This is a genomic window from Streptomyces sp. NPDC057428, from assembly GCF_042803195.1.
Classification (GTDB): Bacteria; Actinomycetota; Actinomycetes; order Streptomycetales; family Streptomycetaceae; genus Streptomyces.
Genome location: NZ_JBHVCT010000042.1, coordinates 1 through 54,461, shown reverse-complemented (window position 1 = coordinate 54,461; position 54,461 = coordinate 1). Strand labels below are relative to the sequence as shown.

The window sequence follows — 54,461 nt, the reverse complement described above, 5'->3', positions numbered from 1 at the left end:
GGTTTCCGCTTCCCGTCGCGGTCACGTTGTACGTTCCGCGCCGCCGTCCAAGGCGCGCGCCACCGGTAGGTACGTGGAGGGGCTGCACTCGGAGGGGGGTGCAGCCCCTCGGCGTGCCGGGCTCACGCCTCTTCGGCGGCCGCCTTCGGCGGGATCGCGGGTATCGCCAGGAACGGCAGCTTCAGCGCGCCGAACGCCTCCTCGGGAACGGCCGGCGCCACCGGCTCGACCGCGGCCAGCCGCCGGTACGCCTCACCCTGCGCGGGACGCGGGTCCGCCTCGCCCTTGTTGGGCCAGAAGGACATCGCACGCTCGGCCTGCGCGGTGATGGTCAGCGACGGGTTGACGCCGAGGTTCGCGGAGACCGCGGAGCCGTCGACGACGGAGATGCCCGGGTGGCCGTACAGCCGGTGGTAGGGGTCGATGACGCCCTCCTCCGGGCCGGCTCCGATCGCGCACCCGCCGAGGAAGTGCGCGGTGAGCGGGGTGCCCATCAGCTCCCCCACGTTCGATCCGGCGAAGCCGTTGATCTCCTGGGCGAGCAGCGTCGCCCCCCGGGTCGCCTCGGCTATCTGCGTCGGGTTGGGTGCCCCGTGCCCCTGGCGGGCGGTGAGCAGCCCCTTGCCGACGCCCCCTGGCTTGCGGTACGCGATCAGCGAGTTGTCCAGCGACTGCATGACGAGGCCGATGATCGTCCGCTCCGACCAGCGCCGGTTGGAGAGCGAGCGCATGGTCAGCAGCGGGTGCCTGGCCACGCTGCCGAACCAGCTCAGCACCCGGTGCGTGCTGTAGGGCACCTGAAGGATGGTCAGGGCGCCCATGGCGTTCGAGCCCTTGCCGTAGCGCACCGGTTCGATGTGGGTGTTCTCGTCGGGATGGATCGACGAGGTGATGGCGACTCCCCGGGTGAAGTCGGCCTTGGCTCCGCCGTGCTTCCTGCGGTAGCGGCGGTCGCTGGTCTGCGCGCCCACCAGGCCCTCGGAGTTGGTACGGGTGAGTTCGCCGAGCCGGGAGGAGAGCCGGGGCAGGAGGCCCTCGTCCTTCATCCGGTGCAGCAGGGTCTGCGTGCCGTACGTCCCCGCCGCGACGATCACCTTGCGGGCCCGCAGCACGGACGGGGGTGCCTTGCGGCGCCGGTTCGTCGGCACGGTCGACACGCGGTAGCCGCCCTCCGGGGCGTCGGTGACCGCGACGACGGAGGTCATCGGGTGGATGACCGCGCCGGCCTTCTCCGCGAGGTAGAGGTAGTTCTCGTTGAGCGTGTTCTTCGCGCCGTGGCGGCATCCCGTCATGCACTCGCCGCATTCGGAGCACGCCTTGCGGGCGGGACCGGCGCCGCCGAAGTACGGGTCGGCGACCTCTCCCCCGGGTTTCGTGCGCGCGGACCCGTCGGCGTCCTGCCCGTCGCCGAAGAACACGCCCACCGGGGCGAGGTGGAAGCTGTCGCCGACGCCCATGGTCTCAGCGACGGCCTTGAGGTGGACGTCGGCCGGGGTCATGCTCGGGTTGAGGCGCACGCCGAGCATCCGCTTCGCCTGGTCGTAGTACGGCGCCAGCTCCGCCCTCCAGTCGGTGATGCCGGCCCACTGGCGGTCCTCGAAGAACGGCGCGGGCGGCACGTAGAGCGTGTTGGCGTAGTTCAGGGAGCCCCCGCCGACCCCCGCGCCGGCCAGCACCATCACCTTGCCCAGCAGGTGCACGCGCTGGATGCCGAACAGGCCGAGCGCCGGTGCCCACAGGTAGTTCTTCACGTCCCAGGAGTTCTTGGGGAGCGTCGCCGGTGTGAAGCGGCGGCCCGCTTCCAGGACGCCGACGCGGTACCCCTTCTCGCTCAGGCGAAGGGCCGAGACCGCGCCGCCGAAGCCCGAACCGACGACGAGCACGTCGTAGTCGTACGCGTCGTCGTCAGCCGCCTGAGCGGCCGGTACGGCCTGTTTCTGGGCAGGACTGTCCTGGGCCATGGCTCTCCTCGGTGGCAGAGGGCGGGAAGCGGGGGCGTCTGGCGGTTCAGCGCAGGCGGAAGGCCTTCATCACCTTGAGGCTGCTGCTCATGAAGGCGGCGTACTTCTCGTCGTCCATCCCGAAGGACGGCGCCAGGGGCATCAGCCGCTGCTGGGCGACCGTCTGGGCCTCGGTGTACTTCAGGATGCCCTCGGAGCCGTGACGCCTGCCGAGACCCGAGTCCTTCATGCCGCCCATCGGCGACTGGACGCTGCCGTACGCGGGCGCGTACCCCTCGTTGATGTTGACCGTGCCGGTCCGCAGCCGCGCCGCGACGCGGTGGCCGCGTCCCGCGCTGCGCGTCCAGACACTGGAGTTGAGGCCGTACGGCGTCGCGTTGGCGAGCGCGACGGCCTCGTCGTCGTCGCTGAAGCGGTAGATGGAGACGACCGGGCCGAAGGTCTCCTCCCCGCAGACGGCCATGGGTGCCTCGACGCCGTCCAGGATGGTCGGCTCGTAGAAGAGCGGGCCGATGTCGGGCCGGGCGACGCCGCCCGCGACGAGTGTCGCGCCCTTCTCGACGGCCTCGGCCACGTGCCTGCTGACGGTCTCCAGCTGACGCTCGCCGACGAGGGAGCCCATGTCGGCTCCGTATGCCAGGGAGTTGCCGAGGCGCATGGCCTTCGTGCGGGCTGCGAAGCGCGCGACGAAGTCGTCGGCGACCGACTCGTGGACGTACAGCCGCTCGATGGAGATACAGAGTTGCCCGGCGGAGGAGAAGCAGGCGCGGACGGCGCCCTGGGCGGCCTTCTCCACGTCGGCGTCGTCGAGGACGAGCATGGCGTTCTTGCCGCCGAGTTCGAGCGACACTCCGACGAGCCGGGCGGCGGCGCCCTGGGCGACCTCACGGCCGGTGCGGGTGGAGCCGGTGAAGGAGACGTAGTCGGCGCGGGAGACCACCTCGGGGCCGACGACCGGACCCTCCCCGATGACGACCTGGAACACCTCGGCGGGCAGTCCGGCCTCGATCAGCAGGTCACGGGCCCACAGGGCGGTCAGCGCGGTCTCGGTGTCGGGCTTCATGACGACCGCGTTGCCGGACACGAACGCGGGCAGCGCGTCCCCGACGGAGAGTTCGAGAGGGTAGTTCCAGGGGGCGATCTGGCCGACGACCCCGCGCGGCTGGCGGAGTTCGGTGACCTTGGTGAGGGTCGGGACGACCCCGGTGTGCCGCCTGGGCTTCAGGTAGGAGGCGGCCCGGCGTCCGTAGTGCCGGGCCGAGACGGCGACGGCCAGGACCTCTTCGTGGGCGTGCAGCCTGGCCTTGCCCGTCTCCAGCTGGATGAGGTCGAGGACCTCGGACTGGCGCCGCAGGACCAGGTCGTGGAAGCGGAGCAGGACGGCGGCCCTGGCCCGGACGGGGGTCGCGGCCCACGCCGGCTGGGCGGCCCGGGCGCGTTCGAAGGCGGTCTCGACGTCCTCGGGGGTGGACTCGGGCAGGTCGGCCAGCTTCTCCCCGGTGAAGGGGCTGTGGTTGGCCGTGCGGCCGGAACCGGCGACGCCACGGGTCAGCTGGGCGATCACCTCGGCGGTGACCACGTCGGCGGCGGTGCGCGCGCCCGCGGGGGCGGCGGCCACCGGGTTGGTGCCCACCCGGGCGGCGGGGGCGGTCGTGGATGCCTGCGAGTCCGTCATGAGGGCGAGAGTATGTCCACGCGCGCACTTTGGGTACCCGTGGGTAACAGGTTTTCACAGACCCTGCCAGGGCATTGAGCCGCGCCCGGTTATGCAGCCAGTGATCACTGGCTGCATAACCGCTGATCAGGGGTGATCCGCTGTCCGTACGGGGAGCGTCGGTCAGGAATCGTGAATCTTGGGACGTTCGGCCACCTCCGCGTAGATGCACTCCGCCGTCCTCCGCCGCCCGGCCGGCCGCGGGCATCTTCACCCGCACGTACCCGCGTACCTCAGCCGGTGTGCTTGGGCGGCTGCCAGCTGCGCAGCATCGTCTCGAAGAGCCGCCGGGTCTCGGACCGGTCGCCCTCGGGACCCGTCATGTAGAACGCGTACTCGGGGCCGCCCGGCTCGGCCATGTACATCTGGTCGATGCCGTGACGCGGGCCCGGGTGGTCCTTGGACTCGACCCAGGTGAACTCCCAGCGTGAGCCGGGGCGGTCGCGGAAGATGTTCGGCTCCAGGGACTGCCGCTCGTAGGCCGGCAGCCGCTCCGCGAGGTCCTTCTCGATGCTCTCCATGTGCGTGTACGAGTTGTCGAAGTCCGGCTGCGGATCGAGGCTGATCCGGATGCGGTGCGCCCCGCCGTCCGGGGTGTAGTCGATCTGCCCGTCCTGGGTGTGCCGCTCCCACCCGTCCGGGACGAGGAGGCTGAAGCCCTCGGGGTCGTGGACCGTCTTCCAGCCGTCCGGTACGCCGTTCACGTCTCCCGTGGCCTCCCGGCTCGCGGACGGGGACGAGGAGGCGGACGGTCCGCCCGCACCCTGCCCCTGGGTGCGTCCCGCCGTACTCCCGCTGCCGTCCGCGTACTTCATCGCGGCGATACCGGCCGCACCGCCGAGCAGGGCCGCCACCGCCAGCACCAGCAGGGCGGTACGCCACCGTCTGCGCGCAGGGCCGGGCGCGAAGTGGTGCGGGGGCGGCGAGGACGGAGGCAGGGAGAGCCGTGCCGTCGATCCGTCCGGGGCGGAGAGGGCGAGCAGTTCCTCCTCCGTGACGCGCCGCGTGGGAACGTGGGCCTGCGCGGCACGGGGCTTGCGCCCCTCCATCGCGTCCAGCAGCATCCGTTCGGCCTCCTCGGCCGTCGGGCGGGCGGCGGGGTCCTTGCGCAGAAGTGCCGTGATCACCGGCCCCAGCGCGCCTCCGCGCCGCGGCGGGGGCGGCTCCTCGGCGACGACGGCCTGCATGGTCGAGATCGGCGACGTACGGCGGAAGGGCGAGGTGCCCTCCACGGCCGTGTAGAGCGTGGCGCCCAGCGACCACAGGTCGGACGCGGGGCCCGGATCGCCGCCGCGCACCCGCTCGGGGGCCAGGTAGTCGATGGACCCGACGAGTTCGCCCGTCCTGGTGATGGTCGAGTCACCCTCGATCGCGGCGATCCCGAAGTCCGTCAGCAGCACCTGTCCGTCCCGGGCGAGCAGGACGTTGGCCGGCTTGACGTCGCGGTGCAGCACGCCGGCGGCGTGCGCGGCCCGCAGGGCGCCCAGCACATGGAGCCCGATCCTCGCCGCCTCGCGCGGCTCGACCTCGCCGGTCTCCTTGGCGGCGTCGGCGAGCGAAGGGCCGTCGACGTACTGCATGACGATCCAGGGGCGGTTGTCGTACTCGATGACGTCGTGGACGGTGACGACCCCCGGGTGGGTGATCCGGGCAGCCGCGCGCGCCTCCTTCTGCGTGCGGGCGTGCAGCACCGCCCGGTCCGCCTCCGCGGCGTACAGCCCGGCGGTCAGCTCCTTTACGGCGACCGTCCGGTGGAGGACCTCGTCATGGGCCCGCCACACCTTGCCCATGCCTCCGCGGCCCAGGACGTCGCCCAGCCGGTACCGCCCGGCCAGTACGATCCCCGCGTCCGTTCCCTGCGCGTGTTCCACGTGTCCCCGCCCCGTTCCTCGGGACGACAGGGTACGGAGAGGAGGCCACCGCACGGAACCTCGCATCGCCCACGACATCGCACTGTGATGCTTGTCGCGTCACGCCGACGACAGGTCAGGAGGACACTCGGTAACTGGAGATGGCCTGTTCGTAGATCTCGGAGACCTCGTCCCGGTCGTTCTCCGGGCCGATGACCTGGACAATGTGGTACCTGCCGTCCACGATCATGACCAGGTTGCGGACGTACACCTGCCGTCCGCTGCTCTCCTGCCAGGTGAACTGCCCCTCCGCCATCGCCTGTCTGCCGACGTCGACGCGGCGCAGACCCGTGGACGTCGCCCAGCTGGACTCGCGGAATGGCTTCAGCTCGGGCTCGCCGCTCCGCTGGTAGTCCAGCGGATCGTCGCCGTGGGCCTTGACCGTGTCCCGGCCCGGCACGACGAGGACACTGAACCCGTCGCTGCCGTACCTGACCTGACGGTCGGAGCCGGCGGGGCTGCGCTGCCAGCCCTTGCGTACGCCGATCTCGAAGCCCTCGGCGTCCTTGCGCAGTTCGTACCCCGCCGCGAGGGCGACGGCCGAGCGGCTGGTCTGCGGCTTCCGCGAACCCGAGGAGCCCGACGAACCGGACGCGCCGGGCGACTCGGTCGCCCCGGCGGACGGACCGCCGGTCTCCCGGTCCGCGGGTGCGACGGAGTCCGACGGTGCCGGGCCCGCGCCGGTGCCCGCCTTGGGCATGAACATCACGGCGTAGGCGACGGCGGCAGCCATCACCAGCAGGATCAGCACCAGGAGCAGCCGTCCGAGCCTGCGCGGCGCCCTGCCGCCGGGCGGCGGCTGGCGCAGCACCTTGGGCCCCTTGGGCTCGCGCGGGACGCGGGGCGGCTTCTCGTACCGCTGCGGCGGCGCCTCCTGGCGCTGCGCCCTGCCCTGCCGGTGCCGTCCGTGGGCGGCGCCGCGACCCCGGCGCCTGCGCACCAGCTCACCCCGGCGGCGCACGACCGGCAGGCGGGTGGCGTCGGCGGGGGGCAGCGTGACGACGTCGGCGCCGGCCTCCGGTTCGGGGGCCGAGCGCACGAGGGAGCGCAGCCAGCCGCGCAGCTCCTCGAAGTCCGGCCGCTCCGTCGGGTCCTGACGCAGCAGCGACTCGACCACGGGGCGCAGCGGACCGCACTCCTCGGCGAAGGCCGGCGGCTCACCGCAGACCATCTGCACGAGCTCGGCGGCGTTCTCCTCCGGATACGGGGCATGCCCCTGCACGGCGCGGTACAGGAGCGCGCCGAGCGCCCAAAGGTCGGTGGAGGGGCCGATGGGCGGAGCCAGCTGCCAGTTGTCGTGGACCGGACCCGCCTGCTCGGGCGCCCACCGCTCGGTGACGGCACCGACGACGGCGATACGGGCCTGCCGGGCACGCTCGGCGGCGAGCGGGGTGGCGGGGCCGCGGTACGCGGGGGTGCTCCCACTGCCGGCGACCACCTCGTCCCACCCGCCGACGGGTGCCCGCGCGGTGACCGGCTGAGGCAGCCGGCCGGGGCGCTCCACCGGACCGCCGCCGACCCGCCGGGCATCGGCCCGCAGGGCGTCCTCGCCGTAGCCGCCCGATGCCGACGAACCCCCCGCGGGCACGGGGCGGCCGGAGCCGTGGCCGTCGCTCCAGGTGCCGGCGAGGTGGACACGCCGGCCGGGCGGCCGGTGGCCGGGGTCGTCGTCCTCGTCGTCGTCCTCGTCGTCGTACGGGTAGGTGCCGTCGCCCGGCCCGCCCCAGCCGCCGGTCAGCTGCGGTCGCCCCGGGTACGGCGAGGTGCCGGTCCCCTCGGGCTCCCGCTCCTCGGCGGCGGACGTGCCGGGCTCCTCGGGTCCGACCGGCCCGTCACCGGCCTCACGCTCCGCGCGCCTCTGCTCCTCGCCCGCGCGCGCCGCGGCACGCGCTCCCGCCCGGTAGGCGGCGATGGCACCGGCGCGGGCGGCACGCAGCTGCGCCGCGCTCCCCGCTCCGGGCGGCGCGGGCACACCGTCGGCGGACGCCCTGGGCGCGGGCAGGGCCTCGGACCCGGACGGCGCAACCTGGTCCGGCGGCGCCGGACGCCTGTAGGCCTCGTGCGGGTCGGGCCGCTCCGAGGCCCCGAAGGCAGTGCCCGCACCGGACGGGTCGTCGGAATCCTCTGTTCCGTAAGCACCTGACGACGGCTCGTCCAGGTCCTGTCGCTCGTGGACGGCCGACGGCCTGTAGGGGCTCGGCAGTTCCGGGAGCGCGAAGAGCTCGGGCCTTTCCCGCGGGCTGCTGAGGGCGGGCGGTTCGTACGACGCGGAGGGCTCGTGCGGGCTGCGCGACTCCGGCGGGTCGTACGGGCCCGTGGGCCCCGATTCGACCGCCGGGGGCCCGTAGCTGTCCTCCTCGTCCGGCTGCGGCGCCGGAACGTATCCGCACAGCGCCTCCTCCGCCGCGCCGGCCGCCAGACCCGTCAGCACGACGCGGCCGTCGTCGCAGACCAGCACGGTGCGGACGGTGATGTTGCGGTGCGTCCAGCCGTGCGCGTGCAGCACCGCGAGAGCCGTGAGCACGTCGGAGCCGATCTCTGCGGCCCGGTAGGGGTTGAGGGGCCGCTCCGCGAGCAGCGCGGCCAGTGGCCTGGCGGCGACCAGTTCGCTCACTATCCAGAGCGATCCCGCCTCGGCGAACACGTCGAAGACCTGGTCGAGGCGCGGGTGGTCGGGCACCTGCGCGGCGGCCTGGGCGGCTTCGATGGCCCTTCTGACCGCGGGGTCCGTGGGCCGGCGCACCGCCCGCCCGGTGGCACGCCTGGCGGCCGGGGGCAGCCCGTCGGCGTCGAGCACCTCCGCGTCCACGACCTCGGGCAACGGCACCTGGCGGACCAGGACCTCCTGCCCGCTGTACGTGTCGAACGCCCGTGTCTCGGCGAGTTCGAAGGCGTCGGACGGGGGCAGCGGAAGGCGGTAGCGGTCGGCGAGTACCCGACCCGCGTAGTCGTCCACGACGCCTCCCCAGAGCGCGCTGTCCCCTGGTCACGGAGACCGCATGAATCCGTCAATTGCGGTCACTTGCTGTGCATTTGACCTATTTTTTCGGCTGCGTACGGTCCTCGGTCTCTCACCATACGTGGCAAGTCACGGCTGTGCGGCCGGGTCACCGCAACCCGGCCGCTCCGTCGTACGCCCGCGCCGGTCAGTCGGTGGGCTCGAACGTGGCGAACGCCGTGTCGCGCAGCGCCTTGCACTCCTTGCCGTCCCACTCGGACGCCTTGCAGCTGATCATGATCGAGAAGCCGTGCGTGGCGTCCGCCTTGAAGCCCCGGTTGAGCACCCGGACCCGCATCCCCTGCTGGTTGCGCGTGAACTCCCAGTCCGCGACGGTCGGGTAGCCGTTGTACTCGACCTTCTTTATCCCGATGTGCTGGTAGCCGTCGCTGAGGCTCCTGGCGCTGGAGACCGCTCCGGCCCAGGCTGCCGCCGCGTCGTTCCTGGGCGAGGAGTTGTAGTCGACCTGGACTCGCGGGAAGCCGCCGCCGGCGTTGTAGATGGCACCCGAGTTCCGTCCCGCTATGGCGTCGAACCTGAAGTCCTCGGGCATCGCCATCGAGAAGTGGAACTGCTTGTTGGTGACCTTCTTGAACCCGGCGGGCAGGGCGTCGGGGTCCGGGGTCGCCTCGCCGGTCTCCGGCGAAGGAGAGGTCGAGGGGGCGCCGGACGCGTCTGCCTTGCCCTCCCCCCGACCGTCCTTGCCGCCGTCCCCGGCGGCGTCGTCCTTGCCCGAGCCGCCGCCCGCGGGCTCGGTGCCACCGCCGGACGCGGCGCCTGCCGACGCGGAGGTGTCGCCCTTCGCCCCGTCGCCGCCCGCGTCACCGTCTCCGATGGTGAGCGCGAGGATCGTACCGAGGATGGCCAGGGCCACGACTCCGGCGATGATCGCCAGTGTGCGGCGCGGCACGACGTCGGTGATGGACGCACGGGCCTGGCCGGGCCGCCCGGCGGGACCCCCGACGGAGGCCGAGGCCGTCGCGGTGCCGGCGCCCCGCGAGGCCGCCGGGGACTTGGCGTTGCGCACGGACTTCAGCGCCCCGCGCAGCCGGTCCCGGGTGCTCTCCGTGGTTTCGGGCTCGCGCGCGGCGGCCGCGGCGCCGGACGTCCGCCCCGTCGGAACCGCCCCGGCGGCGAACCCGACGCCGGCCGCTGCGGCGGCTGCGGCCGCGGGCTTCCCGGCGCCGCTCCCCGCTCCGCCCTTGTCCCGCTTGTCGCCGCTCCTGCCGCCCTTGGTGTCACCGGTCACGGGCAGCGCCATGACCTGGGTGCGCTCGGCCGGAGGCGTCACCGGCGCCTCGGGGGCGTTGATCACCGCGTTGAGCAGGACGCGGGCGCCCGCGTCGTCCAGCCGCTGGTCGGGGTCCCTGGCCAGCAGGCCGTAGATGACCTCCTCCAGTGGGCCCGCGTGCTCCGGCTTCTCGACCGGCTCGGTCATCACGGCCGTGAGGGTGGCGATCGCCGATCCCTTGTCGTACGGCGGACGGCCCTCGACGCTCGCGTACAGCAGTCCGCCGAGCGACCACATGTCGGCGGGCGGTCCCGGCTTGTGTCCCCGAGCGCGCTCGGGGGAGATGTAGGAGGGGGCGCCGACGAGCATGCCCGTTGAGGTGACGGAGGGGTCGCCCTCGACCTGGGCGATCCCGAAGTCGGTCAGGACGACCCGGCCGTCCTCGGAGATCAGCACGTTCGACGGCTTCACGTCCCGGTGCAGGATGCCCTCGCGGTGCGCCGAGCGCAGGACGTCGAGGATGGCCAGGCCGACCTCCGCCGCGCGTCTCGGGGTGAGTGTCCCGTCCTCCCGGATCACCTCGGCGAGGGACTTGCCCTCGATGAGTTCCATGACGATCCACGGCCGGTCGTCCTCGTCGACGACGTCGTAGACCGTCACCGCGCTGGTGTTGCGGATCCTCGCGATCGCCTTCGCCTCACGCAGGGTGCGCGTGATGAGACGGCGCTTCTCGTCCTCTTCGATGGAGGACGGGAACCGCAGTTCCTTGACCGCGACCGTGCGCCCCAACGTCTCGTCTGCAGCCCGCCAGACCGTGCCCATGCCGCCCCGGCCGAGCACATCCCCGAGCCGGTAGCGCCCCGCGAGGAGACGTCCGTCCTTGTCCCGTTGGGGCTCCTGTGCCTGCTCCGCCTCCGACATGCGTCCCCTCTGCGATCAACCCGCCCTGGCAGAGCGTTCATTGTCCCTCACCCCGGGACCGGTCATGGTGCCGGGTCCGGGGTCGGTCACGATGTGGCCGGAGGAGGGAACCCCCTGCCATGCCGATTTCCAGGGCGCTGCTCGTCGCCCCGCTGATGTTGTGCGTGTTGGCTCTGGGATCCACCAGCCTGCCCAGCGAACCACACCTCACGCCCGCATCGTCCTACCTCCCCCGGCTCGTCGTCGAGGGCCGCGCTCCCGCGGCAGCCATTCTGGTACGTCACAACGCCCGCGGGCACAGCGGTCTCTACGACTCCGCGGGGACCGGAAGCCGTGCCGCCGACCGCTTCCGGGCGGGCAGCGCAGCATCACGAAGTCCTTCGTCGCGGCGGTCGTCCTCCAACTCGCCGGGGAGGGCGGCTCCGGCTGGACGACAGCGTCGAGGACCACGGGTTCGTACGGCATGGGAATCCATCCGCAGAAGGTCTCCTGCGGCATGACCGTCCGGGGCCACCGAAGACACATCGCAGGAAGTCACCTCCGGTCCGCCGCGACCCGCGACGGCCGGTCCTCACTCTCCGGGTCAACGCGGACACCCCCCCCCGCCCAGGGGCTCGAAACAGCCCTCCTGGAGGCGGTGTTCTGCTCCCGGAAGCCCTCCTGAACCTCCGGGTGCAGTCCTCCCGCCGCTCTCCGCCTACAGGGGTGAGATGTCGGGTGCTCCCAGCCGCGCGGCGTCCGCCGTCAGGTCGTCGGGCTGCCGCTGCGACTCCCGCTCGGCCTCCACGCGCTTCTGGTAGTGCTCCACCTCGCGTTCGACCTGGGCCGTGTCCCAGCCCAGGACCGGGGCCATCAGGTCGGCACACTCGCGGGCGGACCGGGTCCCCCGGTCGAACGTCTCGATGGAGATCCGGGTGCGCCGGACCAGGACGTCGTCGAGGTGCCGGGCCCCCTCGTGCGAGGCGGCGTAGACGACCTCGGCCCGGAGGTAGTCGTCGGCGCCGGTCAGAGGTTCGCCGAGCGTGGGGTCCGCCGCGACGAGTTCCAGGACTTCCTCGGTCAGGGAGCCGTACCTGTTCAGCAGGTGCTCCACCCGGACCACGTGCAGTCCCGTCCGGGCCGCGAGCCTGGCACGCGAGTTCCACAGGGCCTGGTAGCCCTCGGCGCCCAGCAGCGGGATGTTCTCCGTGACGCAGTCCGCGACCCGCTGGTCAAGCCCGTGCACCGCCTCGTCGACGGCGTCCTTGGCCATCACCCGGTACGTCGTGTACTTGCCTCCCGCCACGACGACGATGCCCGGCGCCGGATGGGCGACCGTGTGCTCACGGGACAGCTTGCTGGTGGCGTCCGACTCACCGGCCAGCAGCGGCCGCAGTCCGGCATAGACCCCTTCGACGTCGTCCCTGCCGAGCGGGGTGTTCAGCACCGAGTTGACGTGTTCGAGGACGTAATCGATATCGGCGCTGGATGCGGCCGGATGGGACTTGTCGAGTGACCAGTCGGTGTCCGTCGTGCCGATGATCCAGTGCCGCCCCCAGGGGATCACGAAGAGCACGGACTTCTCGGTCCTCAGGATGAGGCCGGTCGTGGAGTGGATACGGTCCTTGGGCACCACGAGGTGGACGCCCTTCGACGCCCGGACGTGGAACTGTCCGCGCTCCCCGATGAGGGCCTGGGTGTCGTCGGTCCAGACCCCGGTGGCGTTGACCACCTGCTTGGCACGGATCTCGTACTCACCGCCGCCCTCGACGTCCTCCACCCGTGCGCCGACGACACGCTCGCCCTCCTTGAGGAAGGCGGTCACCCGCGCGCCGTTCGCCACCCGCGCGCCGTAGCTCGCGGCCGTCCGCACCAGGTTCGCGACGAAGCGGGCGTCGTCCATCTGGGCGTCGTAGTACTGGAGGGCCCCGACCAGGGCGTCCTTCCGCAGGGCCGGAGCGACCTGCAGCGCGTGGCGGCGGGTGAGGTGCCTGTGCAGGGGCAGTCCCCGCCCGTGGCCGGAGGACACCGACATCGCGTCGTACAACGCGACGCCGGAGCCCGCGTACAGCCGCTCCCAGCCCTTGTGCTGCAGCGGGTAGAGGAAGGGCACGGGCCTCACGAGGTGCGGCGCCAGCCGCCCCAGCAGGAGCCCTCGCTCCTTGAGCGCCTCACGGACGAGCGCGAAGTCCAGCATCTCCAGATAGCGCAGTCCGCCGTGAATCAGCTTGCTCGACCTGCTGGACGTGCCGGCGGCCCAGTCACGACCCTCGACCAGACCGGTCGAAAGTCCTCTCGTAGCCGCGTCGAGCGCGGTTCCAGCGCCGACCACGCCCGCCCCCACGACCAGCACGTCCAGTTCGCGCTCGGCCATCGCGGCCAGCGCTTGGGTGCGCTCCGCGGGTCCCAGTGTCGCTGTCCTCACTGCTGCCTCCCGGTATTCCCGGTGGATCGGGGTGCCACGGCACGGAGAGCGGGTCCGGCCGGAGAGCCGGGCACCCGTGCCCACCATTCGATTCTGTCCCCGGTCCGCAACTTCAGCCACCGCCTGTGGACAACACCCGGCTCACGGGACCCGCGGAATGCGACATATAGGTCATATATAAGCCTAGTCTTACATAGCGCTGTCCCCAGCAGTTGCACTCTCCGCCTCTTGGTCTTAGGGAAAGGACGGCTCTCCCCATGCCCGCAGACCTCGCTGTCATCGGACTCGGTCATCTCGGCCTGCCCCTCGCCCAGGCGGCCGTCGGCGTGGGGATCCACACCGTCGGCTACGACACGGACCCCCGGCCCTTCACAGAACTCTCGGCCGGCCGTACGCCGGCCGAGGGGTCTCTCAGCGCCTCGGACATCCGCAGGATGGTCGCGGGCGGCTTCCGGCCCACCGCGGACCCGGCCGAGCTGGGCCGGGTCCGTACCGCCGCGATCTGCGCCCCCACCCCGCTCGGACCTGACCGCATGCTCGACCTCGGAGCCGTCACGGACGCGGCCCGCGCGCTCGCCGCCCGGCTGCGGCCCCACACCACCGTCCTGGTGGAGTCGGCCGTGCCGCCCGGCACCACGGAGAACATCGTGCGGCCGCTCCTGGAGGAGGGATCCGGGCTGCGCGCCGGGCGCGACTTCCACCTCGCCCACTCCCCCGGCCGCCTCGACCCGGGCAGCCGCACCCACGTCTACGCCCACACCCCGAAGGTCATCGGCGGCCTCACCCCCGCGTGCACCGAGTCGGCAGCCGCCTTCTACGGACGGCTCACCGACAAGGTCGTCCGGGCCAGGGGACCGCGCGAGGCTGAGATGACCAAGGTCCTCGAAACGAACTTCCGGCACGTCAACATCGCGCTCGTCAACGAGATGGCCGTGCTCTGCCACGACTTGGGCGTCGACCTCTGGGACGTCATCAGGTGCGCCGAGACGAAACCGTTCGGATTCCAGCCGTTCCGCCCCGGACCCGGCGTCGGTGGCCATGGCGCACCCGTCGATCCTGGCTACTTCCCCTACAACAGCCGGACCACCGGGCACCCGTTGCGCATGGTCTCGCTGGCCAAGGAGATCAACGACCGGATGCCCAGTTACGTGATCCAGCGCTGCGCGACCCTGCTGAACGAGCACGGCAAGTCCGTGCGGGGAGCCAGGGTCCTGCTGCTAGGCGTCACGTACAAGCCCGACCTCGCAGACCAGGAGGCCTCGCCCGCCCGCGAGATCGCCACCCGGCTGATGGACATGGGCGCCCAGATCGGTTACCACGACCCGCACGTCCTGGACTGGCGCGTGCGTGACCTTCCCGTGGCGCGGGCCGACTCGCTCTACGAGGCGGCCGCCGGGGCGGACCTGACGGTGCTTCTCCAGCACCACCGCACCTACGACCTCCAGGGGCTCGCCGTGAAGGCCCAACTCCTCCTGGACACCCGAGGAGCCACCCCCGCCGGGGCCGCGCACCGCTTGTAGCCCGCCGGGCGCCCCCGGGAACTGGCCGACTTCATGACGTACCTGTTCCTCGTCCTCGGCCCCGCCGGCGCCTTCGCCGGCGCACGGAAGGCCGGCTGACAGCTCACACACGCAGGACGGCCCGGACCGATCGAGTGGTCCGGGCCGTCCTGCGTACGGGAGGTCAGCGGCTGTGCTGCGAGTCCGCCACCGTAACCTCGACCCGCTGGAACTCCTTGAGGTCGCTGTAGCCGGTGGTGGCCATCGCCCGGCGCAGCGCGCCGAAGATGTTCATGGAGCCGTCGGGGTTGTGCGAGGGACCGGTGAGCACCTCCTCCGTGGTGCCCACGGAGCCCAGGTCGACCAGCTTGCCGCGCGGGACGTCCTCGTGGACGGCCTCCATGCCCCAGTGGCGACCACGGCCGGGCGCGTCCGTCGCGCGGGCCAGCGGGGAGCCCATCATCACGGCGTCCGCACCGCAGGCGATGGCCTTCGGCAGGTCGCCCGACCAGCCGACGCCGCCGTCGGCGATGACGTGGACGTACCGGCCGCCGGACTCGTCCATGTAGTCACGGCGTGCCCCGGCGACGTCCGCGACCGCGGTCGCCATCGGGACCTGGATGCCGAAGACGTTGCGCGTGGTGTGCGCGGCGCCGCCGCCGAAACCGACCAGGACACCGGCCGCGCCGGTCCGCATCAGGTGCAGGGCGGCGGTGTACGTGGCGCAGCCGCCGACGATGACCGGGACGTCCAGCTCGTAGATGAACTGCTTCAGGTTGAGCGGCTCGGCGGCACCCGAGACGTGCTCGGCGGAGACCGTCGTACCGCGGATGACGAAGATGTCCACACCCGCGTCGACGACGGCCTTCGAGAACTGGGCGGTGCGCTGCGGCGAGAGCGCGGCGGCGGTGACGACACCGGAGTCGCGCACCTCCTTGATGCGCCGGCCGATCAGCTCCTCCTGGATGGGCGCGGAGTAGATCTCCTGGAGCCGCGGCGTGGCGGTCTCGACGGGCATCTCCGCGATCTCGTCGAGGAGCGCCTGCGGGTCCTCGTGCCGGGTCCACAGCCCTTCCAGGTTGAGGACACCGAGGCCGCCCAGCTCACCGATGCGGATGGCGGTCTGCGGGGAGACCACCGAGTCCATCGGCGCGGCCAGGAAGGGCAGCTCGAAACGGTAGGCGTCGATCTGCCAGGCGATCGAGACCTCCTTCGGGTCACGGGTGCGCCGGCTCGGCACTACGGCGATGTCGTCGAACGCGTATGCGCGCCGACCGCGCTTGCCGCGCCCGATCTCGATCTCAGTCACGATGATGTGGCCTTTCCTCTACGTCTGCGCTGACCAGTATCCCCGACACACACGTGAGGGGCGGTCCCGGGAACCCCGGTCCGCCCCTCACCTGCGCTGATGCCTTACTTCCTGCTGTAGTTCGGCGCTTCGACCGTCATCTGGATGTCGTGCGGGTGGCTCTCCTTGAGACCGGCCGACGTGATCCGGACGAAGCGGCCGTTCGCCTGGAGCTCCGGAACGGTCCTGCCGCCGACGTAGAACATCGACTGGCGCAGCCCACCGGTGAGCTGGTGGACCACCGCGGACAGCGGGCCGCGGTAGGGCACCTGGCCCTCGATGCCCTCGGGGACCAGCTTCTCGTCGGAGGCGACGCCCTCCTGGAAGTAGCGGTCCTTGGAGTACGAGCGCTGGTCGCCACGGGTCTGCATCGCTGCGAGCGAACCCATGCCGCGGTACGACTTGAACTGCTTCCCGTTGATGAAGAGCAGCTCGCCCGGGGACTCCTCGCAACCCGCGAGCAGCGAGCCGAGCATCACGGTGTCCGCGCCGGCCACGAGGGCCTTGGCGATGTCACCGGAGTACTGCAGACCGCCGTCGCCGATGACCGGGACGCCGGCCGCCTTCGCCGCGAGCGACGCCTCGTAGATCGCGGTGACCTGCGGGACGCCGATGCCGGCGACCACGCGCGTGGTGCAGATGGAACCGGGGCCGACGCCGACCTTGATGCCGTCGACACCGGCGTCGATGAGCGCCTGGGCGCCGTCACGGGTGGCGATGTTGCCTCCGATGACGTCGACACCGGAGGCGTTCGACTTGATCTTGGCGACCATGTCGCCGACGAGCCGGGAGTGACCGTGGGCGGTGTCGACGACGATGAAGTCGACGCCGGCCTCGACCAGCGCCTGGGCGCGCTCGAGGGCGTCGCCCGCGACACCGACCGCGGCGCCGACGATCAGCCGGCCACCCTTGTCCTTCGCGGCGTTCGGGTACTGCTCGGCCTTGACGAAGTCCTTGACCGTGATGAGGCCCTTGAGGATCCCGGCGTCGTCGACGAGCGGCAGCTTCTCGATCTTGTGGCGGCGCAGCAGCTCCATGGCGTCGACGCCGGAGATGCCGACCTTGCCCGTCACGAGCGGCATCGGCGTCATGACCTCGCGCACCTGGCGGGCGCGGTCCGACTCGAAGGCCATGTCGCGGTTGGTGACGATGCCGAGCAGCCTGCCCGCCGCGTCGGTGACGGGCACACCGCTGATGCGGAACTTCGCGCAGAGCTCGTCGGCCTCGCGAAGGGTCGCGTCCGGGTGCACCGTGATCGGGTCGGTGACCATCCCGGACTCGGAACGCTTCACCAGGTCGACCTGGTTCGCCTGGTCGGCGATGGAGAGATTGCGGTGGAGGACACCCGCGCCGCCCTGCCGGGCCATGGCGATGGCCATGCGCGCCTCGGTGACCTTGTCCATCGCCGCCGAGAGCAGCGGGATGTTCACCCGCACGTTCTTCGAGATGTGCGAGGCGGTATCGATCTGATCGGGCGCCATGTCGGACGCGCCGGGCAGCAGCAGCACGTCGTCGTATGTCAGCCCGAGCGTCGCGAATTTCTCGGGCACTCCGTCGACGTTTGCAGTCATGACACCTTCCCCAAATGGCCTTGATCGGTGCGGATGTCCATGCTAACGGCCTCGCGGGGTGTCTCATTCCACGAGCAAGATCACACCGAGGTTCTGTGGCTTCCCACAACCCGGAGGGGAGACGCCGGAACCGGGCCTACTGGCCGGCGAGCGCGCGTAGCCTGCTCAGCGCGCGGTGCTGCGCGACCCGGACCGCCCCCGGGGACATCCCGAGCATCTGGCCGGTCTCCTCCGCGGTCAGTCCGACCGCGACCCGGAGGACCAGCAATTCCCGCTGATTCTCCGGAAGATTGGCGAGGAGTTTCTTGGCCCAGGCCGCGTCGCTGCTGAGCAGGGCGCGTTCCTCCGGTCCCAGCGAGTCGTCGGGCCGCTCGGGCATCTCGTCGGAGGGCACGGCAGTCGATCCGGGGTGCCGCATCGCGGCGCGCTGGAGGTCGGCGACCTTGTGTCCCGCGATGGCGAAGACGAAGGCCTCGAAGGGTCTGCCGGTGTCCTTGTACCGGGGCAGCGCCATCAGGACCGCGACGCAGACCTCCTGAGCGAGATCCTCGACGAAGTGACGGGCATCACCGGGAAGTCTGTTCAGCCGGGACCTGCAGTAGCGCAGGGCGAGAGGGTGGACGTGGGCCAGCAGGTCATGCGTGGCCTGCGCGTCGCCGTCGACAGCACGGTGCACCAGAGCACCGATCACCGTCGTCCCGTCCTCACGCATCGGACCATGGTGCCTTGACACCGTCCGATCCGATGCATCGCGTCCCGAGTTGTGCACCGAAGCGTTATCAGCGTCCCGCGTCGGGGCGTCGCCGACGTCGTGGACCGCCGCCCTGTCGGCGGGCGGTTCGACACCTCCGGCGGACCCTTCGGCGCGGTCGCCCCGCGCGTCGGTCTGTGCGTCGTCGGCGCTGCGAGCGGGTGCTCCAGCGTTTTGAGCGGGTGCGCCGGATGTCATGTCCTGCGCCCTCCCCTTCCGCTCGACCGAATGTCCCCCGCGGGGGCTCCCCACTCAAGGATGCGGCATCGGCCGGGAAGCGTCACATACCGCGGGGTGGGGGGCCCGGCCGCGGGTCCGCCGCCACCGCCCCGTCCGCCGGCGCGCGGACGGGATCACACGGCCGGCGGCCGCGCGACGGGATCAGCGGACCAGGCCCCAGCGGAAGCCGAGCGCGACGGCGTGCGCCCGGTCCGAGGCCCCGAGCTTCTTGAACAGACGCCTCGCGTGCGTCTTCACCGTGTCCTCCGAGAGGAAGAGCTCACGCCCGATCTCGGCGTTGGACCGGCCGTGGCTCATGCCCTCCAGCACCTGGATCTCACGCGCGGTGAGCGTCGGCGCGGCACCCATCTCGGCGGACCGCAGCCGACGCGGGGCGAGCCGCCACGTCGGATCGGCCAGCGCCTGGGTGACGGTCGCGCGCAGCTCGGCACGGGAGGCGTCCTTGTGCAGATATCCGCGGGCACCGGCGGCGACCGCGAGCGCGACACCGTCCAGGTCCTCCGCGACGGTCAGCATGATGATCCGGGCACCGGGGTCGGCCGAGAGCAGTCGCCGGACCGTCTCCACACCCCCCAGACCGGGCATGCGTACGTCCATCAGAATCAGATCCGAACGATCGGCCCCCCAGCGGCGGAGGACCTCCTCGCCGTTGGCCGCCGTCGTCACACGCTCGACGCCGGGCACGGTCGCAACCGCGCGGCGGAGCGCTTCTCGGGCAAGCGGGGAGTCGTCGCAGACGAGGACGGATGTCATGACCGTCCTCCGCAGCTGATGCGCGTCACCTTGAGCCTCCAGGCTGATACAAGTCGTCACCTGAGCGGTCGACCCCCTCGGACATCTGCCCGAGCTCGTTCTGCGTCAACCGCTTCCCCTTCATCAACGACGGTCACTCGAAAGAGTTACGGCCCGAAGCATCGGGTTCGGCACTGTGCGTAAGGGGCCGTGCACAGAGAAGAGTGACGTCGGTTCAGGCACCCCTCGATCACTCCCCCACCCGTCGATCTGCCCCATTTAGGCGGGTTTTCTTCCCTTTTGCTGGCGTCTGAGGCTAGATTCGCAAGAAGTCATATTTACATCTACTAACACCGTAGATGTACGGTCGGGACTCAGGTCACCGACAAGCACCAACGGTCGAGGATGCCGATTCCGACTCAGCAAGGTTTCGAGGGGACACGCAATGGCAGATTTCTCCCGCCTTCCAGGACCCAACGCGGATCTGTGGGACTGGCAGCTGCTGGCCGCCTGCCGCGGGGTCGACAGTTCGCTCTTCTTCCACCCCGAAGGGGAACGCGGAGCGGCCCGGAGCGCCCGCGAGGCCTCGGCGAAAGAGGTCTGCATGCGCTGCCCGGTACGCGCCGAGTGCGCGGCACACGCACTCGCGGTACGGGAGCCCTACGGCGTTTGGGGCGGCCTGACCGAGGACGAGCGCGAGGAGCTCATGGGACGCGCCCGCAACCGGCTGATCTCCGCCCATTCGGCGCCGTCCGAGGGATCGGGCCCCACCTGACACCCTGCGGGCCCAAGCGAACGCAGAAACGTTTCTTCAGGCCCGGTGCACTCCTGCTCGGGCGTGCGCCGGGGACATGGTGGTGCGCCCGTCAGCGCGCGGCTGCCGCGGTCAGCTGGTCCAGGGTGGCCGCCACCGCGGGAACCCGGGCGAGGTCGGGCAGGGTGAGGGCGACGATCTCGCGCTCGACGGCGGGCTCCACCGTCACCGTGCGCGCCCCCTTGGACCGTACGGACTCCAGGGCCAGCTCGGGCAGGAAGGCGATGCCGAGGCCCGCCCCGACCAGGCCGACCACCGCCGGGTAGTCGTCCGTGGCGAAGTCGATCCGGGGGGTGAATCCGGCCTCCTCGCACACCTCGACCAGCTGCCGCCTGCAGCGTGGGCAGCCGGCGATCCACGACTCCTCCGCCAGCTCGCCGATGTCCACCGCACCGGCCCCGGCCAGTCTGTGCCCCTCCGGAACGAGGCCGACCAGCCGGTCCGTGAGCAGCGGGCGCACGACGAGGTCGTCCCATTCACCACCGGTGCTGCCGTACCGGAAGGCGAGGGCGATGTCGACGTCGCCGTCGCGCAGCATCTCCACCGAGCGGGGCGGCTCCGACTCGACGAGCGACACCTGCGTACCGGGGTGCGCGGCACGCAGCGCCGCGAGGGCGCCGGGGACCAGCGTGGAGCTCCCGCTGGGGAAGGAGACGAGCCGGACCCGGCCCGCCCGGAGACCGGCGATCGCGGCGATCTCCTCCTCGGCGGCGGTCAGCCCGGCGAGGATGCCCGAGGCGTGGCGCACCAGCGCCTCACCCGCCTGGGTGAGCCGCATCTCGCGACCCGTACGGATCAGGAGGGGGGTGCCTGCCGAGCTCTCCAGTGCCTTCATCTGCTGGCTGACGGCGGGCTGGGTGCAGCCGAGATCGCGCGCCGCGGCGGAGAACGATCCGCCGGTGGCGACGGCACGCAGGACACGGAGATGACGAGCTTCGATCACGCTCCAACCATAAGCGACGCTTGCATAATCATCTGATAAGTCATGAGCGGCTTTGAGTACCGCGCCGCTAGCGTGTACGGCATGAAGGTGCTCACCGTGAACATCGGCCGCCCCACCCCGTCGTCGCACACCGACTCCGCCACGGGGCTGACCGGAATCGGCAAGCAGCCGGCCGACGCGCCGGTGCGGGTCTCCGATCCCGGGCCCAGGGGCAGCGGCGGCAGCGGGCTCGCCGGGGACGCCGTGTGCGACCTGCGGCACCACGGCGGTACGGACCAGGCGGTGTACGCGTACGCCCGTGAGGAGCTCGACGCCTGGGAGGAGGCGCTCGGCCGGCCTCTGCCCGACGGCGCGTTCGGGGAGAACCTGACGACGTCGGGGGTCGTCGTCAGTCACGCCAGGATCGGGGAGCGCTGGCGGGTCGGCGAGGAAGTGGTCCTGGAGGTCACATCGGGCCGTGTCCCGTGCCGCACCTTCGCCGGACACGTGGGCGAACGCGGCTGGGTGAAGCGGTTCACGCACGAGGCCGCCACGGGCGCGTACCTGCGCGTGATCCGGCCGGGGACGATCTGTTCGGGCGATCCCGTGGAGGTCGTGCACCGCCCCGGCCACGACATCACCGCCGCCCTGGAGTTCAGGGCGACGACGACGGAGCGCACGCTGCTGCCGAGCCTGCTCGCCGCGGGTGACGCGCTGCACGGGGGGACGCTGCGGGCCGTGCGGGCGTACCTGGCCAGGAGCGGCCCCGCCCCCGCCGAGGGCACCCCCGCGTCGTAGCGGCGCGCGGCCCGCGCCCGAGGACGGGCGGTCCCCGCAGCCGCTCCCCGGAACGGCTGCGGGGACGTCGGGCTGGTCGGTGGCCCACTCACTCGGGGCACTACCGTGCCGCTTATGACGACTGCACTGATTACGGGCGCGACGGCGGGAATCGGGGCCGCCTTCGCACGACGGCTCGCGAGTGACGGGCACAACCTGGTACTGGTGGCCCGTGACACGGAGCGGCTGCGGGCCCAGGCCACGGAGCTGCACGACGGGCACGGCATCGAGGCCGAGGTGCTGACGGCCGACCTGTCCACGGACACGGGTATCGCAGCGGTCGAGAAGAGGTTGGCGGACCGTCACAGCCCGGTCGATCTGCTGGTCAACAACGCGGGCTTCGGCAACAAGGGGCGCTATCTCGACGTCTCCGTCGCCGACGAGCTGACGATGCTCAGAGTCCACTGCGAGGCGGTGCTCCGGCTGACCTCGGCAGCCGCGGGGCCCATGCGGGAGCGCGGCCGCGGCGGTGTCGTCAATGTGGCCTCCGTGGCGGCTTTCCTCCCCCGGGGGACGTACGGGGCGTCGAAGGCGTGGGTCGTGCAGTTCACGCAGGGCGCCGCGAAGGACCTGGCGGGTTCGGGTGTACGCCTGATGGCGCTGTGCCCCGGCTTCGTTCGGACCGAGTTCCACCAGCGGGCCGGGATGGGGACGGGCAACATCCCGGACTGGATGTGGCTCGACGCGGACAAGCTGGTGACCGCGGCCCTGGCCGACCTGGCCCGGGGCCGGTCGGTGTCGATCCCGGATCCGCGGTACAAGGCGCTGATGGGCCTGGTGAAACTCACGCCCCGGAACCTGCTCGGCGGGGTGACCACCCGCGCGGGGCGCACGTACGGCCCGAAGTAGCGAGGGACGGCCGTCGTCGCGGGCGACCGTCAGGCGACGCACCGAGGCCCGGTGCCCCCGCGACGGGGGTACCGGGCCTCGGTGGTGGTACGGGGCCGTACTAGTGCGAGTGGCCGTGGCCGCCGTGACCGGCGTCCGCCTCTTCCTCGGCCGGCTTCTCGACGACCAGGGTCTCGGTCGTGAGCAGCAGCGACGCGATGGACGCGGCGTTCTCCAGGGCGGAGCGGGTGACCTTGACCGGGTCGATGACGCCGGCCTTGACCAGGTCGCCGTACTCGCCGGTCGCGGCGTTGAAGCCCTGACCCTTGTCGAGCTCGGAGACCTTGGAGGTGATGACGTAGCCCTCGAGGCCCGCGTTCTCCGCGATCCAGCGGAGCGGCTCGACGGCGGCGCGGCGCACGACCGCGACACCCGTGGCCTCGTCGCCGGTCTTGCCGAGGTTGCCCTCGAGGACCTTGACGGCGTGGACCAGAGCGGAGCCACCACCGGAGACGATGCCCTCCTCGACCGCGGCGCGGGTCGCGGAGATGGCGTCCTCCAGACGGTGCTTCTTCTCCTTGAGCTCCACCTCGGTGGCGGCACCGACACGGATCACGCACACGCCGCCGGCCAGCTTCGCGAGGCGCTCCTGGAGCTTCTCGCGGTCCCAGTCGGAGTCCGTGGACTCGATCTCGGCCTTGATCTGGTTGACGCGGCCCTTGACGTCGGCGGAGTCGCCGCCGCCGTCGACGATGGTCGTGTCGTCCTTGGAGACGGTGACGCGGCGGGCAGTGCCCAGCACGTCCAGACCGGCCTGGTCGAGCTTGAGGCCGACCTCTTCGGCGATGACGGTCGCACCGGTGAGGGTGGCGATGTCGCCGAGCATGGCCTTGCGGCGGTCACCGAAGCCGGGGGCCTTCACCGCGACGGCGTTGAAGGTGCCACGGATCTTGTTGACGACGAGGGTGGAGAGCGCCTCGCCCTCGACGTCCTCGGCGATGATCAGGAGCGGCTTCGATGCGCTGGCCTGGATGACCTTCTCCAGCAGCGGGAGCAGCTCCTGGATGGAGCCGATCTTGCCCTGGTGGATCAGGATGTACGGGTCGTCGAGGACGGCCTCCATACGCTCCTGGTCGGTCACCATGTACGGCGACAGGTATCCCTTGTCGAAGGCCATGCCCTCGGTGAACTCGAGGTCCAGACCGAAGGTGTTGGACTCCTCGACGGTGATGACACCGTCCTTGCCGACCTTGTCCATCGCGTCCGCGATGAGCTCGCCGACCTGCGGGTCCTGCGCGGAGAGCGCGGCGACGGCGGCGATGTCGGCCTTGTCGTCGATCGGGCGGGCGGTCGCGAGGAGCTCCTCGGACACGGCCTTCACGGCGGCGTCGATGCCCTTCTTCAGGGCGGCCGGGGAGGCGCCCGCGGCGACGTTGCGCAGGCCTTCGCGGACGAGGGCCTGGGCGAGCACGGTGGCGGTGGTGGTGCCGTCACCCGCTACGTCGTTGGTCTTGGTCGCCACCTCCTTCACCAGCTGCGCACCGAGGTTCTCGTACGGGTCGTCGAGCTCGACCTCGCGCGCGATGGTGACACCGTCGTTGGTGATGGTGGGGGCGCCGAACTTCTTGTCGATGACGACGTTGCGGCCCTTCGGGCCGATCGTCACCTTCACCGTGTCGGCAAGCTTGTTGACGCCGCGCTCAAGGGCGCGACGGGCGTCCTCGTCGAACTTCAGGATCTTCGCCATGGGCTGAGCTGTCCTCTCAAACGAACTGCGCCCCTCACCGCCCGGCTAGTTATCTCGCAGGGGGCCAGGGGCGCAGAACGGAAGCAAACGTTAAGTGAATTACTTCTCGACGATCGCGAGAACGTCGCGGGCCGAAAGGACGAGGTACTCCTCGCCGTTGTACTTCACCTCGGTGCCGCCGTACTTGCTGTACAGGACGACATCGCCGGCCTTCACGTCGAGCGGAAGGCGCTCGCCGTTCTCGAAGCGGCCCGGGCCCACGGCCAGGACGACGCCCTCCTGGGGCTTCTCCTTGGCGGTGTCCGGAATGACCAGGCCGGAAGCCGTGGTCTGCTCGGCGTCGAGCGGCTGGACCACAATGCGGTCCTCGAGCGGCTTGATCGCAACCTTGGAGCTGGTGGTCGACACGATCCGGTCTCCCCCTTCGGAGATCTCACGGGGTTTAACAGTCTGTGGGGTGGCGACCGGGCCGATCCGTCGTCGCGGGTGCCGGACCTGTCCTGTCGCGCGGTTGTGCTGGCACTCTCCATCGGTGAGTGCCAGCACAGAGACTATGACCGCGATTAGCACTCGGTCAAGCGGAGTGCCAATTCACCACCCTCGCGTGGCGTCGCGGGACCACTCACGCCCGGACAACGCGGGAGACCGCCGCGGCGTTCCGGCGACGCTTTCGCCTGCCCTGCCCCCTGCGCTCACCGGCCCCGGCCCACGTCAGACGTAGTCCTCCAGCCTGGCCACGGCGTAGCCCTTGTCCGTGATCGTCCTCATGACACGGCGGATCATGTCGGCCATGGACCCTTCCCAGTCCTCGCGTCCGCGGAAGTGGGTGAGGACGATGTCGCCGGGGTGCAGGTCCTGGTCCCACTCGCGCCACTCCATGTGGTCGGGGAACGCCTCGGCCGCCCACAGCGGGACCGCCTTGATGCCGCAGGACTTCGCGACGCGCAGGGTGTCGCCGTTGTAGTTGCCGTACGGCGGCCGGAAGAGGGTGGGCCTCTTCCCGAAGTACCTCTCGATCTTGTCCTGCTCGCCGCAGATCTCCCGCCGCTGCTCGGACTTCGAGAGGCCGGGGAGGTAGCGGTGGTTCAGCGTGTGGTTGTTGAGGGTGACACCTCTGGCCTGCATGTCCTTGAAGTAGCCGTAGTCGTCGCTGACCACGTAGTCGCTGAGGAAGGCGCTGTAGGGGATCTTCAGCTCCGTCATCATGCGCAGGAGTTCGGGGTCCTTCTCCGCCCCGTCGTCCATCGTCAGGAAGACGATCCGCTCCTTGGTGGGCACCGTGGTGAAGACCGGGGGGAGCGACTCCCCTCCTTCCACCTCGAAGCCCTCACGGGTGGTGATGTGCGGCTTGCGGGCCGGCGGCGCCGGGGCGACGAGCGGGACCTTCGCCAGGCCCCATCTCTTCGCGGCTGCGACGCGTGCGGCCTCCTGCTTCTTCAGCCGCTCGACGCGGGCCTCCGCCGCTGCGACGGGGCCGGCGGGGGCAGCGGCGGGCCCCTGACGGCCGAGGTCGGCGACCCCTGCGCGGCTGGCGGCACCGTCGTCGGCAGCCCCGACGCACCCTGAGGCGAGCGCGGCGACCAGCAGGGCGGCCAGGACCGAACCGGAAGACCTGTACCGCTTCATGGCAGATTTTTCTTTTTGTCGTACAAGTTGCATGGCGCCGCATCCTGCCAGCCGGCCCCCGGCCGCCCCGGGCGACACAGCCGGGGGGCCCGCCGGGTCCCCCGGCTGGCTCACAATGGACCGTGTGAACGCCCTTCCCCCCGCCGACCAGGCCGACCCGCTCGCCTCCTTCGCCGCCCTGCGCACTCCGCAGGGCGCGGCCCTCCTGGAGGAGCTCCGCGACCACGACCCCGCCCGGGAACTGGCGACGGCGACCCGGCTGCGCCGCACCCATCCCGCCGACCTGGTGTCGGCCGCGCTCGGCCAGGCGCGGCTGCGGCAGCGCGCGGTGGCGAAGTTCGGGGCCCAGGACGCGTTCCGCATGTTCTTCACCCCCCACGGCGTGGAGCAGGCCACCCGGACCTCCGTCGCCTCCTACCGCGCCGAGCGGTTCGCCGAGCGGGGCGTGCGGAGCGTGGCCGACCTGTGCTGCGGCATCGGGGGCGACGCGATCGCCATGGCCCGCGCGGGCATCGCGGTCCTGGCCGTGGACCGCGACCCGCTGACGGCCCTGGTCGCCCGCGCCAACGCGGAGGCGCTCGGCATCCAGGACCTCGTCGAGGTGCGGTGCGCCGACGTCACGGAGATCGACACCTCCCCGTACGACGCGGTCTTCGTCGACCCGGCGCGACGCGGCGGCCGCGGCCGGATCTTCGACCCCGAGGCCTACTCACCGCCGCTCTCGTGGGCGACCGGGGCCGCACTGCGGGCGCCCAGGGCCGCGCTGAAGATCGCGCCCGGCGTCCCGCACGAGGCGATCGGGCCGCAGGCCGAGGCCGAGTGGATCTCGGACGGCGGAGACGTGAAGGAGGCCGTGCTCTGGTTCGGCGAGGGATTCACGCCCGGTGCCTTCCGGGCCACGCTGCTCCCCTCCCGCGCGACCCTCGTCGCCGACGCCCCGCTCCCCCCGCCGCCCGTGGGCCGCGTGGGCAGGTACCTGTACGAGCCCGACGGCGCCGTGATCCGCGCGCACCTGGTGGCCGACGTCGTCGAGCGGTGCGGCGGCAGGCTGATCGACGAGACGATCGCGTACGTCACGAGCGACGTGCCGTACGAGTCCGACTGCACCTCGGCGTACGAGATCACCGATCAGCTGCCCTTCAACATGAAGAAGCTGAAGGCGCTGCTGAGGGAACGCCAGGTCGGGGTGCTGACCGTCAAGAAGCGCGGCTCCGCCGTCGAACCGGAGGAACTGCGCCGCAAGATGAAGCTCCAGGGGCCGCACTCGGCCACCGTCTTCCTGACCCGGGTGGCCGGGGCCCCGACCATGCTGGTCGGGCAGCCGGTGAAGCGCCCCTGATCCGTCGCCCGCGGTGGGACGGCTGTGCCGCACGTCTCCACCCACGTCCGCCGGTGGTCAGGTCAGTGGATGCGACGTGCGGCCGGACGCATCATCGATCTCGTCGTGCGCCTTGGTGAGCAGTTTCATCGCGAGTTCGTTGAGCGCGCGGGCACCGGCGATCTCCTCGCCCACCCGCGGCTGCTCCGCGTCGGAGGGATGACGGCTGGCGTATCCGTGGGCCCGTACCTCGGTCCCGTCGCTGAGCCGTACGAGGGCCGCCGCGCGGGTGCGGTGGGTGTCCTCCTCGAATTCCAGCTCGATATGCCATCCGACGGTGGTCTCCATCATGACGGTCACCTCCCGGAAGTTCCTGCTTCCAGGGTGCGCCCGTTCGCCCGCCCGCGCACGGCGTGGCGGGGGGCTCAGGCGTCCCGGAGTGCCTGGATGTCCAGCTTCCGCATCCCCATCATGGCCTTCACCGCGCGCTCGGACTTGGCCTTGTCGGGGTCGGAGAGCACTTCGTGCAGGGCGCGCGGCACGATCTGCCAGGAGAAGCCGTACTTGTCCTTCAGCCATCCGCACATGCTCTCCTCACCGTCCTCGGTGAACGCCGCCCACAGCCTGTCGACCTCGGCCTGGTCCTCGCAGTCCACACTCAGGGAGACGGCCTCGCTGAAGGTGAACTGCGGGCCGCCGTTGAGCCCGATGTACTCCTGGCCGGCGAGCACGAAGTCGACCGTCAGCACCGTGCCCGGCTCCCCGGGGGACGCCTCGGTGTAGTAGGTGATGTCGACGATGCGCGAGTCACCGCCGAAGACGGAGACGTAGAACTCGGCGGCCTCCTGGGCCTTGCCGTCGAACCACAGACAGGGCTTGATCTTCTGCATGGTCTCTCCCTCACACGGTCCGGTGCGTCGCAGGACGCATGCAAGGTAGACCGCCGCCGGACCCGGAACTCATCGGGACACGCGCCCGGCACGTGCGAGCGGGGGCCTGCGGGCTCAGCCGTCCGCCGGGCCGAGGGACTCGAAGCGCCATCGGTGGACCGGGCGGGTGATCAGTCCCGGGTCGGGCTCCGGGAGCTCCGGGAGCTCGTCGTCGTATCCCGCGTCCCACCAGGTCATTACGAGCACCCGGTCCTGCGGAGCACGCAGCAGTTCGCTGCGCAGCGGTTCATGCGCCAGTCCGGCCGCCCTGGCCCGCGCCCACTCCAGCAGCTCCGCGCCCCGTCCCCGCGTGGCGCGGGCCTCCCACATCAGGGCGACGGTCATGAGTAGAGGTTGTCCTTGCTGATCTCGTGCACGTGGTCGTGGTCGTGGCTGTGCGATCCCGGCACATGGGTCTCGGTGACCGGCAGCGAGGAGTCCGCGGACAGCTCCCAGTCGGAGGCGGGGCGGTTGCGGGCGACCATCTCCGCGCCGAGCGCGGCGACCATGGCGCCGTTGTCGGTGCACAGTCCGGGCCTGGGGACCCGCAGCCGGATCCCCGCCTTCTCGCACCGTTCCTCCGCGAGCGCCCGGAGCCGCGAGTTGGCCGCGACGCCGCCGCCGATCATCAGGTGATCGACTCCCTCGTCCTTGCAGGCGCGGACCGCCTTGCGGGTGAGGACGTCGACGACGGCCTCCTGGAAGGAAGCCGCGACGTCCCGTACGGGCACGTCCTCGCCCGCCGCGCGCTTCGCCTCGATCCAGCGCGCCACGGACGTCTTGAGCCCGGAGAAGGAGAAGTCGTACGCGGGGTCGCGCGAGCCGCTCAGACCTCGCGGGAAGGCGATCGCCTTCGGGTCGCCCTCCCTGGCCAGCCGGTCGATGACCGGACCGCCGGGGAAGCCGAGGTCCAGCACGCGGGCGATCTTGTCGAAGGCCTCGCCGGCCGCGTCGTCGATGGTCGCGCCGAGCGGCCGTACGTCGTTGGTGATGTCCGGGGCCAGCAGCAGCGACGAGTGCCCTCCGCTGACCAGCAGGGCCATCGTGGGCTCGGGCAGCGGGCCGTGCTCCAGCTGGTCGACGCAGATGTGCGAGGCCAGGTGGTTCACCCCGTACAGCGGCTTGTTCAGGGCGTACGCGTACGCCTTGGCGGCCGACACGCCGACGAGCAGCGCCCCGGCGAGTCCGGGGCCGGCCGTGACCGCGATGCCGTCGAGGTCACGGGCGCTGATCCCGGCGTCCTTCAGGGCGCGCTCGATGGTGGGGACCATCGACTCCAGGTGGGCGCGGGACGCGATCTCCGGGACGACACCGCCGAAGCGGGCATGGGTGTCGACGCTGGACGCGACGGCGTCGGCGAGGAGGGTGGTCCCGCGCACGATGCCCACGCCGGTCTCGTCGCAGGATGTCTCGATGCCGAGTACGAGCGGTTCGTCAGCCATCAGTCTGTCTCAGTTCCTTGTACGGTCAGGCGCATGACGAGTGCGTCGATGTTCCCCGGCTGGTAGTAGCCACGGCGGAAGCCGATGGGCTCGAAGCCGAAGCGTTCGTAGAGTTTCTGCGCGCGGGTGTTGTCGACGCGGACCTCCAGGAGCACCGCGGTGCACTCCAGGGCGGTGGCGTGCCGGAGCAGGTCGGTCAGCAGCTCGGAGCCGAGGCCGCCGCCCCACTGGCCGCGGCTCACGGCGATCGTCTGGACGTCGGCGAGGTCACCGGCCGACGCGAGGCCCGCGTAGCCGACGATCCGGCCGTCGGGGTCCTCGGCGACGACGTACCGGTGGGTGGCGCGGGGCCCGCGGGTACGGGCGAGCTCCGACCAGAACATGCCGGCCGACCAGGCGTCGTCCGGGAACAGTTCGTATTCGAGCTCCAGGACGGGGGCGATGTCCCACCACCGCATCTCCCGGAGCACAGCGGTCGCGGTGCTCACTTCGGGGTGACCACCTTGTAGTTCTTCGGGACCTGGGCGTCGGGCCTGCGGAGGTAGAGCGGCTGCGGCGGGAGCAGGCCCGACCCGGCGGCCAGGCGCTCGGCGGCGAGCGAGGCGAGCGCACCGGCGGTTACGTGCTCGGGGCTCCGGGCGTCCGGGAACGCCTCCGGGTAGAGCAGGGCGCCGGCGCCGGCCACGGGCAGGCCTGCGAGCCCGTCGGCGATGTCGGCCGGGCGGTCGACCCCGGGCTCACCCACCCGCGTACGGACGTCCGCGTAGCGCGCCCAGTAGACCTCCTTGCGCCGTGCGTCGGTGGCGACGGCGAAGGGGCCTTCGAGCCCGCAGGCGTAGGCGAGGGCGTCGAGCGTGCACACCCCGTGCACCGGAACCGAGAGCGCGGACCCGAACGTCGCGGCGGTCACCAGGCCCACGCGCAGCCCGGTGTAGGGGCCGGGTCCGACGCCGACGGCGATGTCGGTGACGTCGTCCAGGGTCACGCCGGCCTCGGACAGGACCCGGTGGACGGCGGGGAGCAGGAGTTCCCCGTGCCTCCGGGCGTCGACCTGTCCGGTCTCGGCAACGACGGAGGACCCGTCGTGAAGGGCGACGGTGACGGCGGGGGTGGCGGTATCCATGGCGAGCAGCAGCACACGAACAGCCTACGGCGCCGCCGACGCGGTCACGGCAGCCCGTTCGGCGTTCCCGGCCTGCCCTTCCCCTGCTGGTAGCGTCGCCCGGGTACATGCGTGTACGGCCTGAACGCTTGTACGACATGCGACGAACGGCACGCGAAAGGGGACCTCACGGTGGCAAGGGGCAGCTCGGGAATCGTGGCCGGGCTCACCGCCGCGGCGGTGGCCGTGGTCTGTTTCCTCGCCTACCAGGCGTCGGCGAACGCACCCGAATCGGTCGCAGCCCCCTCGGCCGGGGCCTCGGCCGCGCCCCCCTCCACGACGCCCGAGCCCCCGAAGGGGCCGCTCGCGGTCCCTTCGGATTCCGGCACCGGCGCCCGCGTCGTGTACGCGCTGAAGGACCGCCGGGTCTGGATCGTGGACGGCCGGGAGAAGTCGCTGCGGACGTTCACCGTCATGCCGAGTTCCGTCGACCCGCTCCCCGGTGTGTACCAGGTGACCTCGCGCTCCGGAAGCATCAAGGGCTCGGACGGTGTCCTGATCGAGCACGTGGTGCGCTTCGCGGACGTGGACGACGTGTCCATCGGCTTCAGCGCCGCTCAGGACGGTTCGATGAGGGCCCCCGACCCCTCGATGAAGACGGGCGGCGTACGCATGAAGCGGGTCGACGGGAACGCGATGTGGACCTTCGCCACGGTCGGCGCCAAGGTCGTCGTCGTCCCGTAGCCCTGCGGTCCGCTCACTGACCGGATCTACGCCGCATCGCGGTTCTCGGCCGGCCCGTCCTGCTCCTCTCCGTCGCGCGGCGGCGTGGAGACCGCGGTCGCGGCGGCGCAGGAGGCGAGCAGGTCCTTCATCGACACCGCCGAGGCCGACGGCGGCTCCGCCTGCGACGACTGCGGCTGCACTTCACGCTCGGATGCCGGCATGGATGCCTCCTCGGGCCTCGGTGAGAGATCTGGTTAGGTAGACCTAACCCACCCCTGTACCCCATGTGACCACGCAGGAGCGCTCCCGCGCAACATTTTACCGACGCATTGTCGGAAAGGCCTCCGGGCCGGGGCGGTGGCGGCACCGGTCGCCACCGCCACCGCTCTCAGCCTGCCGCCAGCTCCGCGCGCAGCCGCGCCCAGCGCGCGCCGATCCCCACCAGGGTCACCGTGCGGCGCTCGTCGTCCGTGTCGCCGACCGCGCGGTCGATCACCACGCGCAGCCGGTCCTCGGAGAGGTCCTCGACCTTGCCGTCGCCCCACTCCACGACGATCACCGACTCGGGGAGCGACACGTCGAGGTCCAGGTCCTCCATCTCGTCGAGACCGCCGCCCAGCCGGTACGCGTCGACGTGGACCAGGGCGGGCCCGTCGCCCAGCGGCGGATGGACCCGGGCGATCACGAAGGTCGGCGAGGTGACGGCCCCGCGCACGCCGAGGCCCTCGCCGAGACCGCGGGTCAGGGTGGTCTTGCCCGCGCCGAGCTCGCCGGTGAGCATCACCAGGTCGCCCGGGGCCAGCACACCGGCGATCCTGCGGCCGAGATCCTTCATCTCTTCGGGGGACTCGACGGCGAGGGCGAGGGTGACGGTGCCCGGTGCGGCGGTGCCGGTCGCCGGGCCGTTGTGCGCTGCTTCCATGCCGCCCCACGTTAGAGGATCAGCCTGCTTCGGCCGGAACCGCGCCGATCCGTACCAGCAGGTCGGCGAGCCGGTCGGTGACCGTCTCCGGGTGCTCCAGCATCACCAGGTGACCGGCGTCCGGCACGATGACCAGCTCCGCGTCCGGCAGCTGGTCCGCGATGGCCTCGCTGTGCGAACTGGGCGTCACCAGATCCTTGTCGCCGGCCAGGATGAGCACCGGGAGACTGCTGAACGCGGGCAGCGCACCGCTCTTGTCGTGCTCGGTGAACGCCGGGTAGAACTCGGCGACCACGTCGATCGGGGTCGACTCGATGAGCCGCTCCGCGAACCGTGCGACGGCCGGGTCCACGTCCCGCGACCCGAACGAGTAGCGCTTGATGAGCCCCGCGAACAGATCGGCGGTGGCCCGCCTGCCGCGCTCCACGAGCTCGGCCTGCGAGCCGAGCGCCTTCAGCACGCCGGGCAGTACCCGGCGCACCGCGTTCACGCCCGCCACCGGCAGGCCGAAGTTCACCTCGCCGAGCTTTCCGCTCGACGTACCGACGAAGGCCACCGCGGCCACCCGGTCGCGGATCAGCTCCGGGTACCGGTCGGCGAGCGCCATCATCGTCATGCCGCCCATCGAGTGCCCGACCAGCACCAGCGGACCCTCGGGCGCCGCCGCGTCGATGACCGCCTTGAGATCGCGGCCGAGCTGGTCGATGCCCACCGGCACGCCCTCGGCCTGCGCCCGGCCGCGCTCGGAGCGGCCGTGGCTGCGCTGGTCCCAGTGGACGGTACGGACCAGTCCGCGCAGCGCCGCCCGCTGGAAGTGCCAGGAGTCCTGGCCCAGGCAGTAGCCGTGGCTGAAGACGACGGTGACGGCCGCGGGGTCCTTGCGCCCGAAGAGCCTCCGCCGGCGCGACCCGGAGCCCGCGGGGGCACTCGCCCGGCTCGTAGCGCTGTCCGGCTCGGTCTCGTCGACCTCGTAGTACAGCTCGGTGCCGTCGTCGGCGACGGCCCGGCCCGGCTGCCCGCGCAGCGAGCCGTACGGGCCGGAGGCGTCCAGCGCCAGTCGGGCCCTCTTGCGCATGCCCCGGCCCACCGTCAGCCGCTCGACGGCGACGCCCGCGGCCGCGCCCGCCGCGATGACGCCTATCGCCGCCCCGGCCACGCCCGCCATGCGCCAGCCCGCCGCCGCGACGGCCGCCGTCGCCATCACGTCCTCCGCGCTGGTCTCGCTCACCGTGCCGTGCTCCTTCGTCGTTGTCGTCGTCGGACCGGGCCGGGATGTCAGCCCCGGCCGGATTCCTCGTGGAGATGGACCCGGGGTACGCGCGCACCGATGCGCGTGACGATCTCGTACGCGATCGTGTCGGCCGCGACCGCCCAGTCCTCGGCACTCGGCTCACCCCGGTCCCCCGGCCCGAACAGCACCGCTTCCGCACCCGCTTCGAGGGCCGCGCCCTCCAGGTCGACCACGAACTGGTCCATGGCGACACGTCCGGCGATCCTGCGGACGGCACCTGCGACGAGTACGGGGCCCCGGCCGGAGGCGTGGCGGGGGATGCCGTCCGCGTAGCCGACCGGCACCAGGGCGAGGGTCGTCTCGCCCGAGGTCGTGTAGTGGTGGCCGTAGCTGATGCCGTGCCCCGGCGGCACCTGCTTGACCAGGGCGACGGAGGCGGCGAGCGTCATGACGGGGCGCAGCCCGAAGTCGGCCGGAGTGCCCAGCTCGGGGCTTGGCGAGATGCCGTACATCGCGATCCCGGTGCGCACGAGATCGAAGTGCGACTCGGGCACCGTGAGCGTCGCCGGGGAGTTCGCGATGTGGCGCACCTCGGGCGTCACACCCTCCTTCTCCGCGTACGCCACCATGTCCCGGAAGACGTTCAGCTGCGCGGCGATCGACGGGTGCCCCGGCTCGTCGGCGCAGGCGAAGTGCGACCACAGGCCGGTGACCCGCAGAATGCCGGCGGCCTCGGCTGCCCGGGCGGCGGAGACGAGCTCGGGCCAGTCGGCGGGCTGGCAGCCGTTGCGTCCCAGTCCCGTGTCCGCCTTGAGCTGGACCCTTGCCGGGACGCCTGCCCCCGTGGCCGCGGCGACGACCTCGTCGAGCGCCCACATGCCGCTCACCGAGACGTCGATGCCGGCCTCCACCGCCTCGCGCCAGGGGCCGCCCGGCGTCCACAGCCAGCACATCACCCGGCCGCCGATCCCGGCCGCCCGCAAGGCGAGCGCCTCCTGGGGGGTGGCGGTTCCCAGCCACGCGGCACCGGCCTCCTGGGCCGCCCGCGCGCAGGGCACCGCCCCGTGACCGTAGGCGTCGGACTTCACCACGGCCATGAGCTGCGCACCGGAGGCCCGCGCACGCAGCTCGCGCACATTGGCGCGCAGCGCGGCGAGGTCGATCTCGGCACGGGCTCTCAGGGTCGCTGTCTCGTTCATCGCGCCCAGTCTCTCAGAGCCGTACGCCTGTGCCCTCGATCTCCTGTGCCCGGTGAGGCGGTCACCGGTGCCCGAGGGCGTGCTCCAGGTGTTCGACCAGGACCGGGACATGGCTGGTGGCGACGTCCTTCACGGCCGTCACGAAGGTGACCGGGCCGTCTTCTCGGAGCAGGCCGAGCAGCTCGGCGACGGCCTCGGCGTGGGCCGGATCGCCGAGTTCGGTGCGGTAGCGGTCCACGAAGTCGTCGTAGCGGTCCCGGTTGTCGTGGAACCAGGTGCGGAGTTCCCCGGAGGGCGTCGCGTCCTTGGCCCACAGGTCGACGGCCGCGTGTTCCTTGGAGACCCCGCGCGGCCACAGCCGGTCGACGAGCACCCGGGTGCCGTCGCCGCCCTCCGGCGGGTCGTACACCCTGCGTACGCGCACGTCACTGCCCACGGCCGATCACCGTCCCTTCCCGTTCCCCCCGGCCCTGGACAAGCCTGGATCAGGCCCGCACATCCCGCCACGCCGCCGGTACGGCGTCCGCCACGTCCTGCGCCGCGACTGGCGCCCCGTCCGAGGCCCTGCGCGCCGCGAGCCCGTGCAGATAGGCGCCCACGGAGGCGGCGTCGCGGGGCGCGAGGCCCGCTGCCAGGAGCGAACCGGTCAGCCCGGACAGCACGTCCCCGCTGCCCGCCGTGGCCAGCCAGGACGTGCCGGTCGGGTTGATCCGCACGGGTGCGTCCCCCTCGGCGACGAGGGTCGTGGAGCCCTTGAGCAGGACCGTGGCGTCGTAGCGCGCGGCCAGTTCCCGGACGGCGGCGAGCCGTCCGGCCTCGACCTCCTCGCGCTCCACCCCGAGCAGCGCGGCGGCCTCGCCGGCGTGCGGGGTGAGGACGGTGGGTGCTGTTCTGGCGCGAACGGCGCCAATGTCCATCAGCCGCAGCCCGTCCGCGTCGACCAGCACCGGGACGTCCGCGGCGAGCACGTCGGCCACCGCTCCGGCGGCGGACGAGGAGTCCCCGAACCCCGGCCCGACGACCCAGGCCTGGACCCGTCCGGCCTTCGACGGCGGTCCGGGGTGCACCAGGACCTCGGGGAAGCGGGCGATCACCGCGTCCGCGCCCGGGCCGGCGTACCGTACGGCTCCGGCGCCGCCGTGCAGCGCCCCGGCGACCGCGAGCACCGCCGCGCCCGGGTACCGGTCCGACCCTGCGGCCACCCCCACCACCCCGCGCCGGTACTTGTCGCTCTCCGTGTCGGGCAGGGGCAGGAGGGCCGCGACGTCGGCGTACTGGAGGGCTTCCAGGTCAGGCCGCGCGGGCAGCTCCGGGCCCAGGCCGATGTCCACGAGGCGCAGTGCCCCGGCGTGTTCGGCGGCCGGATCGACGAGCAGCCCCGGTTTGTACGCGCCGAAGGTGACCGTCGCGTCCGCCCTCACGGCAGTGCCGAGCACCTGCCCGGTGTCCGCCTCGACCCCGCTCGGCAGGTCCACGGACAGCACGGGTGCGTGCCCGGGGGTGACCGCCCGCACCAGCTCGGCGGCCCCGGGGCGCAGGCCACCGCGTCCGCCGATCCCGGTGATGCCGTCGACGACCAGGTCGACCGGGCCGAAGGGCCCCAGGTCAGGACCGTCGAGGACCTGTCCGCCCGCCGCCAGCAGAGCCGCGAGCCCAGCCCGGTGAACCTTGTCCGGCGCGGTCAGGACGGCCCGTACGCCGGCCCCCCGCCGGGCCAGCCGTGCTCCCGCGTAAAGGGTGTCACCGCCGTTGTCGCCGCTGCCGACGAGGAGCAGCACCCGGGAGCCGTACACCCGGCCGTTGCGTCGCAGGAGGTCGCCGCAGGCCACCGCGAGCCCCGCGGCGGCACGCTTCATGAGCGTGCCCTCCGGGAGCCGCGCCATCAGGGCCTTCTCGGCCGCCCGTACGGTTTCGACGCTGTAGGCATGTCGCATACGCTCAACCCTCCGCGATCACCACGGCCGACGCCACTCCCGCATCGTGGCTGAGCGAGATGTGCCAGCTGCTTACGCCGAGCTCGGCCGCCCGTGCCGCGACGGTCCCCCGCACCTCCAGCCGGGGCCGGCCGCTCTCCTCGACGCACACCTCGGCGTCGGTCCAGAGCAGCCCGCCCGGTGCGCCGAGCGCCTTGGCCAGGGCCTCCTTCGCCGCGAACCTGGCGGCCAGCGAGGCGATGCCCCGCCGTTCCCCGCCGGGCAGCAGCAACTCCCGCCGTACGAAGAGCCGCTCGGCGAGCTGCGGCGTGCGCCCCAGCGCGGCGCCGAACCGCTCGATCTCCGCCACATCGATCCCGACCCCAATGATCACGTGTTCACTCACTCATTCGACTGTCACGGACTTCGCCAGATTGCGCGGCTGGTCCACCTCGTTGCCCCGGGCGGTCGCCAGTTCGCAGGCGAACACCTGCAAGGGCACCGTGGCGACCAGTGGCTGGAGCAGCGTAGGCGTAGCCGGGACACGGATGAGGTGGTCGGCGTACGGCACGACCTCCTCGTCGCCCTCCTCGGCGATGACGACGGTACGGGCGCCCCGGGCCCTGATCTCCTGGATGTTCGACACGATCTTGTCGTGCAGCACGGAACGGCCGCGCGGGGAGGGCACGATCACGACGACCGGCAGCCCTTCGTCGATGAGCGCGATGGGGCCGTGCTTGAGCTCCCCCGCGGCGAAGCCCTCGGCGTGCATGTAGGCCAGCTCCTTCAGTTTCAGGGCGCCTTCCATGGCCACCGGGTAACCCACGTGCCTGCCTACGAACAGCACGGTGTCGTGACCGGCGAGGGAGCGGGCGAGTTCCCGTACGGGCTCCATCGTCGCCAGCACCCGGTCGACGGCGCCGGACATCTCCGAGAGCTGTCGCACGACGGTGCGGATCTCGTCGCCCCACTTGGTGCCGCGCACCTGCCCGAGGTAGAGCGCCACGAGGTAGCAGGCCACGAGCTGCGTGAGGAACGCCTTGGTGGAGGCGACGGCGACCTCGGGTCCCGCGTGCGTGTAGAGGACGGCGTCCGACTCCCTCGGGATGGTCGACCCGTTGGTGTTGCAGATGGCGAGCACCTTCGCGCCCTGTTCACGGGCGTGTCTGACCGCCATCAGGGTGTCCATGGTCTCCCCCGACTGGGAGATCGCGACGACGAGGGTGCGCTGGTCCAGGATCGGGTCGCGGTAGCGGAACTCGCTGGCCAGCTCCGTCTCGCAGGGCAGCCGGGTCCAGTGCTCGATGGCGTACTTGGCGATCATCCCGGCGTGGAAGGCGGTCCCGCAGGCCACGACGACGACCTTGTCGACCTCCCGCAGCGTGCTCGGAGGGATGCGCACCTCGTCGAGGTGGAGCGCGCCCGAGCCGTCGATCCGGCCGAGGAGCGTGTCCGCGACAGCCTTGGGCTGGTCGGCGATCTCCTTGAGCATGAAGGAGGCGTAGCCGCCCTTCTCGGCGGCCGACGCGTCCCAGCCCACGTGGTACTCACGCACCTCGGCGGGCAGTCCGTCGAACCCGGTGACGGCGACCCCCTCCCGGCGCAGCTCGACCACCTGGTCCTGGCCCAGCTCGATCGCCGACCTGGTGTGCGCGATGAAGGCGGCGACGTCGGAGGCCAGGAAGAACTCGCCCTCCCCGACGCCGACCACCAGCGGGGAGTTGCGCCGGGCCCCGACCACGGTGTCGGGCTCGTCCGCGTGCACGGCGACCAGGGTGAAGGCGCCCTCCAGCTGCCGGCACACCTGCCGCATGGCCTCGGCCAGGTCGCCGCCCGACGAGTACGCCTCGGCCAGCAGGTGGGCCACCACCTCGGTGTCGGTCTCGGAGGCGAGCTCGTGACCACGCCCGGCCAACTCCTCACGCAGCGCGGCGAAGTTCTCGATGATCCCGTTGTGCACGACGGCCACCCGGCCCGCGTTGTCCAGGTGGGGGTGGGCGTTGGTGTCGGTGGGCCCGCCGTGCGTGGCCCAACGGGTGTGCCCGATCCCGGTGTTCCCGGCCGGGAGCGGCCGGTCCTTGAGTTCCTTCTCCAGGTTGAGCAGCTTGCCGGCCTTCTTGGCAGCGGCCAGCCCTCCGTCCGCGAGTACGGCGACCCCCGCGGAGTCGTAACCCCGGTATTCCAGCCGCTTCAGTCCCGCGACGACGACATCCTGCGCCGACTGCGCCCCGACGTATCCCACGATTCCGCACATATCGGCACCCTAAGGCTCCTGCCCGCCGCAGCCCGGGTCATGCGTGTGTCGGGTCCGGCCGACTGCTCGAAAGCGCCTGTCGCGCTGCCGGCGCAGGCTGCCGACCCGCGGCTTCTCCCTCACCGCCGCCCGCCACCCGTCTGCGTGCCCACGTGTCCTCGGCCACCGGGTCGGGCAGCTGCTCCTACCCGGCGGGCGCCGACCACAGCCCCCGCGACAAGGACTTCGCAACGGTCACGGCGATGGCCGACGCGCTCCCGGAGAAGCAGGACGCCGTCGGAGGCGGTCCACCCAGCCGTCTTCGCCGAAGCCGCCGCGTCCGGGCCCGGACGGTCGCTACGCTCCGGGCTCTCCCGGGCTCTGCGCGCGGTCACGGGCTGCGCCAAGACGTACGTCGTCCAGTTCGCCGAGGCCGAGGGCTACGCCCATGTGCACTTCCACATCGTGCCGCGCGCCGGGGACCTGCCGTCGGAGTACCGCGGGCCCGGCGTCTTCGGGCTGCTGCGGCCTCCGGAGGGCCGGCGGGTGACGGCCGGGCAGGCGGACGGCATCGCCCTCGCGCTCCGGGCGCGGCTCGGTGGTGCGCAGGGCCGTTCCCGGTGCGGGCCGGGCCCGGGTGGAGGGTGACCCGGAAGGTGACACGGGCGGCCTTCACCGCACCGCCCGGGATCTGCCCCCGCGCCGGCACCTCCGGGAGATCACTCGGCCACGTGACCGACCCCACCCCCAACGGCGTCAGGACTCCCGCGACAATGAGTACGTGATCACTTCGCCCGCACGGAGCCCCCGCCGCGCCGAGCACGCGCCGACGCCCTACGTCGACCTGAGCAGGGCGGAGTGGAGCGCTCTGCGCGACAAGACCCCGCTGCCCCTGAGCGCCGAGGAGGTCGAGAGGCTGAGGGGCCTCGGCGACGTCATCGACCTCGACGAGGTGAGGGACGTCTACCTGCCGCTCTCCCGGCTCCTCAACCTCTACGTCCAGGCGACCTCCGGTCTGCGCGGGGCCCTGAACACCTTTCTGGGTGACGCGGGCAACGGGCACGGGGCGCAGCGCGGGACGCCGTTCGTCATAGGGGTCGCCGGCAGTGTCGCCGTCGGCAAGTCCACCTCCGCCCGCATCCTGCAGGCACTGCTGGCGCGCTGGCCGGAACACCCACGGGTGGAACTCGTGACGACGGACGGCTTCCTGCTCCCGATGAAGGAGCTCCAGGCGCGGGGCCTGATGTCGCGCAAGGGCTTCCCCGAGTCGTACGACCGGCGGGCGCTGACCCGGTTCGTCGCCGACATCAAGGCCGGCAAGGACGAGGTGACGGCTCCCGTCTACTCCCACCTGATCTACGACATCGTGCCGGGCGAGCGGCTCACGGTCCGCCGCCCCGACATCCTGATCGTCGAAGGGCTGAACGTCCTGCAGCCCGCGCTGCCCGGCAAGGACGGCAGGACCAGGGTCGGCCTCGCCGACTACTTCGACTTCAGCGTGTACGTGGACGCGAAGGCCGAGGACATCGAGACCTGGTACCTCAACCGTTTCCGCCGGCTGCGCGAGACGGCGTTCCAGAACCCGTTCTCCTACTTCCGCAAGTACACCCAGGTCTCCGAGGAGGAGGCACTGGACTACGCGCGGACCATGTGGCGGACCATCAACAAGCCCAACCTGCTGGAGAACGTGGCGCCCACCCGCGGCCGTGCCACCCTGGTGCTGCGCAAGGGCCCGGACCACAAGGTCCAGAGGCTTTCGCTGCGCAAGCTCTGACCCCGGAAAGGGTGCCCCCGTGCTGCATCTGCGCCTCACAGTGCCCGGCGGACGCACCGACGAGGTGGTGCGGTTGCTGGAGCGGACCGTTGGCACCGCGCACCTCGCGGTGCTGACAGGAGCCGCGCGCAGCCCGGCCGGCGATGTGGTCCTGTGCGATGTCGCGCGGGAGGCCGGCGACGAACTGATCGGCGAGCTGCGCACGTTGGGCATCGACAAGTCCGGCTCGATCACCGTCGAGAACATAGACCTGACGCTGTCCGAGCACGCCGACGAGGCGGAGCGGGCGGCGCCGGGCGAGGGCTCGGACGCGGTGCTTTGGGAAGAGCTCAGCGAGGTGACCCACGAGGAGTCGACCTTCAGCGCGACCTACGTCGCCTTCCTCTCCCTGGCCACGATGCTCGCCGCCTGCGGAGTGGTCCTGGACAGCGCGGTCCTCGTCGTCGGGGCGATGGCGGTGGGACCGGAGTTCGGCCCGCTGGCCGGCATCTCGACGGCTCTCGTGCAGCGGGCCCCCAGGCTCGCCCTACGGTCGCTGTGGGCGCTGATCGGCGGCTTCGCCGTGGCGATGGTGCTCACGGCGGGATTCGCGTGGCTGATGGACGCGCTCGGGCTGTTCAGCCTGGACATGGTCAGCGCGAAGAGGCCCAACACGGGCTTCATCTGGCACCCGGACTGGACGTCCTTCGTGGTCGCGCTCCTCGCGGGGACCGCCGGCACACTCTCGCTGACCTCGGCGAAGTCCGGGGCGCTGATCGGGGTGGCGATCTCGGTGACGACGGTTCCGGCGGCCGCCAACGCCGCCGTCGCGTTCAGCTACCAGGACCTCGCACAGACCTGGGGGTCGACCGTTCAACTGCTGGCCAACCTCGGCGGCATCGTGCTCGCGGGCACGTGCACGCTGCTGGTCCAGCGGGCGCTGTGGGCCGCGCACCGCCGGACGGACCCGGCCGTGAAGCCGGGTCCGTCCAGGAGTTGAGGGCGCGTCAGCCGAGCGCGGACTTCACGGCGTCGGCCAGCCGGCCCGCCACCGCGCGAGCCTGCTCCAGGTCGGCGGCCTCGACCATGACCCGTACGAGCGGCTCGGTGCCCGACTTGCGCAGGAGCACCCTGCCCGTGTCGCCCAGCTCGCGCTCCGCCTCGGTGACCGCGGCGGCGAGCTCGGCCGAGGTGTCCACGCGGGACTTGTCGACGTCCGGCACGTTGACCAGGACCTGCGGGAGGCGCTGCATCACGCCGGCCAGGTCGGCGAGCGTGCGCCCGGTCGCGGCGACCCTGGCCGCGAGCATCAGACCGGTCAGTGTGCCGTCGCCCGTGGTGGCGTGGTCCAGGACGATGACGTGTCCGGACTGCTCGCCGCCCAGCGCGAAGCCCTCGGCCTTCATCGACTCCAGGACGTAGCGGTCACCGACGGCCGTCTGGACGAGCTGGATGCCCTCGCGCTCCATGGCCATCTTGAAGCCGAGGTTCGACATGACCGTGCCGACGACGGTGTCCTTGCGCAGGTGCCCGGACTCACGCATGGCGAGGGCGAGCACGGCCAGGATCTGGTCGCCGTCGACCTCCTCGCCCGCGGCGTCCACGGCCAGGCAGCGGTCGGCGTCACCGTCGTGCGCGATGCCGAGGTCCGCGCGGTGCTCGACGACGGCCCTCCGCAGCAGCGACAGGTGCGTGGAGCCACAGCCCTCGTTGATGTTGAGGCCGTCGGGCTCGGCGCCGATGGTGACGACCTCGGCACCGGCCCGGGCGAAGGCCTCGGGCGAGACACGGGCGGCGGCGCCGTGGGCCTCGTCGAGGACGACCTTCAGCCCGTCGAGCCTGTTCGGGAGGACACCGATCAGGTGGGCGACGTAGCGGTCGAAGCCCTCCGCGTAGTCGGTGACCCGGCCCACGCCCGCACCGGTCGGGCGGGTCCAGGGCTCACCGGTGCGGTGCTGCTCGTAGACCGTCTCGATGCGGTCCTCCAGCTCGTCGGCGAGCTTGTGACCTCCGCGGGCGAAGAACTTGATGCCGTTGTCCGGCATGGCGTTGTGACTCGCGGAGAGCATGACACCGATGTCGGCCCCCAGGGAGCCGGTGAGGTACGCCACGGCGGGGGTGGGCAGCACGCCGACCCGCAGCACGTCCACGCCCGCGCTGGCCAGGCCCGCCACGACGGCGGCCTCCAGGAACTCTCCGGACGCGCGGGGGTCCCGCCCCACCACTGCGGTCGGCCGGTGCCCCTCGAAGGTTCCCGCCTCGGCCAGTACGTGCGCCGCCGCGACCGAGAGCCCGAGCGCGAGCTCGGCTGTCAGATCCGCGTTGGCGACACCGCGCACGCCGTCCGTGCCGAAGAGTCGTCCCACTGGTGTCCTCCGAAGGTGCTCCGAAACCACAAAACCAAAGCAAAGAAAACAGGGCAAAGCCAGACACGACACAGCAAAGCAGAGCGCAGCCGGTGCCAGCAGCCCGATAAACGTTCAAGCGTCTAAAGCCGTTATACGCCCGCGAGGGCTGATAAACGAACGCCCCGGCGGCACAGGTGTGCCGCCGGGGCGAACGTGTAAAGCAGACGAGCAGGCGATTTAGCGCTTGCTGTACTGCGGAGCCTTACGGGCCTTCTTGAGACCGGCCTTCTTGCGCTCGACCGCACGGTCGTCGCGGGAGAGGAAGCCGGCCTTCTTCAGCGCGGCGCGGTTGTTGTCCACGTCCGCCTCGTTCAGCGCGCGGGCCACACCGAGGCGCAGGGCGCCGGCCTGACCCGAGACGCCGCCACCCGAGATGCGGGCGATGACGTCGTAACGGCCGTCGAGCTCGAGCACCTTGAAGGGCTCGTTGACTTCCTGCTGGTGCACCTTGTTGGGGAAGTAGTCCTCAAGGGTGCGACCGTTGATCTTCCACTTGCCGGTGCCCGGAACGATCCGGACGCGGGCGATGGCGTTCTTGCGACGGCCAAGGCCGGCCGCGGGCTGCGGGTCGCCGAAGCGGCCTGCGAGCGACTCGGAGGTGTACTCACCCTCGACGGGGACCTCCGACTCGAAGGTGGTCACCTCGGCGAAGGTCTCTTCGCCCTCGGTGCCCGCCGCGTCGTCGGCGGTCGTCTCAACAGTGGTCTCGGCCACGATTCTCCTCAGATCTTTCTTTACGTCTTTGGGGGGAGGCCGGAACTACTGCGCGACCTGGGTGATCTCGAACGGGACCGGCTGCTGCGCAGCGTGCGGGTGCTGGTCGCCCGCGTAGACCTTCAGCTTCGAGATCATCTGGCGGCCCAGGGTGTTCTTGGGGATCATGCCCTTGATGGCCTTCTCGATGGCCTTCTCCGGGTTCTTGGCGAGAAGCTCGTCGTAACGCACGGAGCGCAGACCGCCCGGGAAGCCGGAGTGGCGGTACGCCATCTTCTGAGTCTTCTTGTTGCCGGAGAGGTGGACCTTCTCGGCGTTGATGATGATGACGAAGTCGCCCATGTCCATGTGGGGGGCGTAGATCGCCTTGTGCTTGCCTCGGAGGAGGTTCGCAGCCGTGGTGGCCAGACGGCCCAGGACGATGTCCTCGGCGTCGATGATGTGCCACTGGCGAGTGACATCGCCGGGCTTGGGGCTGTACGTACGCACTTCGTAGCCTTCGCTTCTTCAGTGGATGAGGTCCAGACACATGGCACCTCTGAAGCGACCATGCAGCTGGGGCTCACAGTGCCGGGAACGGTGCCCGTATGCGAGCCACTGGTAACTGCTCCAGAGAACCTACGTATGGGCCCTTCGCGTGAGAACGACGAAGCCGATACGCATAACAACGCCCGACGATACCCGCCCCGCCCCGGACGGGTCAAAACGCGCCGTCCCTACCGCTTCCGCTCGACCCTGCGCTCGTCCCAGACCGGCTCCGTGGACTCCCGCACCACCCCGTCCGAGCCGAAGACCAGGAAACGGTCGAACGACTTCGCGAACCAGCGGTCGTGCGTGACGGCCATCACCGTCCCGTCGTACACCTCCAGCCCGTCCTGAAGGGCCTCGGCCGACTCCAGGTCGAGGTTGTCCGTCGGCTCGTCCAGCAGCAGCGCGGTCGTGCCGGCCAGTTCGAGGAGCAGGATCTGGAAACGCGCCTGCTGACCGCCGGACAGCCTCTCGAAGGCCTGGTCCCCCTGCCGCTCCAGCTCGTACCGCCGCAGCACGGACATCGCACCGCCGCGGTCCTTGGCGTGCTCCGTCCACAGGATCTCGACCAGCGTCTTGCCCAGCAGCTCCGGGTGGGCGTGCGTCTGGGCGAAGTGTCCGGGCACGACCCGCGCCCCGAGCTTCCACTCCCCGGTGTGCGCCACGGGCTCCCCTGCCAGCAGCCGCAGGAAGTGCGACTTCCCCGACCCGTTGGAACCGAGCACGGCGACCCGCTCGCCGTAGTAGATCTCCAGGTCGAACGGCTTCATCAGACCGGTGAGCTCCAGAGCGGTGCAGGTGACCGCGCGCACCCCGGTGCGCCCGCCCCGCAGCCGCATCCTGATGTCCTGCTCACGCGGCGGCTCCGGCGGCGGGCCGGCCTCCTCGAACTTCTTGAAGCGGGTCTGCATCGCGTGGTAGCGGTTCGCCATGTCGGGGCTGTTCGCCGCCTGCTGCCGCATCCGCAGAACGAGCGCCTTCAGCCGGGCGTGCTCCTCCTCCCAGCGGCGCAGGAGCTCCTCGAAGCGCGCGAACCGTTCCTTGCGGGCCTGGTGGTACGTGCCGAACCCGCCGCCGTGCACCCACACGTCCGAGCCTGCCGCACTGGGCTCCACGCTCACGATCTTCTCGGCCGCCCTGGAGAGCAGCTCCCGGTCGTGGGACACGAAGAGCACCGTCTTACGCGTCTCCTTGAGCTTCTCCTCCAGCCACCGCTTCCCGGGCACGTCCAGATAGTTGTCCGGCTCGTCCAGGAGCAGCACCTCGTCGGGGCCCCGCAGCAGCGCTTCCAGGACCAAGCGCTTCTGCTCGCCTCCGCTGAGCGTGCGCACCTCACGCCACTGCGCCTTCTCGTACGGGACACCGAGCGCGGCCGTGGTGCACATGTCCCACAGCGTCTCGGCCTCGTACCCGCGCGCCTCGGACCAGTCGCTGAGCGCCTGCGCGTACGCCATCTGCGCCGCCTCGTCGTCCACGGTGAGAATCCGCTCCTCCGCCACGTCGACGGCCTTCGCCGCCTCCCTGATCCGCGGCTGGGCCACGGACACCAGGAGGTCGCGGACGGTGCGCTCGTCCCGCACGGAGCCGACGAACTGGGCCATCACGCCGAGCCCGCCGCTCACCGAGACCGAGCCGCCGTGCGGCTGGAGCTCCCCGGCGAGCAGCCGCAGGAGCGTCGTCTTGCCGGCCCCGTTCGCTCCGACCAGGGCGACGACGGCCCCGTCCGCCACCCGGAACGAGGCGTCTCCCAGCAGCACCCGCCCGTCCGGTAGGTAGTACTCCAGGTGGCCCGCTTCAAGATGTCCCATGTGCATCATTGTCACGGCCCGAGAACCGTTGGCCCAACCGGATTAAGCGCGGTCTAGGATTCGCCGCATGAGCTTTGGGCAAGGGGGGCCCTCCTGGGGGCCGGGAGACAGCGGTACTCCGGACTGGGCGGCGCTGGCCGAGGCGTCCGCGGCGCGCGGCAGGCGCAGGAAGTGGCTGCTGATCGGCGGTGGCGCACTGGCCACCGCGGCGGTCGCCGCGATCGTGGCCACGGCCATCACGACCAGCGGCAAGGGTGGCGCCTCCGGGTCGGACAAGAACGCGAGCGAGCTGCCGGCCCCCGTCGACCTGCCCTCCGAGAGCTCCGCGCCTCAGCCGTCCTTCTCCTCGGTGGCCCCGCCGCCCCCGCCGGACCCGAAGGACTTCATAGCCGACGAGAAGAAGGACAAGGCGCCCGTCACCGTCGACGCCTTCTTCCCCGGCAGGAAGCTGACCATGGGCGACCGCGTCTACGCCAAGGGAGCGACCGCCCGGACGACGAGCTGCGCGGCCACGACCCAGGGCGCCCTCGGCTCGATCCTCACCACGAACGGATGCGACCAGGTCATCCGCGCCACGTACAGCAGGAGCGGGGTCGCGGTCACCGTCGGGGTCGCCGTCTTCGGCACCGAGGCGGAGGCCGGGAAGGCGGCCCGGCAGGCGTCCGGCGGCCTGGCATCCCTCAGCGGCTCGGGGGTCCCCACCTTCTGCCGTGGCGGATCGGTCTGCCGGCGCACCGCCAACTCCTACGGCCGCTACGCGTACTTCACGGTCGGCGGCTTGACCAGCGGGAAGAACGTCACCACGGCGGACAGGAACGTGTACGCGGTCGGCGACGACCTGACCGACTTCACCTTCCGCCAGATCCTCCACCGCGGCGAGGTCCAGGCGTCGTCGGCCGCGGGCGCGCCGGTCACCTGACCGGTCGACCCCACGCACCAGTCCTGTCCCGTCCCGCCACCGAGGACCCTCCGCCTTGCGTCTGACCGCCCTCTTCACACTCCCGCGCGTCCTGCGCCACAGCGACGCCATAGGCGCCGACCTCCCCCCGGACGAGGCGGTGGTGCTCGAGGCACCCGACCCCTCGCTACGGGAGGCGCTCGCGGCGGCGGCGACCGGTGACCACCGCCCGGCCTCGGCGCTGCTCGCCGCCACCCGTGAGCACGCCCAGTGGGAGCGCAGGGACGACTGCGTCTGGCGGCTGGCACGGGCCTCGCTGCACCACCCCGGCTGGCTGGACAGCTGGCTGGAGGAGTCACCGGAGGACCCCGACGCCGTACTGGTCAAGGCGGACCAGTACGTGGACCAGGCGTGGCAGATCCGGACGGGCGCCAGGGCCAAGCACGTGGAGGCCGATCAGTTCCGCGCGTTCCACGCGGTGCTGCGGGACGCCGTACCGGTGATCTCGGCCGCCGCCGAACTCAACCCCGACGACCCGGTCCCCTGGCGTATCGCGCTGACACAGGCCCGGGGCATCCAGGCTCCGCGCGAGGTCTTCGACTCCTATCTGGCCGAGGCCACCGCACGCGACCCGCACCACGAGGGCTGTCATGTTCAGGCCCTCCAATACCTCTGCGACAAGTGGTACGGCTCTCACGAGGAGATGTTCGACTTCGCCGAGCGTGCCGCCGGCCAGGCGCCGCCCGGTTCCCGGCTGCACGCGCTGCCGCTGCAGGCCGTGGTGGAGTACCTGATCGCCGACGAGGAACCGCGCGACCCCGATCCGTACGCATCGCGCACCGAGGCAGCCGTGACCCGCGCCCAGGCGCTGTCGGAGAGCTACGCGCCCGGTGACCGGGAGGCGGCCGGCTTCCGCAACCACCTCGCCCTGGTCCTGTGGTCGATGAGCCGCTACGAGGAGGCCCTCACCGCCTTCCGCGGCATAGGGGTGCACGCCACCACCTTCCCGTGGACCTATTTCGGCGACGCGCGCGAAGAGTTCCTGGAAGCCCGCTCCGACACCCGGATCGAGCTGGCGATGAAGGTCCCCTTCTTCCGCAGATCTCCCGGCCCCCCGGCGACCGGCACACCCGACTGGGAGCGCGAACTCGCGCCACGCTCGGTCGCCATCGCCTCCACCGGCCCCACCGAGGTCGCCCAGGCGGCCCTGATCTGCGGCCACACCCTGCGTACGGCCCCGGCCGGCAGCCGGCACACGTACGTCGAGATCGTCCCGGACCCGGTGCGTGGCAAGCGGGCCGGGCTGCTCCCCCACGACCCGCTCACCTCGGCGGCCGACAACTTCACGACCGCCGAGGAATGGCCCGCCCTGGTCCTGCACCGCACCCCCGAACGCAGCAGCTTCACACTCCTGCACCGGGGCCGGAAGGTGGCGGAGCACGCCTGGGAGACCGCCGCGCCCGCCGCCGACCACGCCGAGGCGAGCGCGACGGCCGCCACGCTCGCCCGCGTCTACGGACTGACGGACCCGCGCCCCCTCGCCCACGTCCTGCGGGCCACCGGCGACCCCGCCCGCCACCAGGGCGAGCTCGCCGCCGCCCTGGGCCTCCCTCCACTGCCACCGGGCTACGGCGGTGAGCTGGAGGTTCTCGCCACGCTGCCGGGTGCCCGGGTGCTGGCCCGCCGGGGAATCCTCGCCGGGATGCGGGACACCATGGCCACGAAGGACGGCGTGCACCCGGAGGCACCCGTCCCGGACGAGCCGCACCCGACGGGCTGGTGGGTGCTGCGCACGGCGGCGCTGCTGTTCTTCACGGCCGCCGCGGTCTACGCCTGGTGGACTCCGGACATCGGATGGTTCCGCTCCACCGTGTCCAGCGCCGTCGCGGTGTACTTCACGGCCAAGCTGATCCGTGCCCTGCGCCGCAGGCCGGTCAGCAGCAGCCGGCCCCCGGCAGCGTCCTGACGTTCCGGGCCTCCAGGGCCCGCGCCGCCAGCTGTCCGTCCGCCGGGTACGCCACCTCCTCAAGCGTCAGCCCGTGCGGCCGGACGACGTGCACGGCGGGGTCCCGGACCTTCGCCGCCAGCACCTCGGCCGGCCACCCCGCGGGCCGGCGCCCGTCCCCCACGAAGAGGGCGGCGCCGATGAGCGCCCGCACCATGTTGTGGCAGAAGGCGTCGGCCTGCACCGTCGCGGTCAGCACACCCGACTCCGCGTCACGCACCCAGTGCAGCTTCTGCAGCGTGCGGATGGTCGTGGCACCCTCGCGCTTCTTGCAGTACGCCGCGAAGTCGTGCTCACCCACCATCAGGCCGGCCGCCTCGTTCATCGCGTCCAGGTCCAACGGCCGGTCGTGCCAAAGGACATGGCCGCGTGTGAGCGGGTCCACCCCGCCGGCCCTGTCCCCCACCCGGTAGGCGTAGCGGCGCCACAGCGCGGAGAAGCGGGCGTTGAAACCGGCGGGGGCCTCGACAGCCCTCCAGATCCGCACGTCCAGGGGCAGCCGCCCCGCCATGCGGCGCAGCAGCTTCTCCCGGTGCTCCTCCCACACCGGCGCGGGGAGATCGACGTGGGCCACCTGGCCGCGCGCGTGCACCCCTGCGTCCGTGCGCCCGGCGACCGTCAGGTCGTACGTCACCGACGACCGCGTCACGGTGCGCAGGGCGTCCTCGATCTCTTCCTGCACGGTGCGCCTGCTGGTCTGCTTCGCCCAGCCGGAGAAGTCCTTCCCGTCGTACGAAAGGTCCAGCCGTACCCGTACGTAACCGGGCTCTGCCTCGTCACTCACCTGCGCATCCTCTCAGAACAGAACGGGCCCGCACCGCCCCGAAGGGTGGTGCGGGCCCGAACCGGGGTCTCAGGGCGCTCAGGCGTCCTTGGAGTCCTCGGCAGCGGCGTCAGCCGGCTTGGCGTCCTCGACGGTCTCGGCCGGAGCCTCGTCCTTCTTGGCGGCGTCTTCCTTGACCGCGCGCTTCGTCGCGGCCTCGGCCTCACCGGTGGCCTGCTGGGCCACGGTCAGCGCCTCGACCAGCTCGATGACGGCCATCGGGGCGTTGTCGCCACGACGGTTGCCGATCTTGGTGATGCGGGTGTAACCACCGGGGCGGTTCTCGTACCGCGGGGCGATCTCGGTGAAGAGCGTGTGCACGATGCCCTTGTCCGTGATCGACTGCAGCACCAGGCGACGGTTGTGGATGTCGCCCTTCTTCGCCTTGGTGATGAAACGCTCGGCGACCGGACGCAGGCGGCGGGCCTTGGCCTCGGTCGTGGTGATGCGGCCGTGCTCGAACAGCGACTTCGCGAGGTTGATGAGAAGAAGCTTCTCGTGCGCAGCGCTGCCGCCCAGACGGGCACCCTTGGCGGGCTGAGGCATGGTTTTCTCCTTGTGTGCTGCACCGGCCGTATCAGGTACCGGTGTCAGTTCCCGCGAGGCGGACGCCCCGCGGAAGTCATTGCTTCGCGGCGGCCATACCCGGCTTCCACCGGACATCAGCCGCCGGAGGCGATCAGTACTGCTCGGTCTCCACGAAACCGGCGTCCGCGTCGTCGTCGGCGCCGAAGGCGTCGGCGGCGGCGGTCGGGTCGAAGCCAGGAGGCGAGTCCTTGAGCGCCAGGCCCATACCGGCCAGCTTCGCCTTGACCTCGTCGATCGACTTGGCGCCGAAGTTGCGGATGTCGAGCAGGTCCGCCTCGGAGCGGGCCACGAGCTCGCCCACGGAGTGGATGCCCTCGCGCTTGAGGCAGTTGTACGAACGGACCGTGAGCTCGAGCTCCTCGATCGGCAGTGCCAGATCGGCGGCGAGCGCGGCGTCCGTCGGGGACGGGCCCATGTCGATGCCCTCGGCGTCGATGTTGAGCTCGCGCGCCAGGCCGAACAGCTCGACCAGGGTCTTACCGGCCGACGCCATGGCGTCACGGGGACGCATGGCCTGCTTGGTCTCGACGTCGACGATCAGCTTGTCGAAGTCGGTGCGCTGCTCGACACGGGTCGCCTCGACCTTGTACGTGACCTTGAGCACCGGCGAGTAGATGGAGTCGACCGGAATACGCCCGATCTCCTGGCCCACCTGCTTGTTCTGGACGGCGGAGACGTAGCCGCGACCGCGCTCGACGGTCAGCTCCATCTCCAGCTTGCCCTTGCCGTTCAGCGTCGCCATGACGAGGTCCGGGTTGTGGACCTCGACACCGGCCGGCGGGGCGATGTCAGCAGCGGTGACCAGGCCGGGACCCTGCTTGCGCAGGTACATCACGACCGGCTCGTCGTGCTCCGAGGAGACGACCAGCTGCTTGATGTTGAGGATGAGGTCGGTGACGTCCTCCTTGACGCCCGGCACGGTGGTGAACTCGTGCAGGACCCCGTCGATCCGGATGCTGGTGACAGCGGCACCGGGGATCGAGGAGAGGAGCGTGCGGCGCAGGGAGTTGCCGAGGGTGTAACCGAAGCCCGGCTCCAGGGGCTCGATCACGAACCGGGAGCGGAACTCGTCGACGACCTCTTCGGTCAGCGACGGACGCTGAGCGATAAGCATGTGGTGATCCTTCAGTCGTGGGCACCCACTATTTGATGCCCGACAGATGAAACAAGGGTACGGGCGGCACACCCCCGAAGGGGCATACCGCCCGGACCCACGCTACTGACGCACGGCCGTCACCGGCCGTAGCGGATCAGACGCGGCGACGCTTCGGCGGACGGCAGCCGTTGTGCGGCGTCGGGGTGACGTCCTGGATCGAACCGACCTCGAGGCCCGTGGCCTGGAGGGAGCGGATCGCGGTCTCACGGCCGGAGCCGGGACCCTTGACGAAGACGTCGACCTTGCGCATGCCGTGCTCCTGCGCGCGGCGGGCGGCCGACTCGGCGGCCATCTGCGCGGCGAAGGGGGTGGACTTGCGCGAGCCCTTGAAGCCGACGTGGCCGGCGGAGGCCCAGGAGATCACGTTGCCCGAGGGGTCCGTGATCGAGACGATGGTGTTGTTGAACGTGCTCTTGATGTGGGCGTGCCCATGAGCGACGTTCTTCTTTTCCTTGCGACGCACCTTCTTGGCTGCGCCCTGACGACCCTTGGGGGGCATGTCTTTACTCCAGATGGAGAGGGGAGGTGATCGGTCCTACAGCGAAGACCGCTGGTTGCTGCGAAGTCCGGTCGCCCGGCGATCCGCAGTGCGTCCGCTGAGGACTACTTCTTGCCCGGCTTCTTCTTACCGGCGATGGCGCGACGCGGGCCCTTACGGGTACGCGCGTTGGTGCTGGTGCGCTGACCGTGGACCGGCAGACCGCGACGGTGCCGGATGCCCTGGTAGCAGCCGATCTCGATCTTGCGGCGGATGTCGCCCTGGATCTCGCGGCGAAGGTCACCCTCGGTGCGGAGGTTGGCGTCCACGTACTCGCGGATCTTGACCAGGTCCTCTTCGGCCAGGTCACGAACGCGAGCGTTGGGGTTCACGCCGGTGGTGGCGAGGATCTCCTTGGACCGGGTACGCCCGATGCCGAAGACGTAGGTGAGGGCAACCTCCACGCGCTTTTCGCGCGGGATGTCAACACCTGAAACGCGTGCCATTCAATGGCTCCAGTTGTTATTTCGGGGGTCTTCCGCAGTGCCACTCCTGGACGCCGACCTCGTCCGCGAGGGAAGAGGTGGTACGCCCGGGTCCCCGGCCCCCGCCGGAGGTGTCGTCAGCCGAAGCTTGGACGGGCACTGCGTATGTACGTTACGTGCGTCGCGCGAAGAGCTGCGAGATGCAGGTGGTCGTGCGTCAGCCCTGGCGCTGCTTGTGGCGCAGGTTGTCGCAGATGACCATGACCCGGCCGTGACGGCGGATCACCTTGCACTTGTCGCAGATCTTCTTGACGCTCGGCTTGACCTTCATGGGATGTCAGGTTCTCCGGGTCAGTGCCCACACCGCGCCGAAGCGGGGTGGAGACAAGATCTACTTGTAGCGGTAGACGATCCGGCCACGCGTCAGGTCGTACGGGGACAGCTCCACGACGACCCGGTCATCCGGGAGGATACGGATGTAGTGCATCCGCATCTTGCCGCTGATGTGCGCGAGGACCTTGTGACCGTTCTGGAGTTCCACCTTGAACATGGCGTTCGGGAGGGACTCGATCACGGTGCCCTCAATTTCGATGGCACCTTGCTTCTTGGCCACGCTTCGCCCTTCGAATCGGCTACCTTGATCGGCTCTCCACACGTGTGCAGACATACGGGCACACTGATGCACGAGAGCCGACGCGTCAGTCTACGTCAGCGGACTCCAAAAGACGAATCCGTCAAGTTTGCCCACTTCCCCTGATCCTTAGACACGGATCAGCCGGACAGTCCTACGGGCCGCCCGCTCAGCAGGCCCGACGGGCAGCTGGTCAGCCCAGCGGGTCCGGTGCCGCCTCGACGCCGTACTGCGCCAGCTTCTCGCGGCCGCAGTCGGGGGCGGTCAGGACCAGCGGGCCCTGCTCGGTGAGCGCGATCGAGTGCTCCCAGTGCGAGGACCAGGTGCCGTCGGTCGTCAGGACCGTCCACTCGTCGGCGAGGACCTTCGTCTGCGGCGTCCCCAGGGAGACCATGGGCTCGATGGCCAGGCACACACCGGGGACGAGCTTGATGCCCTTGCCGCGCTTGCGCGAGACGTAGTTCAGCAGGTGCGGGTCCATGTGCATCTCGGTGCCGATGCCGTGGCCGCCGTAGTCCTCGATGATCCCGTACTTGCCGGTGGCCGGGCGGGGCTGGCGGCGGATGTAGGACTCGATGGCCTTGGAGATGTCGACGAGGCGGTTGTTCACCTTCATCGCGGCGATCCCGGCCCACATGGACTCCTCGGTCACCCGGGAGAGTTCGATCAGCTCAGGGGCGTGACCGGTGCCCACGAAGGCGGTGTAGGCCGCGTCACCGTGCCAGCCGTCGATGATCGCGCCGGCGTCGATCGAGATGATGTCGCCGTCCTTGAGGACGGTCTTCTCGTCAGGGATGCCGTGCACGACCACCTCGTTGACCGAGGTGCAGATCGTCGCGGGGAATCCGCCGTATCCGAGGAAGTTCGACTTGGCGCCGTGATCGGCGATCACCTTGCGCGCGACCTCGTCGAGGTCCTTGGTGCTGGCACCGGGGACGGCCGCCTCTCGCGTGGCGGCGTGAACGGCAGCGACCACGAGGCCCGCCTCGCGCATCTTCGCGATCTGCTCGGGGGTCTTGATCTGCACCATTGCTGGGCGCCTTTCTGCCTGCGGAGGGAACGGTCGATGCCGTAATCCACGATACGGCGCAAACAGTCGGCCGCGGCGCCCTGAGGG

At 71.2% G+C, this 54,461-nt stretch carries 51 protein-coding genes; 11 read left to right on the top strand and 40 right to left on the bottom strand.

Annotated elements, in window-relative coordinates; translation table 11 throughout:
• Positions 1-122: 122 nt before the first annotated feature.
• From ACFU5K_RS18185 to ACFU5K_RS18160, 6 genes are all read right to left on the bottom strand, one after another.
• The gene (locus ACFU5K_RS18185; RefSeq protein ID WP_384062462.1) at positions 123-1,961 is read right to left on the bottom strand and encodes a GMC oxidoreductase; all 1,839 of its coding nucleotides are present in this window, start codon (positions 1,959-1,961) and stop codon (positions 123-125) included.
• 46 nt (positions 1,962-2,007) lie between these two features.
• Positions 2,008-3,636 carry a succinic semialdehyde dehydrogenase gene (locus tag ACFU5K_RS18180; protein ID WP_384062459.1) on the bottom strand — a complete coding sequence of 543 codons (1,629 nt, stop codon included), beginning with the start codon at positions 3,634-3,636 and terminating at the stop codon, positions 2,008-2,010.
• A gap of 272 nt (positions 3,637-3,908) precedes the next feature.
• Complete coding sequence (locus ACFU5K_RS18175) at positions 3,909-5,546, bottom strand: protein kinase (protein ID WP_384062456.1); 1,638 nt, start codon at positions 5,544-5,546, stop codon at positions 3,909-3,911.
• Between the two features lie 115 nt (positions 5,547-5,661).
• Positions 5,662-8,541: a protein kinase gene (locus ACFU5K_RS18170; RefSeq protein ID WP_384062454.1), complete on the bottom strand. Its 2,880-nt coding sequence runs from the start codon at positions 8,539-8,541 to the stop codon at positions 5,662-5,664.
• A 190-nt stretch (positions 8,542-8,731) separates the two neighbouring features.
• Positions 8,732-10,735, bottom strand: coding sequence for a serine/threonine-protein kinase (locus tag ACFU5K_RS18165; RefSeq protein ID WP_384062451.1), 2,004 nt, complete (start codon positions 10,733-10,735; stop codon positions 8,732-8,734).
• A 697-nt stretch (positions 10,736-11,432) separates the two neighbouring features.
• Entirely contained in the window at positions 11,433-13,139 is a 1,707-nt protein-coding gene (locus ACFU5K_RS18160) for a glycerol-3-phosphate dehydrogenase/oxidase (RefSeq protein WP_384062448.1), read from the bottom strand.
• A 257-nt stretch (positions 13,140-13,396) separates the two neighbouring features.
• Here ACFU5K_RS18160 and ACFU5K_RS18155 point away from each other — a divergent pair, with 257 nt between their 5' ends.
• On the top strand, positions 13,397-14,659 hold the full coding sequence (locus ACFU5K_RS18155) for a nucleotide sugar dehydrogenase (protein ID WP_384062445.1): 1,263 nt from the start codon (positions 13,397-13,399) through the stop codon (positions 14,657-14,659).
• A gap of 163 nt (positions 14,660-14,822) precedes the next feature.
• Here ACFU5K_RS18155 and ACFU5K_RS18150 read toward each other — a convergent pair whose 3' ends face one another.
• From ACFU5K_RS18150 to ACFU5K_RS18135, 4 genes are all read right to left on the bottom strand, one after another.
• On the bottom strand, positions 14,823-15,947 hold the full coding sequence (locus tag ACFU5K_RS18150; protein ID WP_384062441.1) for a GuaB3 family IMP dehydrogenase-related protein: 1,125 nt from the start codon (positions 15,945-15,947) through the stop codon (positions 14,823-14,825).
• Between the two features lie 104 nt (positions 15,948-16,051).
• Positions 16,052-17,557 (bottom strand): IMP dehydrogenase, encoded by a 1,506-nt coding sequence (gene guaB / locus ACFU5K_RS18145; protein WP_384062438.1) that lies wholly within the window; start codon positions 17,555-17,557, stop codon positions 16,052-16,054.
• 136 nt (positions 17,558-17,693) lie between these two features.
• Positions 17,694-18,269: a sigma-70 family RNA polymerase sigma factor gene (locus ACFU5K_RS18140; RefSeq protein WP_030123887.1), complete on the bottom strand. Its 576-nt coding sequence runs from the start codon at positions 18,267-18,269 to the stop codon at positions 17,694-17,696.
• Positions 18,270-18,689: 420 nt separating this feature from the next.
• Positions 18,690-19,301: a response regulator transcription factor gene (locus ACFU5K_RS18135; protein WP_003948568.1), complete on the bottom strand. Its 612-nt coding sequence runs from the start codon at positions 19,299-19,301 to the stop codon at positions 18,690-18,692.
• A gap of 424 nt (positions 19,302-19,725) precedes the next feature.
• Here ACFU5K_RS18135 and ACFU5K_RS18130 point away from each other — a divergent pair, with 424 nt between their 5' ends.
• Complete coding sequence (locus ACFU5K_RS18130; RefSeq protein WP_384062435.1) at positions 19,726-20,055, top strand: WhiB family transcriptional regulator; 330 nt, start codon at positions 19,726-19,728, stop codon at positions 20,053-20,055.
• Between the two features lie 91 nt (positions 20,056-20,146).
• Here the strand turns inward: ACFU5K_RS18130 and ACFU5K_RS18125 are convergent, their stop codons facing one another.
• The gene (locus ACFU5K_RS18125) at positions 20,147-21,037 is read right to left on the bottom strand and encodes a LysR family transcriptional regulator (RefSeq protein WP_384062432.1); all 891 of its coding nucleotides are present in this window, start codon (positions 21,035-21,037) and stop codon (positions 20,147-20,149) included.
• An 81-nt stretch (positions 21,038-21,118) separates the two neighbouring features.
• Between ACFU5K_RS18125 and ACFU5K_RS18120 the strand changes: the two genes are divergently transcribed.
• Both ACFU5K_RS18120 and ACFU5K_RS18115 read left to right on the top strand, forming a co-directional pair.
• Positions 21,119-21,814, top strand: coding sequence for an MOSC domain-containing protein (locus tag ACFU5K_RS18120; protein ID WP_384062473.1), 696 nt, complete (start codon positions 21,119-21,121; stop codon positions 21,812-21,814).
• A 114-nt stretch (positions 21,815-21,928) separates the two neighbouring features.
• Positions 21,929-22,702 carry an SDR family NAD(P)-dependent oxidoreductase gene (locus ACFU5K_RS18115; protein WP_384062429.1) on the top strand — a complete coding sequence of 258 codons (774 nt, stop codon included), beginning with the start codon at positions 21,929-21,931 and terminating at the stop codon, positions 22,700-22,702.
• Positions 22,703-22,802: 100 nt separating this feature from the next.
• Here ACFU5K_RS18115 and groL read toward each other — a convergent pair whose 3' ends face one another.
• The 3 genes from groL to ACFU5K_RS18100 all read right to left on the bottom strand — a co-directional run bounded on the left by groL (position 22,803) and on the right by ACFU5K_RS18100 (position 26,054).
• Entirely contained in the window at positions 22,803-24,428 is a 1,626-nt protein-coding gene (groL, locus tag ACFU5K_RS18110) for a chaperonin GroEL (RefSeq protein ID WP_384062427.1), read from the bottom strand.
• 99 nt (positions 24,429-24,527) lie between these two features.
• Positions 24,528-24,836 (bottom strand): co-chaperone GroES, encoded by a 309-nt coding sequence (gene groES, locus ACFU5K_RS18105; protein WP_164262571.1) that lies wholly within the window; start codon positions 24,834-24,836, stop codon positions 24,528-24,530.
• A gap of 303 nt (positions 24,837-25,139) precedes the next feature.
• Positions 25,140-26,054 carry a polysaccharide deacetylase family protein gene (locus tag ACFU5K_RS18100; protein ID WP_384062424.1) on the bottom strand — a complete coding sequence of 305 codons (915 nt, stop codon included), beginning with the start codon at positions 26,052-26,054 and terminating at the stop codon, positions 25,140-25,142.
• Positions 26,055-26,169: 115 nt separating this feature from the next.
• Between ACFU5K_RS18100 and ACFU5K_RS18095 the strand changes: the two genes are divergently transcribed.
• Positions 26,170-27,393 (top strand): methyltransferase domain-containing protein, encoded by a 1,224-nt coding sequence (locus ACFU5K_RS18095; RefSeq protein WP_384062422.1) that lies wholly within the window; start codon positions 26,170-26,172, stop codon positions 27,391-27,393.
• Positions 27,394-27,450: 57 nt separating this feature from the next.
• Here ACFU5K_RS18095 and ACFU5K_RS18090 read toward each other — a convergent pair whose 3' ends face one another.
• The 6 genes from ACFU5K_RS18090 to tsaB all read right to left on the bottom strand — a co-directional run bounded on the left by ACFU5K_RS18090 (position 27,451) and on the right by tsaB (position 30,866).
• Positions 27,451-27,723: a DUF1876 domain-containing protein gene (locus ACFU5K_RS18090; RefSeq protein ID WP_384062420.1), complete on the bottom strand. Its 273-nt coding sequence runs from the start codon at positions 27,721-27,723 to the stop codon at positions 27,451-27,453.
• Positions 27,724-27,797: 74 nt separating this feature from the next.
• Entirely contained in the window at positions 27,798-28,262 is a 465-nt protein-coding gene (locus tag ACFU5K_RS18085; protein ID WP_384062417.1) for a VOC family protein, read from the bottom strand.
• A 114-nt stretch (positions 28,263-28,376) separates the two neighbouring features.
• Positions 28,377-28,646 (bottom strand): hypothetical protein, encoded by a 270-nt coding sequence (locus tag ACFU5K_RS18080; RefSeq protein WP_384062415.1) that lies wholly within the window; start codon positions 28,644-28,646, stop codon positions 28,377-28,379.
• Positions 28,643-29,743: a tRNA (adenosine(37)-N6)-threonylcarbamoyltransferase complex transferase subunit TsaD gene (gene tsaD / locus ACFU5K_RS18075; protein ID WP_384062412.1), complete on the bottom strand. Its 1,101-nt coding sequence runs from the start codon at positions 29,741-29,743 to the stop codon at positions 28,643-28,645. The genes ACFU5K_RS18080 and tsaD overlap by 4 nt, the downstream gene beginning before the upstream one ends.
• The gene (gene rimI, locus ACFU5K_RS18070; protein ID WP_384062409.1) at positions 29,743-30,231 is read right to left on the bottom strand and encodes a ribosomal protein S18-alanine N-acetyltransferase; all 489 of its coding nucleotides are present in this window, start codon (positions 30,229-30,231) and stop codon (positions 29,743-29,745) included. Before rimI ends, tsaD begins: the two co-directional genes overlap by 1 nt.
• Positions 30,228-30,866, bottom strand: a complete 639-nt coding sequence (tsaB, locus tag ACFU5K_RS18065; protein WP_384062470.1) for a tRNA (adenosine(37)-N6)-threonylcarbamoyltransferase complex dimerization subunit type 1 TsaB — start codon at positions 30,864-30,866, stop codon at positions 30,228-30,230. Before tsaB ends, rimI begins: the two co-directional genes overlap by 4 nt.
• Positions 30,867-31,037: 171 nt before the next feature.
• Between tsaB and ACFU5K_RS18060 the strand changes: the two genes are divergently transcribed.
• Positions 31,038-31,589: a hypothetical protein gene (locus ACFU5K_RS18060; RefSeq protein WP_384062407.1), complete on the top strand. Its 552-nt coding sequence runs from the start codon at positions 31,038-31,040 to the stop codon at positions 31,587-31,589.
• Between the two features lie 26 nt (positions 31,590-31,615).
• Here ACFU5K_RS18060 and ACFU5K_RS18055 read toward each other — a convergent pair whose 3' ends face one another.
• The 8 genes from ACFU5K_RS18055 to glmS form a co-directional block, all read right to left on the bottom strand.
• Positions 31,616-31,792, bottom strand: coding sequence for a hypothetical protein (locus tag ACFU5K_RS18055; protein ID WP_384062404.1), 177 nt, complete (start codon positions 31,790-31,792; stop codon positions 31,616-31,618).
• A gap of 167 nt (positions 31,793-31,959) precedes the next feature.
• Positions 31,960-32,493: a tRNA (adenosine(37)-N6)-threonylcarbamoyltransferase complex ATPase subunit type 1 TsaE gene (gene tsaE, locus ACFU5K_RS18050; protein WP_384062402.1), complete on the bottom strand. Its 534-nt coding sequence runs from the start codon at positions 32,491-32,493 to the stop codon at positions 31,960-31,962.
• Between the two features lie 19 nt (positions 32,494-32,512).
• Positions 32,513-33,721 carry an alpha/beta fold hydrolase gene (locus ACFU5K_RS18045; RefSeq protein WP_384062399.1) on the bottom strand — a complete coding sequence of 403 codons (1,209 nt, stop codon included), beginning with the start codon at positions 33,719-33,721 and terminating at the stop codon, positions 32,513-32,515.
• 47 nt (positions 33,722-33,768) lie between these two features.
• Positions 33,769-34,923, bottom strand: coding sequence for an alanine racemase (gene alr, locus ACFU5K_RS18040; RefSeq protein ID WP_384062396.1), 1,155 nt, complete (start codon positions 34,921-34,923; stop codon positions 33,769-33,771).
• Between the two features lie 61 nt (positions 34,924-34,984).
• The gene (locus ACFU5K_RS18035) at positions 34,985-35,359 is read right to left on the bottom strand and encodes a DUF488 domain-containing protein (protein WP_384062393.1); all 375 of its coding nucleotides are present in this window, start codon (positions 35,357-35,359) and stop codon (positions 34,985-34,987) included.
• Positions 35,360-35,408: 49 nt separating this feature from the next.
• Positions 35,409-36,857, bottom strand: a complete 1,449-nt coding sequence (locus tag ACFU5K_RS18030) for an NAD(P)H-hydrate dehydratase (RefSeq protein WP_384062390.1) — start codon at positions 36,855-36,857, stop codon at positions 35,409-35,411.
• 4 nt (positions 36,858-36,861) lie between these two features.
• Positions 36,862-37,230 carry a holo-ACP synthase gene (locus ACFU5K_RS18025; RefSeq protein ID WP_384062467.1) on the bottom strand — a complete coding sequence of 123 codons (369 nt, stop codon included), beginning with the start codon at positions 37,228-37,230 and terminating at the stop codon, positions 36,862-36,864.
• Between the two features lie 12 nt (positions 37,231-37,242).
• Complete coding sequence (gene glmS, locus ACFU5K_RS18020; protein WP_384062388.1) at positions 37,243-39,090, bottom strand: glutamine--fructose-6-phosphate transaminase (isomerizing); 1,848 nt, start codon at positions 39,088-39,090, stop codon at positions 37,243-37,245.
• A gap of 429 nt (positions 39,091-39,519) precedes the next feature.
• On the opposite strand from glmS, the gene ACFU5K_RS18015 reads away from it, so the two are divergent.
• From ACFU5K_RS18015 to ACFU5K_RS18005, 3 genes are all read left to right on the top strand, one after another.
• Positions 39,520-39,717 (top strand): hypothetical protein, encoded by a 198-nt coding sequence (locus ACFU5K_RS18015; protein ID WP_384062385.1) that lies wholly within the window; start codon positions 39,520-39,522, stop codon positions 39,715-39,717.
• Between the two features lie 133 nt (positions 39,718-39,850).
• On the top strand, positions 39,851-40,843 hold the full coding sequence (gene coaA, locus ACFU5K_RS18010; protein ID WP_384062382.1) for a type I pantothenate kinase: 993 nt from the start codon (positions 39,851-39,853) through the stop codon (positions 40,841-40,843).
• Positions 40,844-40,862: 19 nt separating this feature from the next.
• Positions 40,863-41,822, top strand: a complete 960-nt coding sequence (locus tag ACFU5K_RS18005) for a DUF389 domain-containing protein (RefSeq protein ID WP_384062380.1) — start codon at positions 40,863-40,865, stop codon at positions 41,820-41,822.
• A gap of 7 nt (positions 41,823-41,829) precedes the next feature.
• Here the strand turns inward: ACFU5K_RS18005 and glmM are convergent, their stop codons facing one another.
• The 4 genes from glmM to ACFU5K_RS17985 form a co-directional block, all read right to left on the bottom strand.
• Entirely contained in the window at positions 41,830-43,188 is a 1,359-nt protein-coding gene (gene glmM, locus ACFU5K_RS18000; RefSeq protein ID WP_384062378.1) for a phosphoglucosamine mutase, read from the bottom strand.
• Between the two features lie 219 nt (positions 43,189-43,407).
• A complete protein-coding gene (rpsI, locus tag ACFU5K_RS17995; RefSeq protein ID WP_384062376.1) occupies positions 43,408-43,944 on the bottom strand; it encodes a 30S ribosomal protein S9 in 537 nt (178 codons plus the stop codon).
• Positions 43,945-43,989: 45 nt separating this feature from the next.
• Positions 43,990-44,433 carry a 50S ribosomal protein L13 gene (rplM, locus tag ACFU5K_RS17990; RefSeq protein WP_073744271.1) on the bottom strand — a complete coding sequence of 148 codons (444 nt, stop codon included), beginning with the start codon at positions 44,431-44,433 and terminating at the stop codon, positions 43,990-43,992.
• A gap of 227 nt (positions 44,434-44,660) precedes the next feature.
• Positions 44,661-46,280 (bottom strand): ABC-F family ATP-binding cassette domain-containing protein, encoded by a 1,620-nt coding sequence (locus tag ACFU5K_RS17985; RefSeq protein WP_384062373.1) that lies wholly within the window; start codon positions 46,278-46,280, stop codon positions 44,661-44,663.
• Between the two features lie 67 nt (positions 46,281-46,347).
• Here ACFU5K_RS17985 and ACFU5K_RS17980 point away from each other — a divergent pair, with 67 nt between their 5' ends.
• Complete coding sequence (locus ACFU5K_RS17980; RefSeq protein WP_384062370.1) at positions 46,348-47,199, top strand: hypothetical protein; 852 nt, start codon at positions 46,348-46,350, stop codon at positions 47,197-47,199.
• Between the two features lie 55 nt (positions 47,200-47,254).
• Positions 47,255-49,144 carry a hypothetical protein gene (locus ACFU5K_RS17975; protein WP_384062368.1) on the top strand — a complete coding sequence of 630 codons (1,890 nt, stop codon included), beginning with the start codon at positions 47,255-47,257 and terminating at the stop codon, positions 49,142-49,144.
• Here ACFU5K_RS17975 and truA read toward each other — a convergent pair.
• The 8 genes from truA to map form a co-directional block, all read right to left on the bottom strand.
• Positions 49,113-49,967 carry a tRNA pseudouridine(38-40) synthase TruA gene (gene truA, locus ACFU5K_RS17970; protein ID WP_384062365.1) on the bottom strand — a complete coding sequence of 285 codons (855 nt, stop codon included), beginning with the start codon at positions 49,965-49,967 and terminating at the stop codon, positions 49,113-49,115. The two genes, ACFU5K_RS17975 and truA, sit on opposite strands and share 32 nt — an antisense overlap.
• A gap of 78 nt (positions 49,968-50,045) precedes the next feature.
• Entirely contained in the window at positions 50,046-50,552 is a 507-nt protein-coding gene (gene rplQ, locus ACFU5K_RS17965) for a 50S ribosomal protein L17 (RefSeq protein WP_327115651.1), read from the bottom strand.
• 133 nt (positions 50,553-50,685) lie between these two features.
• Positions 50,686-51,708, bottom strand: coding sequence for a DNA-directed RNA polymerase subunit alpha (locus ACFU5K_RS17960; RefSeq protein ID WP_024491600.1), 1,023 nt, complete (start codon positions 51,706-51,708; stop codon positions 50,686-50,688).
• Between the two features lie 136 nt (positions 51,709-51,844).
• Positions 51,845-52,249, bottom strand: coding sequence for a 30S ribosomal protein S11 (rpsK, locus tag ACFU5K_RS17955; RefSeq protein ID WP_003956432.1), 405 nt, complete (start codon positions 52,247-52,249; stop codon positions 51,845-51,847).
• Between the two features lie 104 nt (positions 52,250-52,353).
• Positions 52,354-52,734, bottom strand: a complete 381-nt coding sequence (gene rpsM / locus ACFU5K_RS17950) for a 30S ribosomal protein S13 (protein WP_307125430.1) — start codon at positions 52,732-52,734, stop codon at positions 52,354-52,356.
• A gap of 196 nt (positions 52,735-52,930) precedes the next feature.
• Complete coding sequence (gene rpmJ, locus ACFU5K_RS17945; protein WP_003956441.1) at positions 52,931-53,044, bottom strand: 50S ribosomal protein L36; 114 nt, start codon at positions 53,042-53,044, stop codon at positions 52,931-52,933.
• Between the two features lie 60 nt (positions 53,045-53,104).
• Positions 53,105-53,326, bottom strand: a complete 222-nt coding sequence (gene infA / locus ACFU5K_RS17940; RefSeq protein ID WP_003956442.1) for a translation initiation factor IF-1 — start codon at positions 53,324-53,326, stop codon at positions 53,105-53,107.
• A gap of 211 nt (positions 53,327-53,537) precedes the next feature.
• Positions 53,538-54,374 (bottom strand): type I methionyl aminopeptidase, encoded by an 837-nt coding sequence (map, locus tag ACFU5K_RS17935; protein ID WP_384062360.1) that lies wholly within the window; start codon positions 54,372-54,374, stop codon positions 53,538-53,540.
• Positions 54,375-54,461 lie beyond the last annotated feature (87 nt).

Excerpts from the sequence above, each read along its gene's own strand:
- ACFU5K_RS18055 (WP_384062404.1), bottom strand. The coding sequence starts at position 31,792 with ATGCCGGCATCCGAGCGTGAAGTGCAGCCGCAGTCGTCGCAGGCGGAG.
- rpsK (WP_003956432.1), bottom strand. The coding sequence starts at position 52,249 with ATGCCCCCCAAGGGTCGTCAGGGCGCAGCCAAGAAGGTGCGTCGCAAG.
- tsaD (WP_384062412.1), bottom strand. The coding sequence starts at position 29,743 with ATGGCTGACGAACCGCTCGTACTCGGCATCGAGACATCCTGCGACGAG.
- glmS (WP_384062388.1), bottom strand. The coding sequence starts at position 39,090 with ATGTGCGGAATCGTGGGATACGTCGGGGCGCAGTCGGCGCAGGATGTC.
- rpmJ (WP_003956441.1), bottom strand. The coding sequence starts at position 53,044 with ATGAAGGTCAAGCCGAGCGTCAAGAAGATCTGCGACAAGTGCAAGGTG.
- ACFU5K_RS18030 (WP_384062390.1), bottom strand. The coding sequence starts at position 36,857 with ATGCGACATGCCTACAGCGTCGAAACCGTACGGGCGGCCGAGAAGGCC.
- ACFU5K_RS17985 (WP_384062373.1), bottom strand. The coding sequence starts at position 46,280 with ATGGGACATCTTGAAGCGGGCCACCTGGAGTACTACCTACCGGACGGG.
- map (WP_384062360.1), bottom strand. The coding sequence starts at position 54,374 with ATGGTGCAGATCAAGACCCCCGAGCAGATCGCGAAGATGCGCGAGGCG.
- ACFU5K_RS18120 (WP_384062473.1), top strand. The coding sequence starts at position 21,119 with ATGAAGGTGCTCACCGTGAACATCGGCCGCCCCACCCCGTCGTCGCAC.
- guaB (WP_384062438.1), bottom strand. The coding sequence starts at position 17,557 with ATGACTGCAAACGTCGACGGAGTGCCCGAGAAATTCGCGACGCTCGGG.
- ACFU5K_RS18140 (WP_030123887.1), bottom strand. The coding sequence starts at position 18,269 with ATGCGTGAGGACGGGACGACGGTGATCGGTGCTCTGGTGCACCGTGCT.
- ACFU5K_RS18100 (WP_384062424.1), bottom strand. The coding sequence starts at position 26,054 with ATGAAGCGGTACAGGTCTTCCGGTTCGGTCCTGGCCGCCCTGCTGGTC.
- ACFU5K_RS17960 (WP_024491600.1), bottom strand. The coding sequence starts at position 51,708 with ATGCTTATCGCTCAGCGTCCGTCGCTGACCGAAGAGGTCGTCGACGAG.
- alr (WP_384062396.1), bottom strand. The coding sequence starts at position 34,923 with ATGAACGAGACAGCGACCCTGAGAGCCCGTGCCGAGATCGACCTCGCC.
- ACFU5K_RS18095 (WP_384062422.1), top strand. The coding sequence starts at position 26,170 with ATGGACCGTGTGAACGCCCTTCCCCCCGCCGACCAGGCCGACCCGCTC.
- ACFU5K_RS17980 (WP_384062370.1), top strand. The coding sequence starts at position 46,348 with ATGAGCTTTGGGCAAGGGGGGCCCTCCTGGGGGCCGGGAGACAGCGGT.
- groL (WP_384062427.1), bottom strand. The coding sequence starts at position 24,428 with ATGGCGAAGATCCTGAAGTTCGACGAGGACGCCCGTCGCGCCCTTGAG.
- rplQ (WP_327115651.1), bottom strand. The coding sequence starts at position 50,552 with ATGCCTCAGCCCGCCAAGGGTGCCCGTCTGGGCGGCAGCGCTGCGCAC.
- ACFU5K_RS18090 (WP_384062420.1), bottom strand. The coding sequence starts at position 27,723 with ATGATGGAGACCACCGTCGGATGGCATATCGAGCTGGAATTCGAGGAG.
- ACFU5K_RS18085 (WP_384062417.1), bottom strand. The coding sequence starts at position 28,262 with ATGCAGAAGATCAAGCCCTGTCTGTGGTTCGACGGCAAGGCCCAGGAG.
- ACFU5K_RS18130 (WP_384062435.1), top strand. The coding sequence starts at position 19,726 with ATGGCAGATTTCTCCCGCCTTCCAGGACCCAACGCGGATCTGTGGGAC.
- ACFU5K_RS18185 (WP_384062462.1), bottom strand. The coding sequence starts at position 1,961 with ATGGCCCAGGACAGTCCTGCCCAGAAACAGGCCGTACCGGCCGCTCAG.
- ACFU5K_RS18135 (WP_003948568.1), bottom strand. The coding sequence starts at position 19,301 with ATGACATCCGTCCTCGTCTGCGACGACTCCCCGCTTGCCCGAGAAGCG.
- ACFU5K_RS18180 (WP_384062459.1), bottom strand. The coding sequence starts at position 3,636 with ATGACGGACTCGCAGGCATCCACGACCGCCCCCGCCGCCCGGGTGGGC.
- ACFU5K_RS18155 (WP_384062445.1), top strand. The coding sequence starts at position 13,397 with ATGCCCGCAGACCTCGCTGTCATCGGACTCGGTCATCTCGGCCTGCCC.
- tsaB (WP_384062470.1), bottom strand. The coding sequence starts at position 30,866 with ATGGATACCGCCACCCCCGCCGTCACCGTCGCCCTTCACGACGGGTCC.
- ACFU5K_RS18115 (WP_384062429.1), top strand. The coding sequence starts at position 21,929 with ATGACGACTGCACTGATTACGGGCGCGACGGCGGGAATCGGGGCCGCC.
- tsaE (WP_384062402.1), bottom strand. The coding sequence starts at position 32,493 with ATGGAAGCAGCGCACAACGGCCCGGCGACCGGCACCGCCGCACCGGGC.
- ACFU5K_RS18080 (WP_384062415.1), bottom strand. The coding sequence starts at position 28,646 with ATGACCGTCGCCCTGATGTGGGAGGCCCGCGCCACGCGGGGACGGGGC.
- ACFU5K_RS18165 (WP_384062451.1), bottom strand. The coding sequence starts at position 10,735 with ATGTCGGAGGCGGAGCAGGCACAGGAGCCCCAACGGGACAAGGACGGA.
- rpsM (WP_307125430.1), bottom strand. The coding sequence starts at position 52,734 with ATGGCACGCGTTTCAGGTGTTGACATCCCGCGCGAAAAGCGCGTGGAG.